The 57,671-nt window shown below is 38.4% G+C and carries 46 protein-coding genes, 2 pseudogenes and 1 other annotated feature (1 of these 49 cut by a window edge); of the genes and pseudogenes, 39 read left to right on the forward strand and 9 right to left on the reverse strand.

The genetic code is table 11. The features are described from left to right. The 5 genes from UB51_RS25020 to UB51_RS25040 form a co-directional block, all read left to right on the forward strand. Positions 1-1,701: the 3' portion of a sensor histidine kinase gene (locus UB51_RS25020; protein WP_052676072.1), read on the forward strand. The gene continues 120 nt to the left of window position 1, outside the view; only the last 1,701 of its 1,821 coding nucleotides appear in the window; its start codon lies off the left edge, out of view; the stop codon is at positions 1,699-1,701. Further along, a complete protein-coding gene (locus UB51_RS25025; RefSeq protein ID WP_044879632.1) occupies positions 1,694-3,268 on the forward strand; it encodes a response regulator in 1,575 nt (524 codons plus the stop codon). The genes UB51_RS25020 and UB51_RS25025 overlap by 8 nt, the downstream gene beginning before the upstream one ends. Positions 3,269-3,529: 261 nt before the next feature. After that, positions 3,530-4,459, forward strand: coding sequence for an ABC transporter permease (locus tag UB51_RS25030; RefSeq protein ID WP_044879633.1), 930 nt, complete (start codon positions 3,530-3,532; stop codon positions 4,457-4,459). A gap of 20 nt (positions 4,460-4,479) precedes the next feature. Beyond that, complete coding sequence (locus UB51_RS25035) at positions 4,480-5,436, forward strand: carbohydrate ABC transporter permease (protein ID WP_144407069.1); 957 nt, start codon at positions 4,480-4,482, stop codon at positions 5,434-5,436. A 77-nt stretch (positions 5,437-5,513) separates the two neighbouring features. Further along, positions 5,514-7,001 carry an ABC transporter substrate-binding protein gene (locus UB51_RS25040; RefSeq protein WP_044879634.1) on the forward strand — a complete coding sequence of 496 codons (1,488 nt, stop codon included), beginning with the start codon at positions 5,514-5,516 and terminating at the stop codon, positions 6,999-7,001. Between the two features lie 687 nt (positions 7,002-7,688). Here the strand turns inward: UB51_RS25040 and UB51_RS25045 are convergent. Next, positions 7,689-8,471, reverse strand: a complete 783-nt coding sequence (locus tag UB51_RS25045) for a Cof-type HAD-IIB family hydrolase (RefSeq protein WP_044879635.1) — start codon at positions 8,469-8,471, stop codon at positions 7,689-7,691. A gap of 208 nt (positions 8,472-8,679) precedes the next feature. Between UB51_RS25045 and UB51_RS26655 the strand changes: the two genes are divergently transcribed. From UB51_RS26655 to UB51_RS25075, 6 genes are all read left to right on the forward strand, one after another. Beyond that, a complete protein-coding gene (locus UB51_RS26655; protein WP_160297304.1) occupies positions 8,680-9,801 on the forward strand; it encodes a stalk domain-containing protein in 1,122 nt (373 codons plus the stop codon). A 93-nt stretch (positions 9,802-9,894) separates the two neighbouring features. Continuing rightward, entirely contained in the window at positions 9,895-11,796 is a 1,902-nt protein-coding gene (locus tag UB51_RS25055; protein WP_082063248.1) for an acyltransferase family protein, read from the forward strand. 12 nt (positions 11,797-11,808) lie between these two features. Then, positions 11,809-12,333 carry an RNA polymerase sigma factor SigV gene (locus UB51_RS25060; protein WP_445322347.1) on the forward strand — a complete coding sequence of 175 codons (525 nt, stop codon included), beginning with the start codon at positions 11,809-11,811 and terminating at the stop codon, positions 12,331-12,333. Positions 12,334-12,355: 22 nt separating this feature from the next. Continuing rightward, entirely contained in the window at positions 12,356-13,231 is an 876-nt protein-coding gene (locus tag UB51_RS25065; protein ID WP_044879636.1) for an anti-sigma-V factor RsiV, read from the forward strand. Between the two features lie 115 nt (positions 13,232-13,346). Continuing rightward, positions 13,347-14,129, forward strand: a complete 783-nt coding sequence (locus UB51_RS25070; protein ID WP_044879637.1) for a tyrosine-protein phosphatase — start codon at positions 13,347-13,349, stop codon at positions 14,127-14,129. Positions 14,130-14,367: 238 nt separating this feature from the next. Further along, positions 14,368-14,844 (forward strand): hypothetical protein, encoded by a 477-nt coding sequence (locus UB51_RS25075; protein WP_052676074.1) that lies wholly within the window; start codon positions 14,368-14,370, stop codon positions 14,842-14,844. Between the two features lie 139 nt (positions 14,845-14,983). On the opposite strand, the gene UB51_RS25080 is transcribed toward UB51_RS25075, so the two are convergent. The 3 genes from UB51_RS25080 to UB51_RS25090 form a co-directional block, all read right to left on the reverse strand. After that, entirely contained in the window at positions 14,984-15,754 is a 771-nt protein-coding gene (locus UB51_RS25080) for a DUF4367 domain-containing protein (RefSeq protein WP_044879638.1), read from the reverse strand. Continuing rightward, a complete protein-coding gene (locus UB51_RS25085; protein WP_044879639.1) occupies positions 15,747-16,316 on the reverse strand; it encodes an RNA polymerase sigma factor in 570 nt (189 codons plus the stop codon). The genes UB51_RS25080 and UB51_RS25085 overlap by 8 nt, the downstream gene beginning before the upstream one ends. A gap of 584 nt (positions 16,317-16,900) precedes the next feature. Further along, positions 16,901-17,377: a hypothetical protein gene (locus UB51_RS25090; protein WP_044879640.1), complete on the reverse strand. Its 477-nt coding sequence runs from the start codon at positions 17,375-17,377 to the stop codon at positions 16,901-16,903. A gap of 417 nt (positions 17,378-17,794) precedes the next feature. Between UB51_RS25090 and UB51_RS25095 the strand changes: the two genes are divergently transcribed. The 21 genes and pseudogenes from UB51_RS25095 to UB51_RS25205 all read left to right on the forward strand — a co-directional run bounded on the left by UB51_RS25095 (position 17,795) and on the right by UB51_RS25205 (position 44,909). Beyond that, entirely contained in the window at positions 17,795-18,484 is a 690-nt protein-coding gene (locus tag UB51_RS25095; protein ID WP_044880435.1) for a pseudouridine synthase, read from the forward strand. A gap of 89 nt (positions 18,485-18,573) precedes the next feature. After that, positions 18,574-18,885: a DUF6932 family protein gene (locus tag UB51_RS28085; RefSeq protein ID WP_445322348.1), complete on the forward strand. Its 312-nt coding sequence runs from the start codon at positions 18,574-18,576 to the stop codon at positions 18,883-18,885. A gap of 28 nt (positions 18,886-18,913) precedes the next feature. After that, positions 18,914-19,342 (forward strand): helix-turn-helix domain-containing protein, encoded by a 429-nt coding sequence (locus UB51_RS25105; protein WP_044879641.1) that lies wholly within the window; start codon positions 18,914-18,916, stop codon positions 19,340-19,342. A gap of 291 nt (positions 19,343-19,633) precedes the next feature. Then, the gene (locus UB51_RS25110; protein ID WP_044879642.1) at positions 19,634-20,146 is read left to right on the forward strand and encodes a DUF6933 domain-containing protein; all 513 of its coding nucleotides are present in this window, start codon (positions 19,634-19,636) and stop codon (positions 20,144-20,146) included. 87 nt (positions 20,147-20,233) lie between these two features. Next, positions 20,234-20,456 (forward strand) — a binding site (T-box leader). Positions 20,457-20,558: 102 nt separating this feature from the next. Continuing rightward, positions 20,559-21,821 (forward strand): tyrosine--tRNA ligase, encoded by a 1,263-nt coding sequence (tyrS, locus tag UB51_RS25115; protein ID WP_044880437.1) that lies wholly within the window; start codon positions 20,559-20,561, stop codon positions 21,819-21,821. 361 nt (positions 21,822-22,182) lie between these two features. After that, on the forward strand, positions 22,183-22,731 hold the full coding sequence (locus tag UB51_RS25120; RefSeq protein ID WP_044879643.1) for a hypothetical protein: 549 nt from the start codon (positions 22,183-22,185) through the stop codon (positions 22,729-22,731). A 373-nt stretch (positions 22,732-23,104) separates the two neighbouring features. After that, a pseudogene (locus tag UB51_RS25125) lies at positions 23,105-23,983 on the forward strand (phospholipase D-like domain-containing protein); the annotation flags it as partial. A 146-nt stretch (positions 23,984-24,129) separates the two neighbouring features. Then, positions 24,130-24,537, forward strand: a complete 408-nt coding sequence (locus tag UB51_RS25130; protein WP_044879645.1) for a (deoxy)nucleoside triphosphate pyrophosphohydrolase — start codon at positions 24,130-24,132, stop codon at positions 24,535-24,537. 122 nt (positions 24,538-24,659) lie between these two features. Beyond that, positions 24,660-27,539 (forward strand): DEAD/DEAH box helicase, encoded by a 2,880-nt coding sequence (locus UB51_RS25135; protein WP_082063250.1) that lies wholly within the window; start codon positions 24,660-24,662, stop codon positions 27,537-27,539. Between the two features lie 170 nt (positions 27,540-27,709). Beyond that, a pseudogene (locus UB51_RS29495) lies at positions 27,710-28,463 on the forward strand (DUF3427 domain-containing protein); the annotation flags it as partial. A gap of 560 nt (positions 28,464-29,023) precedes the next feature. Beyond that, entirely contained in the window at positions 29,024-29,968 is a 945-nt protein-coding gene (locus tag UB51_RS25155; RefSeq protein WP_052676075.1) for a reverse transcriptase family protein, read from the forward strand. 602 nt (positions 29,969-30,570) lie between these two features. After that, the gene (locus tag UB51_RS25160) at positions 30,571-31,626 is read left to right on the forward strand and encodes a Wadjet anti-phage system protein JetD domain-containing protein (protein WP_044879649.1); all 1,056 of its coding nucleotides are present in this window, start codon (positions 30,571-30,573) and stop codon (positions 31,624-31,626) included. Positions 31,627-31,628: 2 nt separating this feature from the next. Next, positions 31,629-33,137 (forward strand): hypothetical protein, encoded by a 1,509-nt coding sequence (locus UB51_RS25165; protein WP_044879650.1) that lies wholly within the window; start codon positions 31,629-31,631, stop codon positions 33,135-33,137. A 9-nt stretch (positions 33,138-33,146) separates the two neighbouring features. Beyond that, positions 33,147-33,905: a DUF6063 family protein gene (locus UB51_RS25170; RefSeq protein WP_044879651.1), complete on the forward strand. Its 759-nt coding sequence runs from the start codon at positions 33,147-33,149 to the stop codon at positions 33,903-33,905. Continuing rightward, entirely contained in the window at positions 33,892-38,373 is a 4,482-nt protein-coding gene (locus UB51_RS25175) for a coiled-coil domain-containing protein (RefSeq protein ID WP_044879652.1), read from the forward strand. Before UB51_RS25170 ends, UB51_RS25175 begins: the two co-directional genes overlap by 14 nt. 306 nt (positions 38,374-38,679) lie before the next feature. Beyond that, on the forward strand, positions 38,680-38,964 hold the full coding sequence (locus UB51_RS26660) for a hypothetical protein (RefSeq protein ID WP_052676076.1): 285 nt from the start codon (positions 38,680-38,682) through the stop codon (positions 38,962-38,964). A 349-nt stretch (positions 38,965-39,313) separates the two neighbouring features. Further along, the gene (locus tag UB51_RS25185) at positions 39,314-40,060 is read left to right on the forward strand and encodes a hypothetical protein (RefSeq protein WP_044879653.1); all 747 of its coding nucleotides are present in this window, start codon (positions 39,314-39,316) and stop codon (positions 40,058-40,060) included. A gap of 646 nt (positions 40,061-40,706) precedes the next feature. Continuing rightward, a complete protein-coding gene (locus UB51_RS25190; protein WP_044879654.1) occupies positions 40,707-41,855 on the forward strand; it encodes an ImmA/IrrE family metallo-endopeptidase in 1,149 nt (382 codons plus the stop codon). 2 nt (positions 41,856-41,857) lie between these two features. Then, positions 41,858-42,352 carry a DUF4411 family protein gene (locus UB51_RS25195; RefSeq protein WP_044879655.1) on the forward strand — a complete coding sequence of 165 codons (495 nt, stop codon included), beginning with the start codon at positions 41,858-41,860 and terminating at the stop codon, positions 42,350-42,352. Positions 42,353-42,457: 105 nt separating this feature from the next. Continuing rightward, the gene (locus tag UB51_RS25200; protein ID WP_044879656.1) at positions 42,458-42,646 is read left to right on the forward strand and encodes a tyrosine-type recombinase/integrase; all 189 of its coding nucleotides are present in this window, start codon (positions 42,458-42,460) and stop codon (positions 42,644-42,646) included. Positions 42,647-43,325: 679 nt separating this feature from the next. Continuing rightward, positions 43,326-44,909, forward strand: a complete 1,584-nt coding sequence (locus UB51_RS25205; protein ID WP_052676077.1) for an HNH endonuclease family protein — start codon at positions 43,326-43,328, stop codon at positions 44,907-44,909. A 1,215-nt stretch (positions 44,910-46,124) separates the two neighbouring features. Here UB51_RS25205 and UB51_RS25210 read toward each other — a convergent pair. Continuing rightward, positions 46,125-47,996 (reverse strand): DUF2075 domain-containing protein, encoded by a 1,872-nt coding sequence (locus tag UB51_RS25210; protein WP_044879657.1) that lies wholly within the window; start codon positions 47,994-47,996, stop codon positions 46,125-46,127. Between the two features lie 265 nt (positions 47,997-48,261). Between UB51_RS25210 and UB51_RS25215 the strand changes: the two genes are divergently transcribed. Next, on the forward strand, positions 48,262-48,591 hold the full coding sequence (locus UB51_RS25215) for a nucleotide pyrophosphohydrolase (protein WP_044879658.1): 330 nt from the start codon (positions 48,262-48,264) through the stop codon (positions 48,589-48,591). A gap of 258 nt (positions 48,592-48,849) precedes the next feature. Beyond that, complete coding sequence (locus UB51_RS25220; protein ID WP_144407071.1) at positions 48,850-49,110, forward strand: hypothetical protein; 261 nt, start codon at positions 48,850-48,852, stop codon at positions 49,108-49,110. 53 nt (positions 49,111-49,163) lie between these two features. Here UB51_RS25220 and UB51_RS25225 read toward each other — a convergent pair whose 3' ends face one another. Then, complete coding sequence (locus UB51_RS25225; RefSeq protein ID WP_044879660.1) at positions 49,164-49,517, reverse strand: helix-turn-helix domain-containing protein; 354 nt, start codon at positions 49,515-49,517, stop codon at positions 49,164-49,166. A gap of 146 nt (positions 49,518-49,663) precedes the next feature. Between UB51_RS25225 and UB51_RS25230 the strand changes: the two genes are divergently transcribed. The 4 genes from UB51_RS25230 (at position 49,664) to UB51_RS25245 (ending at position 53,532) form a co-directional block, all read left to right on the forward strand. Further along, entirely contained in the window at positions 49,664-50,155 is a 492-nt protein-coding gene (locus UB51_RS25230; RefSeq protein WP_044879661.1) for a hypothetical protein, read from the forward strand. 468 nt (positions 50,156-50,623) lie between these two features. After that, entirely contained in the window at positions 50,624-51,769 is a 1,146-nt protein-coding gene (locus tag UB51_RS25235) for a DUF418 domain-containing protein (protein WP_044879662.1), read from the forward strand. A gap of 39 nt (positions 51,770-51,808) precedes the next feature. After that, the gene (locus UB51_RS25240) at positions 51,809-52,924 is read left to right on the forward strand and encodes a sensor histidine kinase (protein ID WP_044879663.1); all 1,116 of its coding nucleotides are present in this window, start codon (positions 51,809-51,811) and stop codon (positions 52,922-52,924) included. A 2-nt stretch (positions 52,925-52,926) separates the two neighbouring features. After that, the gene (locus tag UB51_RS25245) at positions 52,927-53,532 is read left to right on the forward strand and encodes a response regulator transcription factor (protein ID WP_044879664.1); all 606 of its coding nucleotides are present in this window, start codon (positions 52,927-52,929) and stop codon (positions 53,530-53,532) included. 435 nt (positions 53,533-53,967) lie between these two features. On the opposite strand, the gene mazF is transcribed toward UB51_RS25245, so the two are convergent. Both mazF and UB51_RS25255 read right to left on the reverse strand, forming a co-directional pair. Next, positions 53,968-54,297, reverse strand: coding sequence for an endoribonuclease MazF (gene mazF, locus UB51_RS25250; RefSeq protein ID WP_044879665.1), 330 nt, complete (start codon positions 54,295-54,297; stop codon positions 53,968-53,970). Then, entirely contained in the window at positions 54,294-54,569 is a 276-nt protein-coding gene (locus UB51_RS25255; RefSeq protein WP_044879666.1) for an AbrB/MazE/SpoVT family DNA-binding domain-containing protein, read from the reverse strand. The genes mazF and UB51_RS25255 overlap by 4 nt, the downstream gene beginning before the upstream one ends. A gap of 454 nt (positions 54,570-55,023) precedes the next feature. Here UB51_RS25255 and UB51_RS25260 point away from each other — a divergent pair, with 454 nt between their 5' ends. Next, positions 55,024-56,766, forward strand: a complete 1,743-nt coding sequence (locus tag UB51_RS25260; RefSeq protein ID WP_044879667.1) for an ABC-F family ATP-binding cassette domain-containing protein — start codon at positions 55,024-55,026, stop codon at positions 56,764-56,766. Between the two features lie 524 nt (positions 56,767-57,290). Here UB51_RS25260 and UB51_RS25265 read toward each other — a convergent pair. Next, entirely contained in the window at positions 57,291-57,542 is a 252-nt protein-coding gene (locus UB51_RS25265) for a helix-turn-helix domain-containing protein (protein WP_044879668.1), read from the reverse strand. Positions 57,543-57,671: the final 129 nt, after the last annotated feature.

The raw sequence follows: 57,671 nt of genomic DNA on the forward strand, positions 1-57,671 counted from the left end.
TATTATGAACAGGCGATCACCCGCCAACAAGTAGATGCCAATCGGGAGGTGCTGGATTACGTGAGTCTGTACATGAATCAGCAGTACGAAAGTACTCAATTGGCTATCCAACAAATTTATAGCGATGCATCTTTAAGTGAGGATTTGACGCATTTCTTGCAACAAGATTATGAGGCATATCTCACATACCGTTTAAACCGATATGTAGAAAGTGGGAGCTTTATACCACGTACTTTCGATACCTTTTTTAAAACGTATCTAGATCAGCAAAAAGGCGTTCAGAATATCATCTTATACAGCACAGAGAAGAAATTTTATTATGTATATAATAATAGGACACGGCAGTTCTACACGAGTAACATAAATATTCCTGAACAAAAAGTGCCTATACCGAATAACGGATGGCTCTCACGGGATAATAATTCATTTCTTACAGATGTAAGAGCAGATAATAAAAATCTGTATACGATGACTAGGGAAATTAAGGATCCGATTTCAATGAAAACGATTGGTGTACTCATTATTGATTTTGATTCCGAGTTTATCTCTAAATGGATCGGTCCGAAATGTGCAGAGCAGAATGGACAGCTGCTAGTTCTAACACCAGATGGCGATGTCATTTACGACTCGATGAAACGGTATATCGGACAGCATTATCCCTATATGGAGGATCTTTATTCGGCTGATTGGGCTGCACTGGAGGAGCCTTCTAAGGTTAACTTGAATACAACGAATAGCTCAGGTCTTATTATAGCGGGGATTATTCCTAGGTCACAAATACATAAAGATATAAGTGTCGTACAGAATTGGATTATCGGAATTACGGTTGCACTCATTATTACAGCCATGGTTGTCACTTACGGATTTATTTTACGTTTTTCTAAAAAAGTAAAGATCATTATTAAGGCGATGAAAAGGCTGCAAGAAGGAGATTTAACCGCACGAATTCATCTTCATAGGGAGGATGAATTGCAGCTCATTGCCAACAATTTCAACTACATCTGTGAAAGGTTAGAACTGTATATTAATAAGGTGTATGTCTCGGAAATCATGCAGAAAAATGCTGAACTTGTTGCTTTTCAATCGCAGATTAATCCACATTTTTTATATAATACGCTGGAGGCCATCCGGATGCGAGCCATTTCGCAAGGGGCGAAAGATGTGGGTCAGATGATTTACATTTTATCGACATTGTTCCGTAGTATAGTCAAGAAGGGCATGATCGTGACTCTCGCCGATGAAATTGAATATTGTAAGTCATATCTTGAGTTGTTTCAGATTAGACATGAGAATAGGCTCCAAATTGAGTCTCAGGTAAGTGATATAGTTATGAATTGCTCTATCGTGAAGCTACTTATTCAACCCATTATTGAGAACTATATTGTTCACGGATTCCAACCTGATCTTTCCGATAATCTGATACGTATTGAGGTTGTTGAATCAGATGGAACGATTCAAATTATTGTAAGCGATAACGGAATTGGGATCATCCCCAGCAAGCTGGCGGAGTTGCAGGAAATGCTTCAAGCAAGTATGCAAATGGATGAACCACCCTCCTCGGTGGGACTGTGTAATGTGAATGAACGAATTAAAATATATTATGGAGCTGAGTACGGATTAACGGTTGATAGTGAAGTAGATAAAGGAACAACGGTTATCATGAATATACCAGCTGTAAGGGGGATAACTCATCATGCGTAACGTACTTATTGTGGATGACGAGCCACTTATTCTTCAAGGGTTGCGTTCGATCATCGAATGGGAAGATTATGGACTAAGAATTGCTGGACAAGCGTGTAATGGAGAAGAAGCTCTAGTATTTTTGCAGAATCATAACGAAGCTATAGACATATTAATTACGGATATTACGATGCCAAAGCTTACGGGACTTGAACTGATCCAGCAAGTAAAAGTGTTTGATTCAAAAATGAGATTTATTATCTTAAGCGGGTATGAGCAATTTGAATATTTAAAAGCAGGAATGAGTCTCGGCATTGAAAATTATATTCTCAAACCGATTAATATAAAGGAATTGGAATCGACCATTTCTCAGATCACTGAAGAGCTGAATCAGGAGGATGTTGAGCGATATCGTGCTATGGGCGATTGGAAAGTTTTACGCAATAATATTCTGAATCGCTGGGTGACTGGAAACATAGACCCACAGGAACTGCAGCATCGTTCAGAAGTATTAGGTATTTCGCTGGAATATTCATTTTTTACGGTAGCTGTGATTAGGCTTATTACGGAACATGAAGGTGATGAAGGTCAGCTTAAAGTGCATCGTAATCAACTCATGGAAGAATGCTACCGCATCACTATGCAGACAGTGGTCGAGTTGGGAACGATCAACGGTTTTGTGGATACGGAAGGCGATATTGTTCTTATTGTTGCCGAGATGGTCGAAGATGAGAACAAAGAAAGGATTCATTATGTGCTCAGACAAGTGCAATATGCAATCAAGAGTGAACTGGAACAGTCCATCTGGATAACATTAGGAAGCAGAAAGTGTATTTTTCAAGAGGTCCCACACAGTTATGAGAAAGCGAAAAGCTTATATGTAGATCATCTCATGCTGCCAGGGTATCCGATTATCGACATAGATCAACTACCGAAGATGGATTTGCATGAGGAGAAGCTAGAGATTGATTATGAGGCATTCTCCAAATTGCTATTATCTGGGGAACGCGAATCAGCGAATGAGTTTATCGCAGAAACGTTCAGAAAGCTGTTAGGCTGGGGCGGACTTACTCGCATTGATAATTACAACGTAGCGATTAAATTGATGTTGATGGCGAAGAACATGGAGAAAAACACTGATTTTAGCACGGTTTTCAATCCTTTACTTCACATACATACCATGGAGCAGTTGGTTTATCATGTGCAGGAGAATGTGGCAGCGACACTCGATCAGTTGTCGTTAGTGGATGATGAGCTGAGTCCGAATATGAGATATATGGTTGGCCAAGTAAGCAAACACTATAGAGAAGAACTGTCACTCAAAACGCTCAGTCAGCGAATGAACATGCATCCGAATTATTTGGGACAAATATTTCAGAAAGAAATGGGGCGTAGTTTCTCCGATTATGTCAATCAATTTCGAATTGAAAAAGCAAGACAATTGCTGCTTCAGACTTCGTTATTAACTAACGAGGTTGCGACTGAAGTAGGGTACTTAGATCCAACCTATTTCTATCGTCAGTTCAAAAAGTCAGTTGGGGTATCTCCGACAGAACTCCGAAATATGTACAAAAAAACAAGGGCTTAGAAACTCATGGAAATGTTCTCATGATCACGTTTACGAACGTTGATGAAGAGAATGTTTTCTTTTTTTGTCCAAATTAAGAAAGGATAAGTTTCACTATATGTTCTTATGACCTTTAATTTTTCCATATGATTCTGGAGTTTTTCAACTTTATGTAAACGCTTTTATAGCGCACTATTAAAGATAGTTAAGGGGGCAAGGAAAACAAAGATCTAAAGGGTATATGGGGTTTGTTGGGGGATAGAGAAGGGGGATGTAGAAATAATGTCTGCATTTTTCAAAAGCATTAAAAGGGATAAAGCACTGTATTTCTTGGCATTACCAGGGACATTATGGTTTCTAATTTTTTGTTATCTACCGATGTTTGGAACGATTATTGCGTTCAAGGATTTTAAAATTCATCGGGATGGATTTTTTGCAAGCGTTTTTAATAGTAAGTGGGTTGGATTGGATAATTTCCAATTTTTGTTTTCGACAGAAGACGCATATATTATTACAAGAAATACGATTCTTTATAATTTAGCTTTAATATTTATTGGTCTCGTTCTTGCGGTTACCATTGCGATCACCTTAAATGAGCTTGTAAACAAGCGGATGGCCAAAGTGTATCAAACGGCGATGTTTATGCCTTATTTCCTTTCATGGGTCATTATTAGTTTCTTTACGTTCAGCTTCTTAAGCGTAGATAAAGGGGTACTGAATCAAATCATTATTTTCTTTGGTGGCGATCCAATCTCTTGGTATGCGGATACACGATTCTGGCCTCTCATTATCATCTTTATGGGAATCTGGAAATCTATTGGATATTCAAGCGTTGTCTACTTAGCGGCCATTGCGGGCATCGACAAGTCTTACTATGAAGCGGCTATGATTGATGGCGCGAGTAAATGGCAGCAAATTAAGTATATTACGCTTCCACTGCTTAAACCGTTAATGATCATTCTTACTATTCTAGCTATCGGTGGTATTTTTAGATCTGACTTTGGTTTATTCTATCAAATCCCTCGGGATTCCGGTGTTATTTACTCGGTGACGAACGTTATTGATACGTATATCTACCGAAGCATGAGTACGAGTGGAAATCTAGGTATGAGTACTGCAGCGGGCTTGTATCAATCGTTGGTGGGCTTTGTCTTAGTTATGTTGACGAATGCTATTGTGAAGAAGATCAGTAAAGAGAACGCTATATTCTAGAAAGGAAGGCAGTGGACGTTATGGAAGTAGTCAAGCAAAATATGAATTCGCCTAAGCGTGTATTCAAGCGTAAGCCAAAAGAAGTCGACAACAACGCCATTTCTTCCTTTTGGAATGTGGTATTAAATATTATTATTGGATTGTTCGCTTTTACTTGCGTGTTTCCTTTTCTGTTTGTAATTGCGATTTCTTTTACAGATGAGAAAGTACTTGCTTTAAATGGTTTTAGCTTAATCCCAGAAAAATTTAGTCTGGCAGCTTATGAGTTTGTGTTTAACACGGGTGAGCAGTTGTTTCGCTCATTTGGAGTCACGTTGTTAGTTACTGTACTAGGAACGATCATCAGCTTAATTCTCATTACAACCTATGCCTATGTCATTTCGCGGAGATCGTTCCGTCATCGCAATTTTTTCAGCTTTTTCGCATTCTTTACGATGCTATTTGCGGGCGGAATGGTCCCTAACTATATTGTAGTTACGCAATTCCTACATGTGCAGAATACGATATGGGCCTTGATATTGCCTCAGGCGATGAATGCATTCTTTATTCTAGTCATGCGTACATTCTTCCAGACGACAGTGCCTGATGCACTTGTTGAGGCTGCAAAAATTGATGGTGCGAGTGAAATGCGGACGTTTGTGCAAATTGTACTTCCGATTTCTTTACCGGGTATCGCAACAATCGGATTGTTTAGTACGCTGGGGTATTGGAATGATTGGTTTAATGCACTGCTTTATATCGATAATGCGAACCTTGTACCCCTTCAAGCCATGCTGATGCGTATCCAGAATAATATGGAGTTCATCATTCAGAACAGTATGCAGATGGGCTCAAGCTTTGAGATTGCTGCGACAATGCCGAAGGAAACGGTTCGTATGGCGATGGTTGTCCTTGCTACCTTGCCGATTGCTTTAGCTTATCCGTTCTTCCAAAAGTACTTCGTTAAAGGCTTAACAGTCGGTTCATTAAAGGAATAACACTTGTGTTGTTTGTATTCCTTTTTGAAAATATAAGAAATGGAAGAAACTCATCAATATAAAGGGGGATAACAGAAATGAAAGTAAAAAAAGGTTTAACGCTCGCGCTAGTCGGAACAATGCTCTTTTCCGGTCTTCTTGCTGGATGTGGTTCAAAAAATGATACAAATACAGCCAATACAACGGAAAATTCATCAGGGTTAAAGCCTTATGAGCTGAAAATGTATTTAGTGGGTGGACCACAAAAGGATTTGGATCTTGTATTGAAAGAAATTAATAAATATACACAAGAAAAAATTAATGCGACTGTGAACATTCAAATGTTCGATTGGGGCGATTACGATAAGCGGATGCAAGTGATTACGGCTTCTGGTGAGCCATATGACATCGCATTTACAGCATCTTGGACGAATGACTTCCGTCGAAATGCAGCTAACGGTACCTTCATGGGACTGAATGACTTATTAGATAAATACGGAAAAGAGACCAAAGCAGCTTTGGACCCACGGTTCTTAGAAGGTACTAAAATTAAAGGTGAGATCTATGGAGTTCCTGTAAACAAGGAGCTTGGGCAGCAATGGGTATGGCGCTTCAATAAAAAATATGTTGATAAATACAACATGGACATTACCAATGTACGTACATTGGAAGAACTAGAGCCATTACTTAAAACAATTAAAGAGGGCGAGCCCGCCGATATTACACCGCTAGCTGTTCCTAAAAACTATAAACCATACATGCCATTTGACTATGTTCTAGGTGATGAATTGCCAATTGGTGTGTACATGGATTCCAAAGATGGTAAGGTTGTAAATGTTCTTGAATCACCTGAACTGGCACAATCGTTAGATACTATGCGTAGATTCTACACAGCTGGTTACTTACGTCCAGATGTAGCGACACTCGATGGTATTGACAACATTAAAACAGGTCAATGGTTCGCAGATCGCGAAATTACACAACCATATGCCGAAAAGGGTTGGTCACGTGGAGCAGGTTACGAAATTATATCCTCACCGATGCATGATCCTTATGTGTATACACAGTCTGCAGCAGGTTCTATGCATGCGATTTCAGTAACATCAGGTGACCCTGATCGTGCGATGATGTTCTTGAATCTCTTGAATACAGATAAATACCTACGTAATTTGTTCAACTATGGAATCGAAGGCACACATTATAAGAAAATTTCCGATAACGTCATTGAAGATCTACCTGCAATGAATGATAATTATGCCATGCCTGGCTTCTCCCTTGGGAATATGTTCCTGACCTATCTACATGCGGATGAGCCTGCTGATAAGTGGGATGCTTTCAAGAAGTTTAACGATTCTTCGAAAGAAGCACCTACATTTGGTTTTGCATTTGATCCAACACCTGTAAAAACAGAAGTAGCTGCAATCAATAACGTATCCAAAGAATTTATTCCTGCCTTATACACAGGTTCTATAGATCCTAAATCTTTTCTGCCAAAAGCAACGAAAAAATTCAAAGAAGCGGGCATTGATAAAGTGATCGCGGAAGTCCAAAAGCAATTTGATGAATGGAAAGAGACAAAGAAATAATTTCTATGGAACATAAATGATAATGATGAATGAAAACGGGCAGCCTAGCTGTCCGTTTTCTCTATTTAAATTGGGGGAATTTAATTCTTTAAGTATCATAGAGAAGTCCCTGTAGGATAGACCACTGAACCACAGACACATTTGTGGTGCTACGGTAGCGGATTATCTTTACGATCGCTGTTGCCCTCTGATTTCTTGATTTTATACCGCTTAAAATCAGAGGGCAAAGGCGAACGCTAGCGCTTCTCCAGGACAATTCCGCCCCCTTCGCTACTTCGAACTTCATCCATTACTTTGGTTTACACGCAGGCAGGTCTTCACGATGATTCCAAAGTAGACACCTATTACTTTGATATTGAAAAGTGTAAACAATATCCTTTGAGAGAGGGGAGAAGTACATAAAAAGGGCGACTTTTCATTCAGAATGGAATGGGAAGTCGCCTTTGTCAATTTAAATTCAACTTACCATTAATTAACAATAAAGGGGATGTGTTGTGTAGATAATCCCCTAATTTGTCACACAATACTACATAATTAAACAAAAGACATCTTTATAGACTAGCTAGTTAAATCTATAAAATCTAAGGGTTCTTTTTGCAAGATTGGTAAAGGATAACGAGTCCATAACAACAAATAGGCTACCTGATCTCAGATGAGATGGGGTAGCCTATTTGTTGTCTTGGTGATCTAGCTTAACAATCCTAGCATCTGGAGTCCGTGTAGGATACCGTCTTCATCCACTGGCTTGGTTACATATTTCGCGGCTGCCTTCGCCTCAGGGATCGCATTTCCCATAGCCACACTGTTGGTGATCGTTGACAGCATTTCAATATCATTCAGAGCATCTCCAAAAGCATATTGATATTCTGGGGCGATGCCTAGCTTGTCCGTAATTTTGCGAATGCCCTTCGCTTTAGTACCTCCCGCTGGAACGACATCTACAGCATTAAGATGCCACCTTACGAAATCGAAAGATTCAAACACCTCTTCATAGAAGGATTCATTTTCTGTTTGACACATGAGCAGAGATTGATAGATGTCTCGATCTACATGGTATAAAGGATCGTGGGAGGGGATAACTACGGCTTTTAACGTGTTAATTGTTTTAGTTACAAATTCATCATTAGGCACGTTCGCCTTCATATCCTCATGATCCATGTAGACCATCGCATGTTCATGCAGAAGGGCTAACTGGGTTAAAGCCTGTAAAGCTTTCCTATTCAAAGGATTTGTATAAATAACCTCTCCTCGAAGCACGACATATTGACCGTTATAGCTAACATAAGTATCAATTCCAAGCTGTTCACGAAGGTCTTTGAACATAAATGGCGCCCGACCTGTTGCGATGGCTACTTCGTAACCGCGGTCTTTTAAATCAAAGATCGCTCGTTCCGCAGACTGGGGAAGCTCTTTATTGTGATCTAAAAGGGTACCGTCGATATCAAAGAAAATAATACGATTGTGGGACATGTTGAAACACCTAATTTCTCTAATATTTGGTTTCTACTCATTGGATGAGTCATCGTGCCAAGAAAGAGCATGTCTTCATCATATTCGAAATATGGATGAGGTATTGTGAACAAATTGTGACGCGAAAACTTTTTGAGACTTTCCAAACGTCTACTTAGGGAGTGTAGCAAAGACTCACTTAAATAATAAGATGGAGCGTGAATTTATAATGAAAAAGAATCCTTTTAACATGTTGAAACTTGGTGTAGTCGGATGTGCAATGTTGGTTGGAGCGAGTGCTGCGATTGTACCTATGACGGGAATAGTATCCGCTAAGGCGTTGAAAATAAGTGAAAAAGGTTCCGTTATTACTTCAACAGGGAGTCCGATTTCTACCGTCTCTAATTCTGGGATCTTAGTTAAAGAAGAAATTCTTAAATCCTTAAACACAAATTTGAAAACAAATATTAAAGTACCGCAGTTAACAGGAATGTTAGATACGAAATATCAGGAAGAGATGAACGATATTATATTATCTCATGCTGGAAAGGATCTAGCAAAGTGGGAAAGTGATGCGTCTGAAGCGGCAGCAAAGGCTAAAAAAGAAGGTGTCGAGTATCGCCCTTACGAGCTAACCATTGATTATAGCTTAAAAGAAAATAAAACGAGTCATCCTTCTGGAATCGTGTCGCTTGTCATTACTACTGAAGGAGCAACAGGTGGAACCAGTATGCCTCGTGTAGATACATATAATGTATTCAATACTAAGCAAGCGCAGCGGATTACCTTATCGGACTTGTTCGGGGACAACTTCAAGAAAAAGCTGGACGCCGGTATACTTGCGAAGATCAATAAGGATCCTGAGAACTATTTCAAAGAAGATTTCAAAGGCGTTAACGAAGAACAGGATTTCTATGTTGAACAAGGTGAGGTTGTCATCTTATTCCCTAAATATAGTATAGCTCCAGGCTCAACGGGTACACCGGAATTCCATTTCAGTATTGCGGAGAACGGGACTGTGAAGCCGAAACCGGTAGTAACGACTCCAGCAGGAACCGTTAAACTGGATTTACAAAAGGTAGCTAACTACAAGAATGCTAAAGGGATTACCATGGTGTCATTGCGAGATGTGGCGAAAAATTTGGGTTATGAAATCAAGTGGAACCAAGCTAAGCAGTCCGCCGAATTGAAGAAGGGTGCGCAACAGACACATGTATCCTTAGGTAAAGATTCGTATTTCTTTGCTAAAAAGGCACCTGTCGCTTTAGGGGCAGCTCCTATTATAAAGAAGGGTGCGATATACGTGCCAGTTAAGTTTGTTTCCGATATTTTAGGTGTGGAAGTGAAGTAAAGAGAGGCTTAGGCCTCTTTCTTATATTTCTATGAGAAACGGTTACCGTCCCTTAAGGACGGCGAATAAATAACGTTGAAGGAATGAACTACCATGAAAGACATCAAGAATACATTTCAGAATAGAGTTAAGGGTAAGGCTGATCACTCCTCTCACAGACGATATATGCCGGGATTAGATGGACTCAGGGCACTCTCTGTAATAGCCGTTGTTGCGTATCACCTCAACTTGAGTTGGGCTCCAGGAGGACTCTTAGGTGTCGGGATTTTCTTTGTTCTGTCCGGTTATTTAATTACAGATCAGATTGTCACACTATGGAAGCACAACAGGAGGCTTGATCTTAAAGATTTCTGGATAAGAAGAGCACGCCGGTTACTGCCAGCCATGTTCGTCATGCTAGCCTTCGTTGCCGTATGGCTTACATTGTTCGATCGACCCCGACTGGCAGCGTTACAGGGTGACTTTATATCTACGGCGCTCTATTTCAACAACTGGTGGCTCATTTTTCACAATGTATCCTATTTCGAAAGCTTTGGCCCCGCTTCTCCTATAGGACATCTGTGGTCGCTAGCCATCGAGGAACAGTTCTATTTAATATGGCCATTGGTTATCATTGTTGGATTGCACATTGCACCTCAGCGCGGTAAACTCATTTTGCTGACTCTTGCAGGGGCAGTAGTCTCGGCTCTAGCTATGGCACTGATCTATCAACCGGGGATTGACCCAAGCAGGGTCTACTACGGAACCGATACTAGAGCCTTCGGTCTACTCATTGGAGCCGCACTCGCTTTCGCGTTGCCTAGCCAGAACATGGTTAGTACAATTTCGCACAGATCTCGCAACGTCCTTGATCTGACTGGAGGCATCGGACTTTTCATCATCATTCTTATGATTGGGCGAACGAATCAATATGGAAGTTTCCTCTATTATGGCGGTTTGGTCCTGATGTCGATCCTCTCTGCGATTGTAATAGCTGTACTCGCTCATCCAGCTAGCCGACTAGCTACAATGATGGGATGCAAGCCATTGCGTTGGATTGGCGTACGCTCCTATAGTATTTATATATGGCATTACCCAGTCATTATTCTAACCACTCCTACTGTGGATACGGGGGGATTCGATGGCTTCCGTGTTCTTGCTCAGCTAGGAGCTAGTATCCTTCTGGCCGCACTATCATGGAGGTTCGTCGAGGAACCCATTCGTCATGGTTTATTAGGAAGACTAAGGATGAAAATAAACGTTCGTCCACGTTATAAGTTTCGAGCTATATCCATTGTAGGGGTAGGGCTGCTACTCTTATTGTCCATTTCCTGCAATAGCAACTTGGATAAGAAGGCCTCAGTCCAACTGAAACCAGATATAGCTAATCACGATACAGAGGGTCATTCCGTTGTAACGGTAAATCCTAAAGATGAGGACAATTCGGAAGTCACGGAAGAAGCGGAACAACCTCTCGTCATACCCCAGACACATGACAACAATGAAGCACCGGAGAAGCCAGAAACAACGGAGAGAGAAGCAGGTAAAGGAGTTACCGCTATAGGTGATTCTGTTATTCTTGATGCGGCTCCTTTTCTAGGGAAGCTTCTGCCAGGCGTCGTGGTTGATGGTAAGGTGGGTAGACAGATGTCACAGGCACAGGAAGTGGTCGATCAACTTAAGAGAAATGGGAGACTTGGTAATCGAGTCATTATTGAACTAGGTACGAATGGGTCTTTTAATACCAAAGAGTTACGACAATTACTTACTTCACTTGATGATGCCCAGCAAATCGTACTGGTGAATACCCGTGTCCCGAGAAGATGGCAAAATACTGTCAACTCGGCGCTTACAAAGGTGGCTGCAGATTTCCCTAAGGCTACGATTGTAGACTGGTACTCTGCGAGTGAGGGCAATAATTCGTACTTCTCCAATGATGGCGTCCATCTCACACGAGAGGGGGCTGAGTTCTATGCCTCGCTTGTAGCTAAGGTCGTTCAGGAGGAGAAGTTATGAGGCATCATAGAGATGAAGGTAAGCATTAAAAAAGAGAAGGGTATTGCGATCATGACCAAGAAGAATATAGAAAAACTACTCACTCGTTGTGTAACCGACAACAAGGAGAATGTATATCGATTAGCTTACAGTTATGTGAAGAATCAAGAGGATGCATTGGACATTGTGCAAGACTCTATCTATAAAGCATTCACATCCATCGGACTACTTAAGGATCCTGAAGCTGTGAAGAGTTGGTTCTATCGAATTGTGGTCAATACCTCATTAGATTGTCTGAGGAAACACAAGAAAGTCCAACCTGTAGAGGATGAGAAACTCGAATTATATAGTCCCGGGATGGAAGACATCTATCAAGATATTGATCTAGAAAGAACGCTTGATGATCTGCCTGATAAGTACCGAAGTGTCATCGTGCTTAGATATTTCGAAGACCTAAAGATCGAGGAAGTGGCAAACGTATTAGGTGAAAACGTAAATACGATAAAAACCCGACTATATCAAGCGCTTCAGCTATTAAGAGTCGAAATGAGCGAATGATCTTCAAAGGAGATAAAGTAGGATGGATGAAAAAATAAAACAATCAATGCAAGAATATAAACAAGTACCTATTCCGGACGAACTGGATTTCGTAGTAGGCCATGCGTTAAAGAAAGCGATGAAGAAAAAGGTTAGTTACAAATGGATATCTGGAATCAGTGCGGCAGCCATATTCTTCGTGATTGGTATTAACACTAGCGCTTCCGTTGCCAATGCCTTCTCCTCCATACCCGTGATAGACAGTATTGTCAAAGTGCTGACTTTCAGAGAATATACAATGGACGATAAAGGCTATCAGGCAAACGTAAAGGTACCGATCATAACCAACTTAGATAATAAAGAGTTAGAGATGGGTCTAAATGAGAAATATCTCAAAGAAAACAAAAAACTCTATGATGAGTTTCTGGTTGAAGTGGAATCATTAAAGAAAGAAGGAAATGGTCATCTAGGACTGGATACGGGATTCGAGGTTAAAACAGATACACAAACGATATTTGCTATCGGTAGATACGTTATGAATACCGTAGGTTCATCGTCAACAGTGATGATGCACGATACGATTGATAAGGAAAATCAAGTATTATTGAGCCTGCCTATGCTATTCAAGGATGATCGATATGTTAGCGTAATTAGTGACAATATTAAAGAACAGATGAGAGCACAAATGAAGGCGGATCAAGACAAGATCTATTGGATTTCAACGGAACAAGATGATGCTCCAGTAGAAGAGTTTGAGGGCATAAATAAAGATCAAGATTTCTATATTAATGATAAGGGTCAGTTGGTTATATCCTTTAATAAATATGACGTCGCTCCAGGCTACATGGGTCTTGTAGAATTTATAATTCCTACAGATGTCATTAATGATGCTCTGGTTAGCAATAAGTACATTAAATAAACCATTGGGAGACCTATCGTGACAGCAGATTATATATTCCTCATGTGATAGAATATGCACAAGCTTATCTCTGCAGGTGAGTCTGAATATATGGTTATAGGATGTGATGACTGACATGATAGATATTCATACACATATACTGCCTGGAGTGGATGACGGGGCGGCGAATTGGGATGATACATTGAATATGGCCAGAGCAGCTGCTCTTGAGGGCATTACAACGCTGATCGCAACGCCACATCATGCCAATGGACAATATATCAATAGTGCAGACGAAGTTGTAGCGCTCACCCGATCTATTAATGAGCAATTAATAGCAGAGGGAGTGCCTGTAACGATTGCGACCGGACAGGAAATTCGCGTGCATGGAGATTTACTAGACGCGTGGTTCAGGAATGAATTACTTCCACTCGCTGATTCTCATTATGTGCTGATTGAGATGCCATCTTCGCGCATACCGATGGAGATAGATGAGTTGATCCATGAGCTGAACATTCTGAAGTTAAAGCCCATTATTGCTCATCCTGAACGGAATGCAGAAATTGTGAAGCATCCAGAGCGACTGGCCGAACTCATTGAGAGAGGCGCTTTCGCGCAAGTGACCACACATTCGTTACTGGGTGGTTTTGGTAGACGAATCGAGAAGGCGGCTTGGTCGCTATGCAGAAGTGGTCTCATTCATATCGTTTCATCGGATGCCCATCATATGGAACGTAGAGGGTTTCGGTTACGCGAAGCCTATGATGTGATCCGTGGGCGTATGGGGAAGCCGTGGGAGAACTATTTTTTGAACAATGCGCAGTGTGTGATTGAAGATAAGCCTTTTAGCAGTAAACCAGAACCACCTCTTTTAGAGGGTGTTATACGTCGATTGCTATCCTATTTCCCAAACAAATAAATTTTGAAGACCAAGAAAACCAGATTTTTTCGGTTAGAGGTGGTCTTTTTTGTTATGTTCGATGGAAATATGTCGAGTTATAATATTTTGTCTTGATTTTAGTATATATTTTAGCAATAAATTGATTAAAAGGTGAAATAATATCTATTTTATAAAAAATAGAAAAAATCTATGAAAAAAACGTTAGGTTGTAAGAAGAACAACGTTATATAGATATACCAATGAAGGAGGAGATTGAATGTTTAAAAACGTTTTCAGAAGATTTATGCTTGTTGCTATCATATTCGGCCTTTTCATGCCCGGTCAAATTTTTGCTAGCGAATCCGAATCAGAAGCTAAGACTATACCAGCGCCTACGGATATAAGCCTCTTTACCACCTTTGATCCTAGTTTTAAGTACCTTAGTAATGGTACGAGCTACATAACGGTTTCGGATGGAAAGATAAGTATGCGAGGGGAAACATACGCAGTTGAAGGTGTGGATAAAATTGGGGTTCAGCTTACCTTACAACGTTGGACTGGGTCTACGTGGATTGATGTTTACACTGGAGCGTCGAAAGAAGAATCGAAAATAGATTATGTGTATCAGGCAAACATAAATATTTCGGCTCAATCAGGCTATTATTACCGCATCAAAGGATATTATTGGATTAAGAAGGGGACAGTTCAGGAGAGTGGAACACGTTACTCTTCATCTGAGTTAGTAACTCAATAGTTCTTCAATAAGGCGAATGGGCATTCATGCCCGTTCGCTTTTAAATACAAGAAAATTTAAATTTTCACTATACTTTGTTTATATTTCTACGAGAAACGGTTACCGTCCCATCATGGACGGCTAAGCCGTTTTTTCTTGTTTACTGCATAGAAGTTCCGACTTTTATAATTTCTTCAGTAGAAATATTTCCTGAAATCGTAATTTTGAGCCTATCCATACTTAACCATTCCAGTGTTGTATAACCTTCAGGAGTAGCAACGAGGATAGCGAGGTTATCCCCTAATTGGATTTCCTCGATCGTGCCTGATTCCGCATGGACTTCCATTTTAATCGTTGTCTGTTCATTCAGTTCTAGTTCAGTTACTTTCAATGAATCGCCGCGATCACTTACATATCCCAAGTAGACACTTGTATATTCCCCATCTGCTTCTTTAGAAATCCGAGTATGATCCAATCTAAAGCTATCGGGTACGTAAGTAGGAAGGAGTAAAGGGAAGGATAGCTTCGAATTTGCTTCTTCTAATGTAATGATTTCAGTTGAACTGGTGTTTGGCTCTGAATGGGCTGAATCAACAGGAGGTGGTGTTTTAGCATCTGTAGGATTGGGTTCATGCGTTGAGTTTTGGAAAAAAATCTCTATAACCTGTTCCTGAATGTCTCTAAATAATCCAGCTACTTTGGCATAAGTGGTCATATTCCCAGTAACCAGAATATTAACAAGTAATGAAGCGGCTACAATTCCGGAAACCAACTTAACACGGGACAGCCACTTTTTTCGTTTGCGGCGTTGTTCCAATTGAATGCGGACTTTGTTCCATGAAGGAGTGGGGTTAGGTATTACAATATCATTGTAAAGCTTGGTGACAAGTTCCTTCATATCTTGGTCTTCATGATCATGGATACTATTCATTGTCATCAACCCATTTTCTTGAGAAATGTTGAAACAATTTCTTGCGCGCTCGAGCTAATCGTTGGGTAAGAACTTGCTCTGTTATAGCTAATTCGTTGCAAATTTCCTTATACGATTTCTGTTCCCAATAGAACATGAGAAGTATGATACGGTAGCTTGGCTTTAATTCATTGAGCGCCTGGTGTAACAGTTCGTCTCTCGTGTTGTTCTCTATCTCGCTAGCTACACTTATTTCTTCGTTAAACATACTGTTGCTTATATTAACGTCTAAATACTCATATTCTTGACGATTTTTTTTATTTTTTCTTATCCAATCGATAGCGCAATTGCGAGTTACCCGTCTAACCCAGCTCTTGAGATGGGTATCGTGTTTGAGTTTGGGGGCTGATGAAGTTACTTTTAAGAAGGCATCTTGGATGATGTCTTCGGTTATACCGTGGTCACGAATGAGGAAGTAAATATCGGCATAAAGTTGCTTGTAAAAGGAGTCATAAATGAATTGTTGCGTATTTATATCTAATTCCTCAATTTTACTGCGCAATAGAAAGAGCCATTGTTCCATAGGATATACCCCGAATCGTTTTGAATTGTAGTAGTGGACAGAAGATCGCTGGGGTGTTTGTATGTGATGGACTACCTCTGACGTTGTACTTAACTTTCTTTAGATATTTTCGTTAGTTTATGGTAGATAGGTTCGTTAATATAGTATACAACAAATTATTACATATAAGTTATTATAAAACATTGGGTTGACGAGATCTAACGCACGTGAAAGAAAGAAACATTACTTTATAGAGGGAGTGATATCATTTTGAAAAAGAGAAAACAAATATGGCTAATGAGTACGGCTGCGTGTCTTACACTGTTCTTGTCGGTACGATGCTATAGTGAATCAACTCACAGCGCTGAATCCAAACAATAGTCCAGGCATAAGTTTCAAAGATACTTTGCATATTTCTAATGGAAACGGTTACATTCCTTTAAGGATGGTAACCGTTTCTTCTTGGTGTTTATAATTTACAGAAAGATACTAGACCAGCAACGTTGTATAATAGAATCCGTACATGAGGTCGAACGTCATGTACGGATTCTTGTTGGAGGTTATCTCAGTAGAATCGAAAGATTAGATGGTAGGTTCTGCATCAGCTATTCAATTGTTGGACCATCCGTATGTTCTAATCCGTCCGCACCGTCCATAACATCTAATATACCAACGGCCAAAGTAGCTACGGCGGCAACTCTAATTAAACCTTTAGCACCGTCTTTAACTTTCGTATTATCATTTTCTGTGAAACCTACGACCACTTCCTTACCATTGGTGTAGGTGTATTTCACGGAACTGACAACACCATTAGCAGTTGTTGTTATGGCACCACCGATATCTTTCATTCCATTCTTGGATTGTTCCTCGTTATTTGTTATCAGACCTGCTGTCGTATCATACACGCCACTGGCTAAGTCCCCGGCTGTTCTTCCTGCTATAATCGTAGCATTCTCAACGCTATCGCCGATCTCCTTAACGAAGCGACTACCTGTAATTTCACCAACCACGCGGACGCTCCCGCCGATCACTCTGCCTGTTACTTCACCTGCGATATTACCAAGTCCTTTTAAGAAACTCATATGCATAACTCCTTCATAGTGGGCTAGTTCTTATATATTAGAATAATTCTATGATGAATTCGATGGAATTGATAAGAAATGAATACATGTCATTTAGTAGCCTGTTTGTTATAGTCTAATGTAATTATCCTATCCTCTGCAACCCATGTAGAGTGCTGTTCCCATCTACCGCATGTTGTATGAAGAAATCCAATGAGGTCAAGGCGTGTAAATATGTCGCACTCGATTAGTCACTGCAACAGTTTAAACCATATGGAGAAATCGAGATTCAGTATTATGGTAGAATGGATGACTGGAGCGTGCTGAGGTGCCGATAGATCACTGAGCAACCTGCAAGACGAGTAAGAGCTATACATAAAATTTACTGTAGCGGATGGATGGGAAGTAATTACATGGTAGATGGAGCTGTATTACTTGATAAGAATCAATAAGTATATTAGTGAGACAGGTTATTGTTCTAGGCGGGAGACGGACCGCTTAATCGCTGCTAGTAGAATCAGTATCAATGATGTGATATGTGAGCCAGGTGCCCATGTAGGCCCTGAGGATATTGTGCTTATTGATGGTCAACCGATACCGAGTAAAGCGGAACCCATCTATATCGTACTCAATAAGCCGATAGGGATTACGTGTACGGCAGCACCCCATGTAGCGGGAAATATCATTGAATTCGTCAACCATCCTTCTCGGATTTTTGCTGTTGGGAGATTAGATAAGGCGTCGGAGGGATTGATATTATTAACCAACGATGGGGATATCGTCAATAAAATGATGCGTTCAGAGTATGGTCACGAGAAAGAGTATGTGGTGACCATAGACAAATCAATTACAGTCGAATTTCTACACAATATGTCTAGTGGCGTGGACATTCTCGGCGTAAGAACGAAACCCTGTGACATGTTCCGAATGAATGAGTATGAGTTCCGGATTATCTTAACTCAAGGTCTGAATCTTCAAATTCGTAGAATGTGCAAGGCTCTCGGATACCGAGTGCTAAAGCTCGAACGGATTCGAATTATGAATATTACCATGAACGGCATTGAACAAGGGCAATGGAGAGATCTCACATCGGAAGAGTTAGAGGTACTTGAATCTCAATTGGGTTAGATGGGGGAATAGACTTGACATCTAGAATAAGCAAGTTATAATTAAATTAACAAATTTGTCAATTTAACATTATTGTATATTAAATTCTTTTGTATGCACAAGACTACTCTATGACATTAGATCAATTACGTACTTCTTTGCTTGTAACAGGCCCTAAAGATGGATCTCCATGGGATACGAATACAATGATGACTTTAGTAAATAACTTGGAGGTATTGGTTAATCAACTTTGGAGAGTCGGTATAATGGACATTTTTATAGATGGTTCGTTTGTTGAAGACAAAGCGAGCCCCGGTGATATTGATGGTTATTTTGTAGCAGACGTCAGAACCTTGCCCGACATTGTAAGGGAGTTTAATTTAGAAAAACACGCGATTCATTTGAACCAAAGGGAATTGTAAAAGTTATTAAATAGAGGAGCTGAGAAAGTTGATAAAAAACGAAGCAGCTTACCAAAAAGCACAGGAAAAGTTGAAACAAGATAAGGATTTTATTGCGAGAGAAAAGATGCGATTTAAAGAAATGGGTCTAAATGATGAGCAGATTGATATGGCGATTGAACCACTAATATCATTCCACGAACAATTAAAGGAAGAAGTGGAGTACTATGAAAGAATAAAAAGGGGTTCATTTAATCCAATTTACAAGTTTACGGATATAGGAAAAAGCCTCATTGCATTTAGAATTTATATAAATATGTCTCAATCCGACCTAGCTAGAAAACTGGGAGTATCGGATGCACAGGTTTCCCGAGATGAGCGGAACGAGTATTATGGAGCCACTGCCGAGAAAATTGAAGCTGTGATGAGCGCAATGGGGATGAAGGCAACGATAAATATTGAGGTTGTCGCAGGATAAGGCGTGTTTTGTGACACGTCAATGATCCAAGGATACAGATTCTATTCTATGAACAACAAACTCAATGCCATGTAGGCATTGAGTTTGTTGTATGTAGGAAGGAAATTATTGTTGTATATAATCATTTGTGAAACTATGTTTATAGAGGTTATGCACTCTCCTGTCGAATCCTGACTAAGAGTCACATTACTCTATCGCAAATGAGGTAACTTCACGAAATAAGGACTCTATGAGCAAATCAATATTCTGATTTCTTTCAGGAAAGTATAGATGAAAGTATGAGGTGAAGGTATGTTTATTGAATGTACTAAAAAATGTTCTGAGGCAATGAAAATAAAGACAAATGATGTTGTGCCTATGAAGCGAGAGCCTTTCTATGAATGGCATGCCAATTTGTTTATGTTTGATAGACGAAAAGGCGTTATTCTAATGAATAATCAAACGCGATACTGCATTGTGTTATACGGTTTAAAGGCTGAGCACTTCAAAAAGTTTGAAAGTATTGTTCTGAGTGCTATAAGAGAAACATTCCTTGCTGAGGGTTTCTCAGAGAATAAAGTAGATACTTATATGGATAATTGTGGGGAAGTTATTTATACAAAGACACATGATAGAAGTATTCTAAGTCAAATAAGTGAATTCCTTATTTCTATAACATGGGAAATCGAAGAATTCATACCCAATGATCATCTCAATTTAATAGAACTTAACAGATGGGTAGGTAATAATTTGATGTGCGGAACACTGGGTTATGCACACCCTATAGATTTATTGAATAAGGAAATGAGTAAGATAGAGGCCTAAGAAAAAATGCCTTGTTTATGGTTAGGACAATATCCACCGGATTGACAACTGACTTCTCATTCTCTATACTGACTTTAATCTAATATACGGTATACGTTGAAGGAATGAGTAGCAAACTGTCACTGTTGTTCAGAAAGCTAGGGGTTGATGTGACCTAGTACAAACAGTTTTGTGAATTACACTCTGGAGTATCTTAGGTAACACTAAGCGGACTAGCCAACGATAATATGGCTAAGAGTGGTATGAATAGTAGCTTGTAGCACTATTTATGCAATTTGGGTGGTAACACGGTTAATGAATCGTCCCTATGTCTATTGTAGACATAGGGGCGATTTTTGCGTAATGGCGTTATTGGACGTATAGGGGATCAATCAACACTTATATATAAAGGGGCTGGATGATGATGAGTAACATGAATATTATTGATGAGCTAGAATGGCGCGACGCGATTAACCAACAGACAGATGCAGAAGGATTACGTGAATTAGTCAGTGAGAAGAAGATTGCTCTGTACTGTGGTGTCGATCCAACCGGTGATAGCATGCATATTGGACATTTAATTCCATTCATGATGATGAAACGATTCCAATCATTTGGACATCTACCTGTTATCTTAATTGGTGGAGCGACAGGAACCATTGGTGATCCAAGTGGACGTCAATCAGAACGTCAATTACAGACATTAGAGCAAGTACAAGATAATGTGAACGCACTTACCGCACAGATGAAGAAGCTATTTGACACCGATAGCGATGCTCAACTGAAAATGGTAAACAACTATGACTGGACGCATTCATTAAACATTATCGACTTTTTACGTGATTATGGAAAGAATTTCAGCATCAATGCGATGCTGGCCAAAGATGTTGTATCAAGTCGCTTAGATAGTGGGATTTCATTTACTGAATTCACTTACCAAATTCTCCAGTCCATGGACTTCCATCATCTGTATGCAGAAGAAGGAGTTCAATTACAGATTGGTGGATCTGATCAATGGGGTAATATCACGAGTGGTCTAGACTTGATTCGTAAAAAAGAAGGTCCAGAAGCGAAGGCATTCGGATTAACGATTCCATTAATGTTGAAATCAGATGGCACGAAATTTGGTAAAACGGCAGGCGGGGCGATCTGGCTAGATCCTGATAAAACATCTCCATATGAATTCTACCAATTCTGGTTAAATACAGATGACCGTGATGTGATTAAATACCTGAAATACTTCACATTCCTATCTAAAGAAGCCATTATTGAATTAGAGAATAAGGTTACAACAGAACCTGGTAAGCGTGTAGCTCAACGAGTACTTGCGGAAGAGATGACCAAATTCGTTCATAATGAAGAAGCTTTAACACAAGCCATTAAAATCTCGGAAGCCTTATTTAGTGGAGACATTAAATCATTAACAGCAGATGAAATTGAACAAGGATTTAAAGAAATGCCTACGTTCGAAGCTGCCAAAGAAACAAAGAATATTGTGGACTGGTTAGTAGATCTAGGTATCGAACCGTCTAAGCGTCAGGCAAGAGAAGATATTAATAATGGAGCGATCACCATGAATGGTGAACGAGTAGAGGATTTAAACACGGAAGTGACCGTAGACAAATCATTCGATGGTCGGTTCATCATTATTCGTAAAGGTAAAAAGAAGTATAGTCTAATTAGATTAGTGGATTAAGCGGGCTTCCGTTATAACGAGCAACAGATTGAGAACTATCTTGTTCGTGGGTATGATCCACATATATGCACACTACTATTAACCGGGGAATCCATGACATGGGGACCTCGGTTTTTGTGTGTTACATATGCTGTAATCCACCTTAGAATTTTCGGTTCTCAATTAGTGGAATGTTTTTTTTAGATAGCATTCCTTTGGTCTAGCGTTTTCGACTCAGCAAACAATCTATTTCTAAATAGATTCATAATTACTAATTATTTACTTTGGAGGAAGTTTATAATATTATGTATCTACTTATGTACGTGACATGAAGCTTAGAAAGGAAACTCACAACGGATAACAAGAAAAAGGGGAAGTCTCAATGACTAAAAAATTATGTTTACTTCTCTTAATATTTTTTACTATTTTGGTCAGCTGTACGAATCAAAAAGAAGCGATTTCTGAGCATGAAACCCCAAGTGGTCCCTCTATCGCTTTAAAGATAGCTGTAATAGGAACTAATCACATTGCAGCAATTGATAATGTAAATTACGTGAAGACAAGTCTTCAAGATCTAGTTGAAGATGATAATCAACAATTGGATGGATTAATAATTTCTAAAGAAAGTTTTGAAGAAGCAGCCCAAGAAGAGTATAGAGATTTTTTCAAAAATATAAAATATCCTGTATTCTTCCTGGGAGCAGAAAACATATTAACAGCTGTGTTTCATGAAGATGGGCTTACTTTAGAAGATGGAAAAATAGGTGGCACGGGAGCTTATGCATCTGGATTTGTAAGTACTGAAGATGGGTACAAGGATTGGGGTTTATATTTGCCTAATAATCCAACTAACAACGACAAAAATATAAATATTATCGTACGAATCTGCAATGCCATACAAGAATATAAAGAAAATGAAGATACAGAATGATGGCTGGACGTTTGCTCGTAGCGTTTCTCCAGCATTATTCAGTAGAATACTAAAGCAACAATTGAAGATAGATAAGGCAACCTTCAATTCTAAAATTTAATGATAATAACAAGGGGAGCCTAGAATTTACATACAAGAAACTCAATGCCTACATGGTATTGAGTTTCTTGTATGTTAGGATAAAAGTAAAGAGAGTTAAATAAGGTTTCTATACTCGGATAAACAAATGACTGTATCGTTCCATGATCATTCACCATAATAAGAAATATTGTTGTATACATACTCATGGAAAACAATGTCCATAAAGGTTATCCACTCTATATGTCGAATCCTGACTAAGAGACACATCATTCTACATAAATGAGGTAAAGTCATGAAACAAGGACTCTATGAGCAAATCATTAATAATATAACGTCGCAGCAGTTATCTGCTTTGGACCCGGAACGCTATGAGATTGGTAGAGAACCGTTAGATGCGGAAGAAGCGCGGAAGATGCTGTCCAATTATTTGGCTATGGTGACCCGTAGGGCATTTAAAGTCGTGCGGGAACAAAGCAGCGATGAAGAAGCGGTATTGGCGCAAATTCGGATCTGTAATGAGATTATCGACACATTAAAGAACACGCTAGGGCACGAAGAGTACAACGAGCTCCTGTTAGATGAACAAGGTGAAGTACTCACCTATGTGTATTCGAAGTTAAATCATATCCGTGGGATCAAGGAAGAGAAGGTGCTGAGACCTGTCACACCCCTATCTCAAAGCTCTCTTTTTACCGGGTCTCATTCTGAACCTAATATGCTACATGAACTGAAACGTGAAAATGTAACGGCGGATCGAATCGATCTGCTTGTATCTTTTATCAAATGGAGCGGTCTGCGCTGTCTAATGGAGCAGTTCGAGCAGTTTACTGCAAATGGTGGACAGCTGCGCGTCATTACAACGACATATATGGAAGCTACGGATATGAAAGCCGTGATCGAGCTTAGTAATCTCCCCAATACCGAGATCCAAATATCCTATGACAGTGGTCGGACGCGGTTACATGCGAAGGCTTATGTTTTTAAAAGAGATACGGGTTTCACCACGGCCTATGTCGGCTCATCCAACCTATCCAATCCGGCGCTTACCAGTGGGTTAGAGTGGAATTTGAAGGTGACCGAGAAGGACTCGTACGATGTACTCAAGAAGATCGAAGCGACCTTCGAGAGCTATTGGAATGATAGGGAGTTTAAGAGCTTTTCCTCCGAGGATGTGATGATCGCCTAATCTTGTTGAACATTAGGTATTATATTGTTGGTTGTGTACATCATTATCCTTTATTGGTATGATACAATATATTTTATTGTTAGAAAGAACTGAGAGCATAAAATAAGTCTATAATTTGGGTAGGTGGATTTATGAAAAAGGATATTTTTGTCGTCGGAGCAGTTATTGTAAATGAAGATAAAATACTATGTGCTCAAAGAGGAGTGAGTAAATCATTACCTCTAAAGTGGGAATTCCCAGGTGGCAAGATTGAAAGTGGTGAAACTCCGGAAGAAGCTTTAAAACGTGAGATACATGAAGAAATGAATTGCCAAGTCGAAATTGGTGATCATGTTGAAGATACAACCTACGAATATGACTTTGGCATCGTTCATTTAACTACATATTATTGTAGATTAATTGAGGGGACACCGACGTTAACAGAGCATGTTGCGATTAAATGGTTATCACGAGCTGAGTTAAACATATTGGATTGGGCTCCTGCTGATATCCCAGCGATCCAGAAGATTATGAACCATCGAGTTGACAGTACCATATAATTTATTCGGAATTTAGGACAATCTGCATTTGTATGTAGGTTGTCTTTTTGTAATATACTGGATTGTGCTAATGGATTAATAATTATACAATTATGCTAAAAATTAAGGTGAGTGGAAATTACATGACTAGCGTAGCTCTTAACTTTGAGAATACCGTTCTATCACCAGTTGACGGTTCACTCGTAAAATATTCCCCTCAATTGTTAATTAATAATCCAGTAAAGAATGAAAATATATTGTCCTCGGTAATAGAAGAATTGACACATTGTCAGTCATTCATGTTTATTGTAGCTTTTGTAACAGAAAGTGGTCTTGCAACACTCAAATCTTATTTACTTGATTTAAAGGGGAAAGGAATTAGTGGAAGGTTATTAACATCAACATACTTATATTTTAATAACCCTAAAGTATTTCGAGAACTTTTAAAAATAGAGAATATGGATGTTCGTCTTACGGATTTAAAAGGATTTCATTCAAAGGGTTATATTTTTAATAAGGATGCCGATCATGCATTAATTATTGGCAGTGCTAATTTAACAGTGCAAGCTTTGAAGATCAATTATGAATGGAACGTTAGACTTAAGTTGAATCCGCAGGATGAGTTCCTACTTCAGATTCGTACTCAGTTTGAAGAAGTATGGAATGGTGCAAATATTCTAACAGAAGAATGGATATTGAATTACGAGAAGATCTATGTGGAATATCAAGCTAGAAACATACTGAAAGAAGAATTAACAACGATAGTCGAGAAAGATAAACAAGCAGTACTTCATACGATTGAACCAAATAAAATGCAATTAGCTGCACTTGAAAGTATACAAGCAGTACGTGATGCGAGTCAGAAGAGGGCATTAGTGATTTCTGCTACGGGAACAGGGAAAACATATTTGTCAGCGTTCGATGTTAGGAACTTCAATCCTAAACGATTGTTATTTATCGTACACCGAGAACAGATTTTACTTAAAGCTAAATCGGACTATATGAATGTAGTAGGCGGCGTAGATCAAGATTTTGGATTACTATCGAGTACAGAGAAGAACATACATGCAAAGTATTTATTCGCAACAATTCAGACGATGTCAAAGCCAGATGTTCTGAGTCAGTTTGATCCCAAAGCGTTCGACTATATCTTAATCGATGAAGTACATAAAGCAGGTGCGAGATCATATCGTAAAGTCCTTGAATATTTCAACCCTCAATTTATGCTCGGAATGACAGCAACACCAGAGAGATCGGATGATTTCAATATCTATCAGTTGTTTGATAACAATGTAGCTTATGAAATTCGATTACAAGCTGCTCTTGAAGAAGATATGCTCTGTCCTTTCCATTATTTCGGTGTAACTGATTTTGAAATGAATGGAGAAACAATTGATGATTCCTCTAAATTATCAAAGCTTGTAAATGATGAACGTGTAGATCATATCATTGATAAACTTGAGTATTATGGGTTTTCTGGTGTTAAGGTGAAGGGATTAATATTTTGCAGCCGGAAAGAGGAGGCTATAAACCTATCTGAGATGTTCAATGATAAAGGATATCGAACGGTTGCATTAACGGGTGATGATGGTGTAGAGGATCGAGAAATCCAAATACGAGCCCTTGAGAAGGGAACAATCGATTATATCGTAACGGTAGAAATATTTAATGAAGGAATCGATATTCCGAGTGTTAACCAAGTCGTGATGTTAAGACAAACCCAATCGAGCATTATTTTTATTCAACAACTGGGGCGTGGACTTCGTAAACATGAGGATAAAGAGTTCGTAACGATCATTGATTTCATCGGGAATTATAGGAATAATTATTTAATCCCAATAGCATTATCTGGCGATAAATCTTTGAATAAAGATACTATACGGAGAATAATGAAGGATAAGAGCTATATTCATGGCGTCTCAACCATTAATTTCGAAGAAATAGCAAATGAACGAATTTATAAATCGATTACGAATAACAATTTAACTGAATTAAGGAAATTGAAAGAAGCCTTCCATGAATTGAAGAATAGGATCGGTCACAGGCCAACATTGCATGATTTTATTACGAATGGATCTATTGATCCTATTGTTATTGTGAAGCGTTATAAGAGTTACTATCAATTCTTAATAAGGATTAATGAAGATATTCCAGTCTTAACTTCATATGAACAACAGGTGCTAGCTATGCTTTCTTTAGAAATGCTCGATGGGAAACGAATACATGAGATTATTTTGCTAGAGTTATTAGTTCAAGATGGTCAAGTTGCCTATGATGATTATGTCATGACGCTAGAACAATTGAACTGTCGAACAGATCCGAATACATTGTCATCTGTCAGAAGAGTGATGGATTTATCTTTTTTTATTGCAGAGCAGAGGAAGAAGTACGGGGATATACCCATTTGTATATTAAGAGATGGCGCGTTCTATTTAAATGATGATATTAGACGAAGTTTGGATACGAACCAAACATTCAAAGAAATGTTTCTTGATGTCATATTATGTGCAAAGGAAAAAACAAAAGTCTTTGATAGTAGCACCTCATTGACCTTATACCAAAAATATACCCGGAGAGATGTTTGTAAGCTCTTGAATTGGGAATCTGATGAAGGTTCTACCGTTTATGGATATAGGACGAAATATAATACCTGTCCAATTTTCGTTACATACCATAAGGATGCTGAGTCTGATACGATTATAAATTATGGCGATGAGTTCATATCTTCAACCATATTCAAATGGTATACGAAAAGAAATCGAACATTAAAGTCCGGTGAAGTTCAAAAGATTATTTCCGCTGAAAAAAATAATGTGGATATTCACATTTTCGTGAACAGAGTGAATAAAGATGAAGACTTCTACTATTTGGGAAGAGCTATTCCAGATCAATCCTCCATTCAGCAGACATTGACTCCGTGGAAAAATAATAAAGAAGTTCCTATCGTCTATATGGATATGCTTCTAAAAACTTCTGTAGAGCAGAATTTGTATGAATATATTAAAATGAATCCCGATTACTAAGAGTTAAGTGATGATTCCTGTATCGTGTCAGGAGTCATCTTTTTTAATATCTATTGATAACGATCAGTTTTGTAATAATCGATGTGGATATCTACACTTTCTCATAGTTTATTGAAAAGTTAGACTGTCACGATAATCTAATTCAACTTTCATATGGATGATTCCAATGGGATCATCCCGAACACGTGAAGCGCATTCCGGTACTGCTAAACTTGAATTCTCGCAGATGGTTGAAGTTCTTAATTAACTATTTGGATAATACTATGCAGCCACATGACGATGACAAGCACCGCATGTTAGTCATGTTTGCAGGGATTCAAAAGTATCGAAGAAGGTATTCAGGCAATTCTAGCCTGCTCTCAATTTAAGGATGAGTTTGTGGATATCCAAAAATATAACGAGGAACATCTTGATTTTGTAGATAAGAAACATGAATTCCCCTTCACTTGTCCACTAGATATCCACTGTATGTACAGTATGGATCAGATATTAGAAGCATTTGGCTACTGGAATGGGGATAAAGCAACCATCTTCCGTGAAGGTGTGAAATATCTCGAGAGTGAGTGAGCAGACCGATATCTTCTTCATTATACTAAATAAGTCCGATAAGGATTTCTCACCAACTACACTTTATGAAGATTATGTGATCAATGAAAGGCTGTTCCATTGGCAGACACCAAGTAGTGTCTCTGAAGACACCAAGACCGCTCAGCGTATATCCATCACCGGTGTACAGGTAACCGCATAGCGTTGTTTGTTCGGGAATTCAAAGAAAGTGATAGATATAACTCTCCGTTTGTCTTCTTAGGAGAAGCAGATTATGTGAGTCATGAGAGGAATAATCCGATGAGTATTGTGTGGAGATTGAGGGAAGAGTTGCCACCGCAGATGGTGAAGGTGGAGATTGTGTATGGGGAGGATTAATATTGGTATTATTACTAGAAAAACTTGCCAAATTATGTCGAAATATAGTATATTTATTTAGCGATTAATAATGGGAATATATCTCTGCATTTTAAATTTGCCCTAGAGGCGGTATAGGATGATATCCCCATGTGCATTTCATAATTCGATGCGTCGATGTGTTGTTGTTCTGATGTATGCACAAGGTATAGGATGTCGATAAAAATTATGCTCACTGAAAACTTGAGCAGAGTTTTAAGAGCAAGAGTTGATACGGCTAAAGTCCCGAAATTATTCTTCAGTTTGTTAAGCAGAGGGGGCGATTGCCCTACTAACAAAAATGGAGGAATATATATGAATAGTCGCAATAGCCGTGTTAAGAAACGAACTAGTAGAGGGTTTAATTTAAAGAAGGTATATAGTTATTTTAGTTTTATAGGTGTTATTATAATACTACCTAATATATTCTTATTTATTCACCGAATTCTACTTTTACTAGCCAGAATATCTGATGAACTCTATCAAATTCTATCGTTTATTATCAACTCTTGCTTTATTTATCAAATTAAAAGAGGAGTTATATGATAGATTATACTGTCTGCACCTTATATGGGGTTAAAAATAAAAAATATTTATCTGAATTATTAAAAATAGAATTATTCAAACTTAAAGAGATAGAAAAATATTATATTACACTACCGTTTTCTAAAAAAATGGGAAACAATAAAATTAGATTACTTTATAATCCTTCAAAAGAGTATAAAGATATTCTAAAAAGATTGAATTATTTTTTACAAAAGATTGTTTTACCTGATTATGTCTTTGGTGGAATTAAAAAAAGAGATTATATACAAAATGCTTCAAAGCATAAAGATAATAAGTTTTTTTTGATAATTGATCTTAAAGATTTTTTTCCTTCAACAAGTGATACATATGTTTATAATTTTTTTAAGAATAAATTAAATATGTCAATCGATGTTGCTAAAATTTGTACATTATTAGTAACAGAACAATCAGAAATAAATACAAGGTATTTGCCACAAGGTTATTCTACAAGTCCTATATTAAGTTATTTGTGTTATTTTGAAATGTTTAATAGCATTAACAGTCTATCAATTAATAATAATATTACCTATTCATGTTATTATGATGATAATACATTCTCTTCAAAAAATATTATTATTAAAGATTTCAAAAATAAAATAGTAGAAATAATAAAAAGTTATAATTTACAAGTTAATCCTAAGAAAACTATATTATTAAAAAATACTAAAGGTGTTAGAATAACTGGAACAATAGTGAATAATAATATTTTAAGTGCACCAAATCCGTTGCAAGGCAAAATGTATATTAACTTTAATAAGCTTGTCAATTCAGATTTAACTGATATGAATGAAGCCAAAAATATTATAAAATTATGTAATATAGTCCAAGGATGTTCATCCGCAATTAAATCAATAGAAAGACAAAGAAAATTCCCTCACATACTCAAAAAGGTCAAAGAAATAAGAAGTCTAATAAAATAAAGTGAAATACTGGGGAAGCGGGAATATTCACAAATTCTTAAATGAATATGAAAGTTCAAATGAGGGTATTCCAAGCTTTGACGGGGAATAAGATGTAATCTTTCTTTAATAAGGATAGTTAATAAGATGTAAAGCTACCCTTCGAATGGAAGGTTTTTTTGTTTGAATAAATTGTCTTATTATATTTAGGCTCAACCTCAAAATCAGTGCTTGATTATTTAGTTAAGTCGATTACGATTGCATCCCACTAAAATCCCTATCTTATAATGTCACGATTAAGTGTAAAGTAGTGACGACGTTGATAAACATGGGATAGACCGGAGTAACGTATTCATCTTTCGGGCTAACTAACTATAAAGCACATAACCAACTTATTGAGAAATTTTTACTCTGATGGGATGTTCGAATGAGTCAATAATATCGTTGCCCTATCATAATGGATTTTTGTATAGTGCAAATAGAAAAAACTTTAATTAATTTCTATAATTGAACATATATTCTTGTTTTTTAGAAGTTAATTTGTAATCTTAGGCCCATATTATCCCTTTGAGGAATAATATGGGTTTCAATGTAGTGAGGTGATTTTACTGAGAACGATATTAATGAAAATCATAGAGAGTCAATTCGGTGTTGTCCGCCATAAAAGGCGTAAGATAAAGCTAGATTGGCTGGAAAAAGAGTTTGTTCAAACCGTTTATACGGATCGCTCTGCCTATGAACTTGACGGAGGGTTCACTATCCTTGCGTTCGCTATAGAGGAACTGCTGACAGATAACTATTTGATTCCTGTGCACGCCAGTCAGAAGAGCTATAAGCCTCCTTTTATACATACAGCTTACTGGTTAACAGAAAGTACCCCTTCGTCCGGTGGTTGGGATAGCTCGGCCATGTTAAGGATGCAAGACCTATTGGATTTGCGCTATTACGATAACCATCCGGAAGAACAAGTAGAGAAAGTGTGGACGAGAATAGAACAGGTCTATACTTTTCTGCTAACCGTAAAGGATCGGGAAGTCATTACTAGAGAAGAAAGATCGTTGGAGCTGTTTGGTCGGGAAAAATGGCTCTCTGAACCTGAAGGAGAAGGTTTTCTTCGGAGAATCGGACTAACGCTTACTGACTTAAGAGCTGTAGTGGCTCGAGAGCCCTTTGTTCACTATGTCCAACCTGCCAAGACAATAGCAATAACTCTTATAGTGGAGAATAAATCGTTTTTCCACTCTGCTAAACAGTTGATGCGACAAGGGAAGACGGTATGTGGCTTATCACCCGACATGCTGATTTATGGCGAGGGTTGGAAGATTGACAGTAGCCTACTCTTTCTGGAGGAGTTGGATATTGATCCGCTTCGGATCATCTTGTTCTATGTGGGGGATATGGACAGAGCAGGATGGGATATATACGGCAAACTGAAGCACAGTTATCCTGATTTAGATCTTAGATTGGCAATTCCCATTTATGAGCAGATGATGGAGCATACCGGAAGTACTTATACGTATGACACGGAACAGAGCTGTAATCCGAATCATCTGACTACTGTGCTGCAAGAGTTCTCGGAGTATCCGGAACTACGGGAGTTCATTGACCAACTGCTGGATGAGAACCGTAGAGTACCGCAGGAAATATTAAATTATGAAGTGATGGCGAGGTTGACTTAAGGATGAATTGGTCGGATTTTGGTGAACGGAATAAACGGCTCAATCCCTTGTGGAACTTGGGAGCGGGTATGAACCTTGGCGAGTTGCAACCATATAAAGAGATGGTGGCATTGAGCGTCTTGCTGCAAGTCTATTATCTGGAACTAGAATCCAATGAGAGAAGATCCAAGGATGATATTATAGTCCTAGCCTGGACAGCGCTAGAGCACTTTAACATCGCAAATCTTGGGACGACAGAATATGTAGAGCGTCTCGTGGACGGTCTATTGTGGAGCGGGAATGGCGGGGATTTTGAATCGTTTTATTATGACGATGCGTCCCGACAAATGTTGGTGCAGAAGTATAAGTACTTCACAGTGGATGAGGATGCCACGCGAAGCAGCTGGGAAGAGAGTGGTAGAACGATCTACCGGCTCTCTGAATACGCTATGGAGCTTATTTTTATGAGCCATGAAATTATTGAAGAATTCCAGATCAGCATTAAATTGCTCGAGATTCAAATGCATATTAAGCATGGACGCGTGACGAGGGCACTCCAAGATGTGAATGAACTTATCTCCCGAGTCCGTAAAATGACACAGCAACAGCAGGAATACCGGAATGCTCTTCGCCGTAACCCGAAGCATATTTTTAGCGAATACGGGGTGAAGCGGCATCAACGGCTAGAGGAAATCCATCAGCAGTTTGATGAAGAACGCAAACATTTTGATAATATTCACCGCTCACTGGCCCGGCTGGCTAATGATGAGAAGGATGTTATTGACTTTAATGAGATCCGCATGCTCTCTGAACGGGTCGAGCTCTCTAGACGAGTGCACGATAAGTTAGCTGAGGTCGTATTAAATATTTTTGAGGTCGAGACCAATTTAAGATTGAATTTCCCTGAATTATTCTGGGGAGCCGTAGGCTTTAACTTCCGTACAAGTGTATGGGAGGAATGGGTGAAAGAAGAAGGCTTGCCAAGTGGCGATAGCTTGGAAATTTTGATCAGCGGGTTGTTCTCGCCGAATCAGGACTTCGTCTACCCACTCCCATGGGCTTGGGAAGAACAGGATGTTGGTTTTGTCTCAGAATTATTGATGGATGAGTCGGAAGAAGATAAGGATGCCCAGTCCGTTCAATATGTTCCTAAGGGTATTCCTTGGACGGAAGTGACTGATCTGTGGAGACCCATCTTCAAGGCTTTGGCAGAACGTGGGAGCTTCACCTTCTGTGCAGATGCCTTTACCATAGAGGAACTAGAAGGATGGGCTCGAACACCGAATGCGGTGGACTTATGGGTGCAGTTTTTTCATACAGAGATTACTGTTCAGGAACAAGTTGAAGAGGGTGGCAAAGGGTCAGATGAATGCCAGATGCTGATCCAGAACCTGCTCGCTAGTGATCCCGAATTGGCGGGCTTGCGTGGCAAGAAGCTGCGGACGACCATTATTTCGTCTGAGCAGACCGAACGGGTTCGCTGTGCTGGCCTGGATATGAGTCCATATACCATTACAATAGTAGAGAGGTGAGTGTACAACATGAGTTATTCGTTAGAACAATTGCAGCAAGCCTCACGGCTATTCTTTGAACTGCTTCGCAAGAAAGTGATACCGCTCGATGATCCTGTGGTTGCAGAATGCCTTCAGGATGCGGGAGCCTATGATGCACTTAAGTATGTCGCCAAAGAAGGTGGTTGCCGGGTGATGAATTCTGGACATCGCATCCATTTGCTAGTCAATCCGCTCGGTTCGGTATTCGCTACTAATTTCACACAGCTGAAGAACAAATATTCACGTATTGAGCGCAAGACGCATTTACATACGATCAATATTATCATCCTTGTCTTTCTGGCTGAGATTGATCAGGACGAGACAAATTTCAAGTCCGGACAGGACAGTATGTCCTATATTCAAATTGCTGATCAGGTATCGTCACTTTTTCAAGCATGGTTCCAGATGGATGTGGATGGTCGGTTCAGTGGGCAGTGGCAGTTGGATATTCAAGCGATGTACAAGGTGTGGAGCAGTCTGTATATGCAGACAAAGAGCCAGGAGGAGAGCGATCTTCTATCGAGGGGATCTAATTCACGCATCGGACTGATTCATGAAGGGATGAAGCTTCTCGAAGAAGAGAAGCTGGTGCTCATCTCAGATACGGAGAAGCGGATCTTCCCAAGGGAAGAGTTGTACGAGAGAATGCGGTATTTATATCATGATGTCGACCGATATCAGGAATTGAAAGGCTTGATCGGACGAACTTTAGCTGAGAAAGACGGTGGAACCGATGCCACGGATTGAACGAATACGCATTACCGGGCTCAAGTATGAGAAGATGCTCAAGAAATACGATGATCTGATCCTTGACCTCTGCAACGAGGAAGGTCCAGCCAATACGTTGATTACGCTGATGAACGGTGGCGGGAAGGGCGTACTTTTGCAAGCGATCTTTCAGCTGCTTATGCCCAAGACGCCATGGGGAAAAGATAGTGAGAATCAAGTTGAGGCGTTCTTTCATAATCATAAAAGACAGTTGAAACCTTATACCTTTCACGTAGCGATTGAGTGGCATCTCGACAACAGTGAGCGCAATGAATATATGACGACCGGCATAGCGATGACGGCGCATAACTCGCTTGATCAGCAGGATATCAAAGTAGACTACTTACTGTATGCACTCATGGATTATGAGGAAGGGTCAGAGCTTACACTTTCGACTTTGCCATTGTTCGACGAGACGACTGCTGAGCCGACTAGCTTTGAGACGATTCAGCAATTGATACGCGAGCGGCGCAATGAGATTGTACCATTCGGTAGTCATAGTTCTGATATGAAGAGATATTATGATTTCTTAGCCGTCCGGGATATCCATATTGCCGAGTGGCGCAATATGCGTCGGATTAATGGGGAAGAGGGGGGAATAAAGGGTTATTTCAAAAAGAATGATGCTTTTACGAACCATAACGTATTCGAAAAACTAATCATTCCGGAAATCGGCTCGAGCTTGAATGAGGGGCTAAGGGAAGACGATAATACCTTACAGCGGATGTTTATCGATGCGGCAACGGTTGCCCAGCGACTACCGATGCTGGAACAGAGGGAACAGGCATATACAGAGTTTCTCGGGATGGCTGCTCCTCTCTATGAGAAGGTGAAGCTGGGAATGGAGGCGGAGCGAATTTACAAGGAAACCCTTCTACTTGGGCGCCAGATCTACACGGTTATTCATGATGAGCAGAGAAATGCTGAAGGTGATCGTAGCAAGATTGCGAATGAATTGGTTGGGCATTATCAGGAAGCGAAGCAGATTCGCTTTGAGACGGACAACCTAAAATATCTTCGTAGTAAGGAAGAATGGGATTATAAACAACAGGAATTCAAGAGCTTAAGCGATGATCAGGCGCGAGCACGCTCTCGGTTAGATGATTCCAAGGCGCTGGAGAAGAAGTATGAAATGGATCATTATATGGCTAAGCGCATGTCCAAGACTGGACAAATTGAACAATTGCAGAAGGAGATTCAGGCGATTGAAGGCTCTCTGGAGATGAAAGAAAGTCAGGAGGGTATTCAGGCTGCGAAGGAAGAGCTTCGTAAGCAGTGGGATGTGGTGTTCCACCTCTGGCAACAGACGTTCTCTAGCTTCAAGACTGCTCATCAATCACTGACGGTTGAAGAAGTGGGACTACGTCAGGTGCGAGAGGGATTTCTTAGTGAAGCAGGCGGGTTGGATTATCAAATCAATGAACTCACAGCATCCATTCGGCGGTATACAGAGGATATGGGAGCAGTCGTATCTCAGTATGGAACGGAAGCCGCTAATGCGCCAGTAACGGCACTTCAACGAACGGAAACAACTGTCAGAAGTATTTTGGATACCATCGTCAGCTTGGTGGAACAGCGTAAGGAGGCTGAACTCCATAGAAGACAGCATGAGAAGACAGATGCCGAGCTGAGTGAGAAGCGTCGCAATTATGAGCGAGACGCGGTTGAGCTTAATAGCCTGCTCGATGTGCAGAGTCGTAAAGAGTCGCAGATCTGGTCAAAGCTTGTCACGTACTTGCAAATGTTTGAGGAACATAATCTTCTGGGGACTACAGGCCTCTTTGAAGAGAAGGGTGCCATTTCGGAACGCTTTATTCGCAAAATAGATGAAGTAGAGCACCAGATCAAACGGTCTAGACGTGATTATTACAATCTACTGCTGGATGTGGAGCTTCAAACGCAAAGCTACTGGCTACCGAATTTAGATGTTCTAGCGGTGAAGGATGCGCTCGACGCACTTAAAATTGTATCAACACCAGGGAGTTCCTACTTGAATGACCGTCCTTTTATAGAGCGGGAGGAAGAACTGGAGCGCCATCCACTTCTTCCTTATGGTCTGATCTTAACTAGACGTGAAGCTGACAGAATCCAACCTGAGATGTTGAAAGATACACTCTTAAAATCAGCGGTGCCGCTATTTATCCGTGAGGAGATGGCAGTTGTTGACCAGGAGTCTTTCTTACTGTTAACTAACCAAGGATCACAAATGGTCCTGCAGCCTGACCGCTTTCTGGAGTGGAGAAATGGGATTCAAGCAAAGCTCAAGGAGCAGGAACAGGAGCTTAAGGATAAGGAAGCATATTTGTCGAATTTAAAGTCAGCTCGTCAAGAATTCGAGCGGTTATTCCAAGCGGATAACTCTATGACTTTTAAAGCTGAGCTGAGTAACCTGGCACTCCTCCAGAAAGAACTACAGCATAACATTAGCAATCTAAATGCTGAAATGGAGGAGAATGAGAGCACTATTGCTCGGATTAGCAGGGAGCATGCGGAAGAAGAACTCCTGAAGGAAGATCATGAGCAAAGAGAAGTAGCCCTACGTGAATGGGTGGAGCGGACAAAGCAGCAAGAATTGAATTATAAGGAAAAGCAAGAATTAGTGAAGCGAAAGAGTCTGTTAGATAAGGAAATCTCGAATAAAAATCAGCAACTGGAAGAACTCAAAGCGCAAATGGTGAGTATCAATGAACAACGTGAGAAATGGACGGGTGAGACAAAATACTTACTTTTCCCAAGATTACAGAACTTGTTCCCTGAGATTGCCTTTCCTGCAGATTACCTTGTAACTGGCAATGAGAGCGAAGTCGGAATAGATCCTGACGCACAGAACATTCTGCTTCAGCAGCTCAGTATCGTTGAAAGTCTGCAGCAATCACTCACCCAGAATGAGGTGGAAATCCGTACAAGAACGAACCAGATCAAAGAAGCAAGCGAGAATCTGGCGGAGCTTGAAGTCAGTCTGAATCAGTTGGATGTAGATTGGCGGAATGCAGCTGAGCCCACAGATACGGCTGAGTCCATTATGTCTGCAAAGATTCGTCAGAAATCAAATACGACGTTGCTGCAAGAGGACTACCAGCATGTTCGTGACTCCTTCACCCGTTGTCAGACTGAAATGGTCAACCTACAGAAGGAGCTGCGCAAAGCTGAAAAAGCGATCAAAGAGAAACATGAACGTGCCGTGGAGTTATGGAATGATGCGCTGGATCGTAAGGATGACGAAATTCAGGAACGATCCCAAAATAACGAACGAATGCTTGACCAATGTAAAAGAGCTCAAGATCGCATTGATGCCCTCCTTCAGATACTATCGAACCAGAGCAAAATTATGAACGCATATATTGAGGATAGGGTGAATCTGCGTGATGTCCCAGAAGAGTTGAGGCTAAGTGTAAGAGAAGGCTGTGAAGCACTTGTAGCTTACTGGCTTCAACGGATGAAGGTAATTCGGGCTAGCCGAGACGAGATTTCGAGAAAAGTGAAGGAAGAGAAAAATTCGCTAAGCAGCAGGCTCGCCAAGAGTGGCTGGAATGCTGAGCTGGAAACCAAGATCCAGGATCGCTTGAATACGATTCACTGGGAGGATTTCTCGATTGCACAACAGGTGCTTGATTCCATGCTACGGAGCTCACAAGATCAGATTGAGAGCATACAGAGCGATAAGGAAGACATGGAGCTCTCTCGAAAAATGTGGGTAGGACGTGCCTCCTTGCGAGTCGTCCAGATCGTCGATATTATGAAGCGCATGGAACGGCGGATGATTATTCATAACGAGGGCAACTTCGCCTTCCCACTTGTCCGGCTGAACTATAAGAACATCAACGTACCGAAAACAAGCGATGATGTGGAACCAATGGTGAGCGACTACTTCAATCGTTGTATCATTGAATTACTCAAAAAGTATTCGAAGATCGAACAAGTGCCAGCGTTGGCTATTAGAGAGTTCATTAATGATGGACGAATTGTCTATGCCGCGCTCCAGAACCGGTTTCCGATTCTTCAGGTGTACAAGCCTGTTACAGAGAATTATTTCCTCTATGCTGCACCGGAAGAATACCATTATTCGGACTGGGAGGTCATCAATCGCGGTGCGCTGGATGAGGCAGTCGGTAGCGGTGGACAGCGTCAATCGGTGCAACTACTGGTAGCGATGATGATCATGACCCATAAGCGGGTGAACCGTGAGAACAAAGGCTGGACGGTCTTCTTATACGATAATCCTTTTGGAGAGATGGTCTCGAATAACGTACTCGATCCTGTGTTTGAAATCTCTAAGGCGCTCAAGTTCCAATGGCTAATCGTCACCCCTCCGGAGCTAGTTAAGAATGATGTGAGCGTGCGATTCGGCGTGTACTGGCAACTTTACTTTGGTGGCACCAAAGGGGACTTGCTAGAATCGACCCTGGTTAAGGGAGGACGGAAGATTATTCCGGTCTCATTGTTCTAACTTGTTTTAAGGGATTGTTCAAAAGCTTGTTTGAAGCTCTCACACAAATTTTATAAAATAAAACCAATAGATCCCACCACGCCTCTTAATAATGTTTATCAAGGTGGGCTTTTTTTATTGTTGAGGGAGCTTCATGTTTATTCAATCATATTCTATATTAGTGACAAGCAGTTTCTAGCTTTGCTGCGGCTCTTGAGAGATTCTATGAATTTTATATTCAAGTATTCTTGAAGAAGAGACGGGTTAATGAAGATGAGGTTATAAGGACTTGGAAGCAATTAAGTAATCAGTCAGAAAGGCAACTTGGTGCTTTTTATATTTTATATTTTATATTTGTCTGAGTTGGGCAAAGTTCCCCCTTTAATTGAAAATAGTAGAATTAAGTTTAGAAATGATGTCATTCATAAAGGTAAATTTGCTAGTTATGATGAAGCTTCCAACTATGGAGAAACTGTATTTAATTATATAAAATTAATAGCCTTAACACTGAAAGATAAATATGGTGATGAAGTTTTACGTGTTTATGATAAGAATATTTCTGATTATGTCGCTACTAAAGACGCTAATGATAAAGAACTAACTGTTTCATAGAGAATAGGGTGCAGTCTCGATATTGCTAGACCAATTGAAGAAGTAAGGAACAGCTCATTTGAGAATCAGTTAGAATATAGAAAAAAATATAAGATATTTGTAGAATAATTCGGGGAGTGTGATACTCAGTTAATATTACATTCCTACATCGTCGCTGACGATTTTTGGTCGCCAAGGGGGAAATCAGAGAAGTTAACTTAGGCGATACATTCAATCAGCTAAGTCTGGTGACCCGTTCCCTTCGGTCACTTAAGCTGCTTGAACGTTAGGAATGCCAAACGTTATCCGAAACTGCTGAAATACTTGATATCAGTTATATAGGTAGTTAAAATAAAAGAGGTGAAAAATAATGAAAGAAACTTATCTGTTACCAGAAATTAGGGAGGGGATACGTATACATGATGTTATATTAACAAAATATATAGGTAAATCACTTGAAGAAGAGCAGAAGATTTTCCAAAAAAAAACTAGTCAAAGTGTAATGAGAATCCGCAGTCAATTTTTACTGATAGAAAAAGAACTAATCCGAACATTTGAGTACGTTGAGCCTAATTATAATAATCTTAAAACTAATTCGATTAGATTCGCCTCTATAATTAGAGAGGCATGTAATTTATACGAGTTAGTATCAAAAGAAGTATATATAAGTTTATTCGACAAACCTGTCGAAAGAAAGTTAAATATTATTAATTACTTATCGTTAGATAAGATTTTGAATTTTCATAATGTATGTTTATCATCTCCTTATATACCGTCTATGCATGAAGATAAGCATAAATTATTTCCATTTGTGGAGTTATTGGAATGGGATGGATTATCTAAAATAACATCTCAATTAATCCCGAAATGGTGGAATACATATAATAAGATTAAACATAATAATGATGGAATTGATTGTGCAACATTGGAAAATGCACTTCTATCAGTTGGTGGAGTTTACGTCTTGATAAATAGTATTTATGGAGACGGAGTTTTGGTTGGAAACTTGCGAGAGTATACCAATGTAGATATGATTAATTCAATATATATTGATTATAGAATAGAAGATTCAAAGTTATTCACTTATGCAACTATTGGGAGCCAAAGCATAATTTAATTTGAACTTTATATTAGTATTCACGATTTTGTTCGAAGAAGTCAATCCGACATTAAATAAAAAGAGATAAATAATATAGATTGATTCGAGGATAATAGCAGCATCGGATAACACAAGTTCCACGCTTTGGCTTAAGTCCTTGGTTGGAAGATGACTATACATGAGGCAGAGCCTTATCCTTAGGTCCTGCTCATTCTATATGGCTAAAAGTATATAGTTTTATTGAAACAGTTCATAAGCTTTTTAATATGATTTGACACATATCAAATCATATATCCAAACAATTATGATATACGATTCAAATAGTATACTTTCTGACATTGAGAAATATGTAGGAACTAAGTGCTTCATAACTGTATTGACAAGAGAATAAGATGTAGCATTCCAACAGGGATTAGAAGGTGGTCTAGGCGTTCTGACGATATCATCAGGTATGGGTGGGGGATAGTTTACGTGAGATGACGAGATAGCATAATATTCCAAATTGTGGTATGGTTAAAACGTCCTAAATGAACTGTTGCAAAAGAGGATTGAATGATGCGTATTGCGTATTAAAATGGGTTTATTCCGGGACTTTGAAGATAGATAAGAAAACGAATACATAGATTTAATTGTTGTTGAATGTAATATCTTCAGGAGGTGAACTATGGCTACAAAAGTCCCTGTTAAAAAGGAGTTATTAATATGGGCTTATAATCGTCGTGTTCAAAAGGATAAGTTGCACGAAAAGTTTAAGTTATTGGATAAATGGCTGACAGGCGAGAAACAACCAACATTCAAGCAACTTGAAGATTTTGCTGCAGCTACGGCCACTCCGTTGGGATATTTCTTCTTGATGGAACCTCCAATAGAAACGTTACCTATTCCACATTACAGAACACTAGAGGATGGGGAAAGCGAACAAGTAAGTCCAGACCTGATTGAAACTTTACATATTATGCAGAGAAGACAAGATTTTATGCGAGACTATTATGACCAATATGTAGGGACAAAACTTGAATTTGTTGGTGCTTACCGAGATGCTACTGTCTCCCAATTAGCAAATACAATTCAAAGCTTATTAGAGTTACAACAAAATTGGGCACGTCAACATAGAACCTTTCATAATGCATTAAAATTTTTAATTGAAAAATGTGAGAATAATAGAATTACAGTAATGCAAAATGGAATTGTAGGTAGTAATACTCATCGTCCATTAAATGTTGCAGAGTTCAGAGGGTTTGTATTAGTGGATAATATGGCTCCATTGATTTTCATTAATGCAGCAGATACAAAATCTGCTCAAATTTTTACCCTTGTACATGAACTAGCGCATATTCTAATAGGCTCTAGTGCAGTTGTGGAGGCATCCCCATTAAATGCTCATGATGCAGACGTTGAGAAATTGTGTAATGAAGCAGCAGCTGAAGTGTTGTGTCCTAAAGAGTTATTTATGAGGCAATGGCAAATTCATTACCCCGATGGTGTAGCTTATGAAACATTAAGTAACCTATTTAAGGTAAGTCCAATTGTTATTGGAAGAAGGGCGCTGGACTTACACTGTATTACTAAAGAAGAGTTTTTTAGCTTTTACTATGAATATTTAGAAAGATTAAAAAATCAGCAATCTAGACCCTCTTCCGGGGGCGACTTCTATAATACAACTATGAGCAGACTAGGCAATATTTTCACAAATGCAGTGATTTATCAGACTATCACAGGAAACATTCAATATACTGATGCATTCAAATTAACTGGATTGAGAAATAAAACATTTGAGAACCTAGTTAATTTAGTAAGAAAAAGGGGTGTATAGAGTTGTATATATTAGATGCGAATGTATTTATCAGTGCACATAGAGGGTATTATGATTTTGATTTAGCGCCAAGTTTTTGGAAATCTCTAGTGAGCCATGCTGGCAAAAACAATATTCGTAGTATAGATAAGATTCAAGATGAAATAATTTCTCCTAACCCCAAAAACGCTGATAGACTGCATTTGTGGACTGCTGAAAACTTTAAGGTTTATTTTGAGCGAACAGATTCACAAGATGTGATTGAAAGTTATGCAGCTATACAACAATGGGCATATAGTAACCCACAATTTACTCCTAGTGCTAAAGAGGAGTTCGCTCGAAATGCGGATGCTTGGTTAATTGCCTACGCAAAATCTAAAACTTATACGCTTGTCACGCATGAAGCATACAATCCAGAAATGAGAAAGAGAATATTGATTCCTGTAGTTTGTAGAGAATTTAAGGTTGAATATGTAAACACTTTTGAAATGTTAAGAAGTTTACAGGTGAGTTTTTAGTTGAAATCATATTAGTTTAAATATAAAGAAATAGCTATAACACGGTTTATGCTCTCAGCATAAACCATCTATATGAAGAAACAACTCTTTCATTGTTAGCATCTAATGGAGAAGAAGGGGCATAACGTTCATCAGACACGCCACAGCTTCATAACAGGGCTTGTACGTGAGGGAGAAGATATCAGTGTCATACAGAATTTGAGTGGACACAATTCAGCAGATATGATTTTAAAATACAGTATGCCGAGTGAAGAAGATAAGCCGAAAGCTATAGATGGGATATTTAAGGACTAACCACTCTTTATGAGTGGTTTTTTTGTTGTTAAAATGGAAGCGGGTGAGGGGATGGTTAACAGTTGGATAACGTTTTTTGTTGTAGAGAAATGCTGGCACACATACAGCCTACTCGATAATGATTTTGAAGTTCCTATTTAGTCGGTTGGTTTTCTCGAGCCAAACGTAAGCTGAGGTCAAAGAGATTGCTTGAGCTTAAAATGAATACACTCTGTAAGATTCTGAAAGAATGCTAGAAACAAACATAATGTATAGCTGACTAGATTAGAAGTATCTTTGGGATGCTTCTTTAATTTTGTACGGTAAGGGTTTTTATGAATATGGAAGATAATCTGTTAAAGGATTATTTCGATAGTCTGTGAAAGCGGAGAGAACTTAGGTAAAACGTGCCTTATTCCGCAATTTTGCCTTCATTGTGGAATCATAGAAGATTAATACTCTATGAATAATGCAATGAGATTGGAACAAATGTTCTACGAAAAATATAGTATGTATAGTCTAGGTATGTAACGCAGACTATTAATTCTACGAATAAAACTACGATTTTTCATAAAAAACTAAATTAATAAATATATGCAATTAGTGTAACTAGAGGGTGTGAATCCATTATCTTAGTGTATATTTCACTTTTTCTCTTGTGTTATGGTTACTTATAACTGAAAATTAAGGTGGGTTTCTGGTGAGTGGAGTTAATTTGGATGCAATGATTCCAAAAGATGATTTTGAAATCGTAGAAGTAACTGAAGATGACCGTGGTGGTGGCAATTTCACTATTAGAATTATGGACATGGAGGTAAATGGTTGGTTCCTGGCTACTTATAGAAAACCAGATTTCCAAAGGGAAACGGTCAAGTGGAATAAGGAGACTATTTGTGGACTAATTGAAAACTTCTTAGATGAAGATTTAATTCCTGCAATTATTTTGTGGAGGAGTCCTAGTGGTATAGTCTTCATCCTAGATGGAGCGCATCGTTTAAGTGCTTTTGTTGCTTGGGTTAATGATGACTATGGAGACGGTCCAATCTCTAAGTTATTTTATAATGATTCCATACCAATCCGGCAAAGAGAATTAGCAGAGAAAGCCCGTAAATATGTAAACAAAAAAATCGGTCCTTATTCTGATTATAAGCGTGCATTAAGTGCCAAAAACAATACTGGTATTAAACCAGTTGTATACCTTCGTGCTAAAAGAATGGCATCAAGAGGCTTTGAATTTCAATGGGTGCGTGGAGATGCAAGAAAGGCTGAACAAGCTTTTATAAGAATCAACAAAAAGTCTGTTACTATTAGTGACTCCGAATTAGTTATTTTGGAAACAAGAAAAACCCCGGTAACAATAGCTATGAGAGCAATACTAAGAGGTGGCACAGGGTTTAAATATTGGGGGAATTTTGTTGAAGAGGTACAGAAAGAGATAGAGGCACTTGGTGATAAAGCTTTTCTGTTGCTCTACACACCACCTTTAGAAGCCCATATAAGGTCATTAGACCGCTTACCTGTTGCAGGTAACAATTACGCTCAACCAAGTTTACACCTGCTATTTGAGACAGTTAAGATTATAATAGAACACTTTTATCCAACCGATGAAGAACAACAGGTTTTAAAATTTTCGGAGGATGAAGAAGGATTAAAAACAGTCGAAGTGTTGAAAAGCTGCATTACAACTTTTAAAAGAATAAATAGCAATAGCACATCTTCACTTGGATTGCACCCAGCTATATATTTCTATAATCACAAAACTGGAAGGTATCAGCCAACTACATTCATGTCCATTACGTCATTTATTTTACATTTAGACGAAGGCGGGTTGCTAAACAGTTTTATTGAAGTCAGAGAAGACTTCGAAAAATTTCTCGTTGATTATAATTACTTTATTGAACAAATAGTATTGAAATTTGGAAGTCAAACAAGAAGTGTTGAACACCTTAAAAACTTCTATTTGGAGATTTTCAACAATCTTTTGTTAGGTCATAAAGTTGATGATATTCCAAGATACTTATTAACATCTCCTGAGTTTAGTTTTCTTAAGTCTAATAATGAGCTTAACAAAAGAACAGGCGTTAACTTCTCAGACAATACAAAGAACGCTATATATATAAAGGAAGCATTATCTAACGCAATGCAGTGTAAAATTTGCCACTCTTTAATTCAGCCTAAAGCAAGTTCTTTTGACCATAAAATCAGAATAAGTGAAGGTGGAATAGGGGATGTTGAAAATGGACAGCTTGCTCATCCTTATTGCAATAGTATATATAAGAATTAAGTAGAGTTAATAATTCTAATACTATTCAGAAAACATCCGATAAGAATTCTATGACTGAACTTTTTACGATATTAAAAGTAAAATAAAAAGCAGTACCCCATGAAAAATTGAGGTACTGCTTTTTATTTTCAGAAAAAAATTTTTTTCATCTAGTGTAAGTAAGAAAAATAAATATTTATGGAGTAGTAAATACTATTCTCTGTCAACTTAAGATAAACTCAGCAGGATAGAGTAAAGGTTTCCTAATCTGTGACTCTGTACTTGTGAGATTTTTATTGCAGGAATCGTGTTGACTGTAACAATTAGGCGGAGTGTCGTTAGGTAGAACAATTTTTTGTGTATGTATTTTTTTAGAGCACACAAGATTTGGTTTTGGTCTAGTTACAACGATTTATTATTAACTCAAAACGAACCGTACACCCTTGTGAATCAAGCATTCTTTCCTTCGACTAAGTCTACTAATTGCATCAATTTTGAGCTTATTGTGTTGGTTGCCGATAAAGACCAGTTTACATAAATTCATCACTACTTTAAAGTTAAAACAGCAATATAAATATGTGAAGTAGTCTATATTTTTTAAATAGAGAATAAACGTGATAATACCAATGGATTCAGCGTTCTGCATTGCAAAACGCAGCATCTGTTGCAGCTATCTTCTTGACAACTGAAGCAACTATTGTTTCGGTTTTTTTTGTAAGTATTTTATGAGTTTATAGGCTTTGAACTTGTATTCAAATTCATCACATATTACAATAATCACAGACCAATAAATTGTGGTCATAAAACCTATAAATACCTAGTGAGATGGGAAAAGTATATGGTTTATAAAACCCCCGAAACCCTTACGGCTCTAGGCGGCAACATCGTCAACGAATGAGCAATGCTAACAATTATTATCAATATCTCCAAGTCTAAGCCAACGAACTCGGAATTCATTGCCATGGTGTCGGATAACTACGAATGAATAGAGCTAAAGAGATTGAGGGATGATGTTAAGGTGAATAATGGATTTTGAAGTTAGAAATTCTTATATCGATACAGATCAGTTCCTGCTACTAGTGACTGAAAAGTCCATTTCCAATCTGGTGTGCTGTAATATTTTTATCCGCATTGTTATTAGTTAAAAGGGGAATGAAAGGAGGGACTAGCACAAATGCTACGCCCCTCCTTTTCACATTTAAAGAGTGTAAAGTGAGATTTATCTCTCACATTTTTTCACTCAATTCTAGATTTGAAGAATCTCTCTGTATCCTTATCCATGAAGTATACATAGCAGCCTTTCATACCACGAGTTAGAAGGACCCTATAAGTGTTTTTCACTAAATCAACAAACTGTTCCTTAGAACGCTTTACAACAGTATCATGGGAATGTTCTTTATGTCCTTCCCATGATTGATTATCAAAATCATAGGTTAGGTCCTTCCCGAATATGATGCCTACATAATCGAATTCAAATCCTTGTGCAGTATATACACAACCGACTTGATTAATTCCATTAGGATCATAAGCCCATAAAGATGATTGAGGAATATTTATATCCAATCTTCTTGCATTAGGCTTAGCATTCCATGGTCTTTTAAAGTCACCTACTATTACATCTTCAACTAGCGTTCCATCTGGATTTGGTTCTGACCATTTCCAACAAAAACCTGCTGTTAATCTTGCAGTGTTACCTTCGCTATCTTTTTCTTTTATTGCATTGTCTAAATCTAATGGGGAATTAAAAACTTTAAACTCAAAATCATCATTTGAATCCCAAATAACATTCGCAGTTTTTTTAATGGACAGCGTATTGTTAATCCAATTTATGAATCCATCTGAACCGTTACATCTGAATTGTGCATCTAGTTCTTCCAAATATATTTTGCAATTGTTTTCTAATGCATACTTAGTAATGTAAGATACAGAACCAATCTCATCTGGTCGCACTACTTGATCATCATCAATGAAAAATACAGATACTTTTGAGGCGTTAATAATTTCTGCAATTTGAGGTAGATCAGTTCTGTGTTCCTTTTTCATAAATCTATTATTACTAGTCTTCCTAATTCGATGGGCCTCGTCACAAATTAATACATCAATTTCATTGTCTTTTGCATCCATATAGCTATTGAAATATTTAAACTGAGCACTGCCTCGTTTGCCGATTATTTCACGTAAAGTCTCAGTAAATGCTTTAGAACCAGTTGCATAGTGGGCATTATACCCGTCTAATAAAAGGTCTGCCATTAGATTAAGAGCAATTACTGACTTACCCGTTCCTGGACCGCCTTTTATTATAACAACTTGTTTTTGTTTATCATGAAATCCATCTCGTGCAAAGGCAAATATTTTATCATAAATAATTTGTTGCTTATCTAATAGGATATACTCTGAATTACCTTTTATTGTGTTACCTACATGATCCATTAATTTCTTGCTAGGTCTGTACTTACTATTTTCAATTTTATTGAGAATTTCCATACCATCACCGGAACTCACCTTAGATCTAAGATAATCTTTAAGGTTATTAACATCGTCCCCTGTGAACAATGGGTATTTGTTTAAAGATTCACTGAATTTTTCGGCAAAAATCACATCATCTGAGTAATAGTTATAATTATGTAGATAGGCACAGGAATATAGATCAATAGGATTATCCCCATCATAAAAAGCAGTTAGTGTGTCTTGTAGGTACAATTGATATTGACCAACTTGCACAGAGGGATGGAGAAGGTCTTTTTTTGAGCCAGCCACCCATGTAACAACCTCATTTTGACCATTTGACTCTTCGCATTGATCCCATTGCTTAAGCTCGATAATAACGGCATTCTCTGTTCCATTAGTATTTTTTCCAGTAATCATGCAATCCAATCTTTTGGAATTAATAGGCAATTGGTACTCCAGAAAAATCCCATTGTCATCGGTTAAGTCTGAATATTGAAAAATTTGAGAAATTGCTCTCAAGGAATTCTTCCAGGATTTAACCTCAGAATCAGAGGGGGAATATCTGAAATGAAGAAAGAAGCTAGCTTTTAGTTTTTCAGCAATTTGATTCTGTATTGTGTCCTCTATAAACTGGGCAGATGTCCCTGAATAAAGTTTCATTATGATGCACCTCGATGTTATTATTTAAGCGTATAGGTAATAGTATATTCGCAACTAAATTCTTTCGACAAAAGTTCGTAGTAATCCTTTATTATGACGATAAGGATAATGCTAACTAATTAAATTATTTCAATTGAATTTATTTCTTATTAACGCATATTAGTGGTATGTTATAAATAATTAGTGCACACCTTAGTTAGTCCGGAAATAGACCTATTGATATCTATCAATGAGTTTATATTTTATACCTTGGGAGGTTTCGTTATTGCAACAACTTACATCAAAAATAGTTGGTTTTAGGGATCAGAGAAACTGGGGACAGTTTCATAACGCTAAAGATTTAGCGATTTCACTCTCACTTGAAGCGAGTGAACTCTTAGAGCTATTTCAATGGGAGCAAAGTGATAATGTTGTTACGGATAGGAGGGAGGATATTAAAGATGAACTTGCGGATGTCTTGTATTATGTGCTTTTAATGAGTCATGATCTTGGAATTAATATAGAGGAGGCTCTAGAATCTAAGCTCAAGAAAAATGAAAAAAAGTACCCGGTGGATAAGGCGTATGGGAGTAATAAAAAGTATACGGAGTTTTAGAGGAGGTAAATATACGCGTAGTGCAATTACAATTATGTACCTCTTGTAAATGGTGCGCAACCGCATGACTATGAAGAGAATCGAATGTTAGTAATGTTCTACTACACATTTTATCGGGCAGAGGCTTTCAAGCAGTGTTTCAGAGATATAGAAGAAGGAAGTCAAGAAATTCTAAATTGATTATACCTATGCCTATTAGTTGAAGATGTTGATGTTCAAGATGAATTTAATTTACAATGGGTTGATGTTGCTCTTGAATTGAAAGAAGCTCTTCACTATCAAATGTTAGCAACAGCAGCAATATCAGATCATAAAGTTATTCATCAAGAACCAATAGGAAATAAAGTTGTTTTATCCATAATCGATAATATTTTGTTGTGCATGGAATTAGATGGTATACACGTGGTAACAGTTCAAACGGGAAGTAATTTAATAAGAATCACGCAAATGAAAATAACATCTACTCTATTACATATTAATCCTATTGTCGGTCATCAAAACGAAAAAAGTCGTAATTAACCTATTTAGAGGATTTTCCATTTTTATGTGACAGTTAAATACTACAACTTAACTTATTTATTATCTTCCCCATTCACAATCTCCCGTACTACATTCCTAACTAACCTTAATTCCTTCGGATTCGATTTTCTCAACATCATCACAATTTCACTGATTTCCACATCAGCTCCCGTCGACTCGCTATCTTCATTAACATAGCTAAATAGCTGAGAGACGCTGACATCCAGTGCACTTGCAATCTTTGCAAGATTAAGCAGAGCGATATTCTTTTCTCCTCTTTCAATCTGTCCAATATATGAAAAATGAAATCCACCTTTTTCTCCAAGGGATTCCTGTGACATTCCTCTTTCTTTGCGCAAAACTCTTATACGAGCACCAACCAACTTAAGGATTTCTTTATCTGCCATTGATTACACCTCTCTATTCAAAAAGTGTAGTCAAGTTTCCCAATAGTAAACATCAGTATATTAATATCTTTTTAATAATTGATATTCAAAGATATTAATATGATGTATAATAATGGTATTAGTGAAATCATTTGGAGGATAAATATATGGTTAATGATGTGTCTATGAAAGATTCGAATGAATCCGCGATATTACACCATGATCAATACAGATATACAACTGTGCAGAACTTGCATAATCTTTCTCAAACTTTTATGAATCTCACTATACTTTTTACAAATCAAAATTTACTCTATACATGTATAGGGTTATGCGATCGAGCGTTGGAAACGATGCTTAAGGCACTTTACATCAAACAGAAAGGTAGTATCTATCCTCCGCATATATTGTCCTTGGATGATTTGTATGAGCTTATTTCACTTGAATCAGGTCCAGATTTAGATAGTGTCATGTTCGTCGATTCAATTCGCTTTTTGGCAAGGCTCAAAGACCACTCATTTTTACAGCAGATCAAGATAACACATTTCAAGAAACTAATAAAGAAAGTAGATGACCTATTGTGTCGATTATCACCAAGAGTCACAATCCATCCATCGGATACATACCAGTCCATATTTTTAAAAATAACATTTCCATAATCTCTCTAATCCTTTCCATAATGATATAATGATGTGAGGAAACCACGAGCAACATGAAATAGAAGTTACAACATAGAAGCTTATACACCAAATGCAATCGGCACATCTCAAGATGTTGATGAAGAGAGTGGACGATGTATTAATTCGATTATCAGAACGAATCACAAACCATCCTTCAGAACAATATCGCTCTATTTTCTAAAAGAAGTATTCCTAAGTAGAGAAGTCAGATACATCTCAATGGTATGCGTTGCCGTTTTAGTGTTGATCCTGAACTTAGACGAATCCAATCGGATGATCTCATAGTAAGGGGACTTTGTTTGGCTATATGCCATTCAAGGTCTCTTTATTTGGGACCGAGTATTTGATATGACAGTGTCATATCCAAATGCTGACTGTTGTGAATATCGTACCCATCGGTTCAGAGATACAATGAAGGTACTTACTGATGAGGGGATGATTGACGCAATGGAGAGGGACAGTGGAAGAATTCGCTTGCTAGATATATTGAGAGGTTTTGCTGTATTAGGTACACTTGGAACAAATATTTGGATATTGGCACACTTGGGGGATTTGAACTATATATTTTCCTTTAATCACAATGCGTGGTGGGCTTCAATCCAAGATTTTGTAAGAAATTTTGTATTGTTTTTAGTCAATGGCAAGCTCCTTGGCTTGTTAACCATTATGTTCGGAGTAGGACTTGAGATGAAGTATCAGCAGGCATTAAGAAAAGGTACCGCTTGGCCTGGTGTATATATATGGACATCCATTATACTTATGGTGGAAGGATTCATCCACTTCATCCTTGTGTTGGAATATGATATTCTAATGAGCTATGGCGTAACAGCGATCATTGTGGCTTTTATTATAAAAGGCGGCGATCCCATCATGCGGCGCGTGATGAAGATTGTTGGCGGACTGCACGGGGGAATCATGCTCCTTCTATTGGTTCTTGGAATCTACCTTGGCCTAACCGGAGCCCATATTTCTTTAGGAAATATGAATGAGAATATATTATTATATAGAGATGGTAGCTGGGTTCAGCAAGTGCAGGAACGGTTTACAAATTTTGTTATGTTGCGATTAGAAGTCATTTTCGTTATTCCAATGAACATTTTTCTGTTTCTATTAGGGATTCGTTTAATGAGATCCGGGACGTTTGCTCCTGATGAGAATGGGAGAAAGAAAAGAAAGAAACTACTTCATTTTGGACTATATATGGGTATTCCGTTGAATTTACTTATATTTGTACCAGGCGGCTACTTTGATTTACCCGTCCGTTATTTATTTGCACCCATCCTTTCGCTCGGATATATTGCGCTGATTGCTAAATTAGTAGAAGCTAATCAGAAGCTTTGGCTGTGGGGTAGACTTGAGCAGGTCGGTCAAATGTCACTCAGCTGCTATGTACTTCAGAATGTGATCGCTACGGTGATTTTCTATGGATGGGGCTTCGGTCTTGGCGGTAAAGTCGACTCCGTAACGATTGTGTTTATATGGCTGGGCATAAGCTACTTTCAGGTTATATTTGCTTCCCTATGGCTGAAGCGCTTTAAGTACGGTCCGATGGAATCAGCACGAAGGTTTACTTTTAATCTATTAAGCAAATAGTTAGCGGAATGATTAAACAAATAAGGTGTGCATCTAATCATGTTGAAGAAGATTTACCCCGCAGATCAGATTGAAAAATATCTTCTTATTGATTTGATCGCTGTTATATTTCTAATTTATCGCATTATTATTTCTGAATGGGCCATTCATTTTGCAGTCAAATTATTATTCATCGCATTATTTGTAGGTTGCTATTATGTTGGCTTATGGCATCGGGATTGGCGTTTACTCATGGCCAGTCTCGGGGGATGCCTGTTAATTGTAGCACTTAGCATGTACGTCGATAGTTGGCTATTAATGTATGGCTTTGTGTTTGCAAATCTGCTTGGCAGAGCGTATCACAAGTGGATTATCAGTGTAGGGATGGCTGGAATCATAGTTATGTTTATGGTGTACTGCTGGATCAATGAGGGTAGCCTGATTGGAGTGTTCACACCCAAGTATTTCCCAATCCTTATTGCCCAGCTTGTCACACCAATCGTTATTTATACAAGAACGAAGGCTAATTTCTTGAAAGAAAAGCTTGATATAGCCAATGCTCAGCTTGAACGTTATATTCAAGAGGAAGAAAGAACCCGGATCGCAAGGGATCTGCATGATACGCTGGGGCAAACGTTGACGATGATTAAATTAAAGAGCGAGTTAACGTTAAGATTGGTTGATAAGAACCCAGAGAAGGCAAAGGATGAACTGAATGATATTGTGAACACATCCCGATTTGCTTTGAAACAAGTGAGAAAACTAGTCACGGATATGAAATTTATATCTCTTGAGAAAGAAATTGAATTATCAAGGGATATTGTTCAAAAGGCTGGGATTGAATTGGTCGTAAACAATAAAGAGTCCAGACCTCTGCTAACCAATGTGGCTGAAACGATGCTGGCGCTTTCCATCAGAGAGGCCATTACCAATATTATTAAACATAGCGAAGCCAAACAATGTACAATTAGCCAATTCCAACAAGATGAGCATTATCATATTCAAGTGGGCGATGATGGGAATGGAAACCTAATGGAGGGGCAGGGCAACGGTATTCAATCTATTAGAGAACGTATGGCCTTACTGCAAGGAGAAGTTCATATTGTGGCTTATCCGAACAATGGAGCTACGATTACCTTAAAGGTTCCACTGATGAGGAATAGGAGGGTGAAGTAGGCGTGATACGTGTAGTCATAGCAGAAGATCAGCAACTTCTTCGAGGGGCATTAACGTCTTTATTATCCTTAGAAGATGATATTGAAGTCGTAGCGGAAGCAGCGGATGGTCAAGCAACATGGGAGGCTATTCAGCAATATCAGCCGGATGTTTGTTTACTCGATATCGAGATCCCCTTACTTACAGGTCTTGAAATTGCGGAGAGACTTAGACAAGAAGGGAGTTCATCGAAAATAATTATTGTGACCACGTATGCCCGCCCTGGTTTTTTGCAAAAAGCAATGGCATTGAAGGTAGAGGGCTATTTATTAAAAGATGAACCGATTGATTTCTTAATTGATTCCATTCGTAAGGTAATGGCTGGTAAGCGGATCGTAAGTATGGACTTAGCAGCGGCGCTTTTTCTGAAGGAAGAAAATCCGCTTACCGAGCGTGAAACGGAAGTGCTGCGGATGGCACAGGAGGGGCTGACGACTAAGGAAATCGGAAAGAAAATATTTCTAACAGACGGAACAGTCAGAAACTACTTGTCTTTAGCCATTCAAAAATTGGAGGTAGAGACCAGACAGCAAGCCACCGAGAAAGCACGTGATCAAGGTTGGATTTGAAATATAGACCATTTGCCAAAAGACCGATTAAAGTATTGTGCACGCCTACATATAATAAACTAGTAGGAATCGAATTCCATTCATTATTACATCAAAAGGTATGATGTAGAGTTATATCAGCGAAAGATGAACCGTATTCAGGCAGAGAAGCTAGACAATCTATGATTCTCTGCTAGAAGCGAACATCACAGATCTAATTATTTGGGCTGAGCATGATGAAAAGGCTAGTAAATGGAATCAAAATAAGCAACATAAAAGCTACTAACAATAAAGGATACTAAAAAAGCTGATTGGAATTCTAATCAGCCTTTGCTAGTTACAACATAGTATAAAATGATTACTCTTCCAACTCTATCTCGAAATTCTCTATGAGAATGGATGGTTCAATATGTAAGCCTCTGGCTAATGAGATATTGGTGAGTAAATGATACTCAATCAGTTCAGAAAGGTATGAATTTTGTCTAAAACTTCTTGTGTAACGGAAATAGGGGCTTGTCCAACAATTTCGCAACGACGTGCTTTCCAACCTAAGGTTTTTATCTGATCGCTCAAAATCACTCCGGTTATCTTATCTTCCTCAGTTAGCTTTACTTCAAATGGATAACCCTTCGATTGATTGGTGATGGGACAGAAGGCAGCGAATCCGGTGGCTTGATTAAAGGCCTTCGGGGATAACACGATAGCTGGCCTTCTTCCAGATTGTTCGTGTCCTGCTTGTGGGTCAAAACTTAGATAGACCAAATCGCCACGGTCGGGAACACTCACAGGGATTCATTCCCTTCTGATTTTCCAAAGTCTATTTCTTTGTGCCGATTTGTTGGGGTGATTTGAGAAAGCAATTCTTCCAGCGTCGGCTTTTGTATTACAGGAACTAAGCTTAGACCACCCTTATCATCGAAATCTAAATGCATTTCAGTACCTTCACCAATACCTAATTTTGAGGTGAATTGCACAGGAATTCGTAAAGCTAAACTGTTCCCCCACTTTTGTACTTTAACAGACATTGCGCTCACCCTTTTCCCATTTGATAAATCCATGATAGCACTCCCTCCCCTTCGCGTATATACATAGTATATACGCGAAGGGGAGGGAGTGCTATCATGTTTCCTCAAATTGAAATTAATTACAGATAATCTGGTGGATGATTGATAGCAGGGATAATGAATGCGTAGGCTGAACCGTATACGTGAGAAGCAGTAACAGAAGCTAATGACGAGAAAACTAGATACACCAATAGGGATATTTGTAATTGAGACTAAGAATTATAATGGGGAGATTAAAGGCAAGCTTCTTCATTTGTGCGATCAACCCCAAACTCTTATCATATTGTTCTAAGTTGTATTTTTCCATTTCATGAACAACTTTAATGTGAAATGATTGTAGTTGGATGTAAACAGTGTTATTCTATCAACTCAACGGTAAACTTTAAATCTATGCTCTTCACTACATCTAATAATAGTCACCATTTTAGTTATAAAGAAAGGTAACACTATGATAAAAGTCGATAACTTATCCTTCTCATTTCCGCAAAAAGAACTATATAAGAACATTTCATTTACGCTTGAAGAAGGACAGCATTGCGCTTTCATAGGAACAAGTGGCAGTGGGAAAAGTACACTGATCGATATACTGATGGATCCAGAAAGATATTTGTTCGAAGGTATGTTAGAGATGGACCCAAATTGCAGTATCGGGTATGTAAGTCAGTTCTCCCAACTAGACAGAACGAAAGAAACAACCGTTTTCGAATATATAGGGGAAGAATTTATTAAGATACAAAATGAAATAGAATCCATTTGTGCTGAAATGGAAACATCAACGGATATGGATTCGTTACTTGAAAAGTATCAATTCGCTTTAGATGCATTTGATGCCATGGGTGGGGAAGATTTTGAAAGCAATATTAACAAGCAACTAAATCTAGCCAACCTCATGAAGCTAAAAGATGTTAGGGTATCCGACCTGAGTGGTGGGGAATTCAAACTTATTCAAGTAATGAAGGAAATGCTCGAGCGTCCAGACCTCATGATTATGGATGAACCCGATGTATTTTTAGACTTTGACAACCTTAATGCGCTTAAAAATCTTATTAATTCTCACAAAGGAATGCTGCTAGTTGTTACGCACAACAGATATCTATTAAATCATTGTTTCAACAAAATCTTACACCTTGAGAATATGGAGATCCAAGAGTTTGATGGGCGATATATTGAGTATAACTTCTCATTACTTCAGACGAAGATTGAGTTACAAGAACTCACGATCGCTGAGGGTGAAGAAATTGAGAGAAATGAGAGCATCATCGATAATCTTAGACATATCGCAACGTATAATTCAGAAGCATCTAGAGGGAGAGCGCTCAAAGCTAGAGTTAAATTTCAAGAACGATTGGAAGCGCGTAGAATTAAAGCACCTTTCGTAGATATTAAGCAACCGAATATTAGTTTAGATATTGATAATGACATTGAAGAAGAGACCATTGTTGTAAATGTCAATAATTATGGTGTTTCCTTTGATGAGTTGCTGTTAGAAAATGTTAATTTTGAGATCAAATCTACAGATAAAGTAGCCCTGATCGGTGCAAATGGTACGGGGAAAACGACTTTGCTCCGGGAAATCTTTAAAAATAATCATGAATCCATTGAAATAAATGCTGATGCTAAAGTGGCTTATTTATCTCAGTTCCAAGGCGAAGTTCTAAAGGATTCTAATACAATCCTAGAAGAATTCATCGATGCTGGGTTTGAAACGTATGAAGAGGTTAGATCATATCTTTCCAACTATGGCTTTGAGGGTGAAATCGTTAATCAGAAGATTGAATCTTTATCTGGTGGAGAAAAAAATATTCTTCAATTAGCTAAAGTTTCTGCCAGTAAAGCAAACGTATTGCTTCTTGATGAACCGACAAGTCATTTAGACACCTATACACAAATAGCACTAGAGAAAGCCATTGAAGAGTACAAAGGCGCGATTCTCATGATTTCTCATGATTTCTATTCTGTGGTAAATGGGATGGATTATGTTCTAATCGTTGACGATAAGACAATTAGAAAAATGACTATACGCAAATTTAGAAAGATGATTTATGCTAATCATTTTGACAGAGACTATTTAGAAACGGAACAAAAGAAAAAAGCAGTTGAAACGAAAATAGAATTGGCTTTAAAAGATAATAATTTTGAACTTGCAAAAGTATTGGTTGATGAGCTAGAAGAGCTGATTAAGTTGCTTTAAATCATAACCCTCTGATTGAAATGATTACAAGAATCAATTTATTATACTGGGAATTACGGCTACGAAGTCAGTTACAGCTAATAGGGCTAAAGTGAATTAGTCTGAGTTCAACGATGAAATAAGATGTTGGTGGAAAAGTATCAACAAAAAAGACACTGATGAATAGGATCTCAGTGTCTTTTTACTGCATTGATTTCTTGATAGCTCTTGCCGTGGACAGTGGTTCACTTATTATTAAATATCTCTCTTAACACATTCTTTGTTCCTTCAGAAAAAATCGAATTCAGGCAGAGAAGCCAGACAGGGTATTATCTGAATCGGATATTCAGAAGATCTATGATTCTCTGCTAGAAGCGAACATTACAGATCTAAGCATTCGGGCTAAGCATATTGAAAAGGCTAGTAATACTAATAAAACGAAGTAACATAGAAGATATTTGTACTAGAAGAATATGAATAATGGATACAAAAAAAGCTGATTGTAATCCCAATCATCTTTTTGCTAGTTACATAGTACAAAATAGTTAATCTTCCAACTCCATCTCGAAATTCTCTATGAGAATGGATGGTTTAATATGTAATGCTTTGGCTAGTGAGATAATGGTGAGTAAAGAGGGAGCCTTTTCTCCGTTCTCCAGTTCACTAATATAAGATCGATCAACACGGGAATATAAACTGAGTTCGTCTTGGGTTAGTTGGTTTTCTTTTCGAATCTTCCGAAGAGCCCTTCCAAATGCGAGGAGTTCAATTAACTTCTTCTTATCATTAGTTGCCAACTTTAAAACCCCTTATTTGATAGTTAAAGATAATCATATGTCTTTCTATAAGGTTATTTCAGTAGGCTATTGCCTACAAAACATAGTGCGTGATAGAATACATATACTGGGAATGTTTATAATGATAGG

Origin of the sequence: Paenibacillus sp. IHBB 10380 (genome assembly GCF_000949425.1) — a bacterium.
Taxonomy (GTDB): domain Bacteria; phylum Bacillota; class Bacilli; order Paenibacillales; family Paenibacillaceae; genus Paenibacillus_AQ.

Coding starts and splice junctions, on each gene's coding strand:
- UB51_RS25210 (WP_044879657.1), bottom strand. CDS start 47,996: ATGAAACTTTATTCAGGGACATCTGCCCAGTTTATAGAGGACACAATA.
- UB51_RS25045 (WP_044879635.1), bottom strand. CDS start 8,471: ATGTCCCACAATCGTATTATTTTCTTTGATATCGACGGTACCCTTTTA.
- UB51_RS25170 (WP_044879651.1), top strand. CDS start 33,147: ATGAGTTATTCGTTAGAACAATTGCAGCAAGCCTCACGGCTATTCTTT.
- UB51_RS25190 (WP_044879654.1), top strand. CDS start 40,707: ATGGCTACAAAAGTCCCTGTTAAAAAGGAGTTATTAATATGGGCTTAT.
- UB51_RS25120 (WP_044879643.1), top strand. CDS start 22,183: ATGACTAAAAAATTATGTTTACTTCTCTTAATATTTTTTACTATTTTG.
- UB51_RS25185 (WP_044879653.1), top strand. CDS start 39,314: ATGAAAGAAACTTATCTGTTACCAGAAATTAGGGAGGGGATACGTATA.
- UB51_RS25255 (WP_044879666.1), bottom strand. CDS start 54,569: ATGGATTTATCAAATGGGAAAAGGGTGAGCGCAATGTCTGTTAAAGTA.
- UB51_RS25075 (WP_052676074.1), top strand. CDS start 14,368: ATGTTTAAAAACGTTTTCAGAAGATTTATGCTTGTTGCTATCATATTC.
- UB51_RS25070 (WP_044879637.1), top strand. CDS start 13,347: ATGATAGATATTCATACACATATACTGCCTGGAGTGGATGACGGGGCG.
- tyrS (WP_044880437.1), top strand. CDS start 20,559: ATGAATATTATTGATGAGCTAGAATGGCGCGACGCGATTAACCAACAG.
- UB51_RS25235 (WP_044879662.1), top strand. CDS start 50,624: ATGGAGAGGGACAGTGGAAGAATTCGCTTGCTAGATATATTGAGAGGT.
- UB51_RS25060 (WP_445322347.1), top strand. CDS start 11,809: ATGAAGGTAAGCATTAAAAAAGAGAAGGGTATTGCGATCATGACCAAG.
- UB51_RS25200 (WP_044879656.1), top strand. CDS start 42,458: ATGGAGAAGAAGGGGCATAACGTTCATCAGACACGCCACAGCTTCATA.
- UB51_RS25155 (WP_052676075.1), top strand. CDS start 29,024: ATGATAGATTATACTGTCTGCACCTTATATGGGGTTAAAAATAAAAAA.
- UB51_RS25055 (WP_082063248.1), top strand. CDS start 9,895: ATGAAAGACATCAAGAATACATTTCAGAATAGAGTTAAGGGTAAGGCT.
- UB51_RS25040 (WP_044879634.1), top strand. CDS start 5,514: ATGAAAGTAAAAAAAGGTTTAACGCTCGCGCTAGTCGGAACAATGCTC.
- UB51_RS25025 (WP_044879632.1), top strand. CDS start 1,694: ATGCGTAACGTACTTATTGTGGATGACGAGCCACTTATTCTTCAAGGG.
- UB51_RS25035 (WP_144407069.1), top strand. CDS start 4,480: ATGGAAGTAGTCAAGCAAAATATGAATTCGCCTAAGCGTGTATTCAAG.
- UB51_RS25065 (WP_044879636.1), top strand. CDS start 12,356: ATGGATGAAAAAATAAAACAATCAATGCAAGAATATAAACAAGTACCT.
- UB51_RS25085 (WP_044879639.1), bottom strand. CDS start 16,316: ATGGAACAATGGCTCTTTCTATTGCGCAGTAAAATTGAGGAATTAGAT.
- UB51_RS25135 (WP_082063250.1), top strand. CDS start 24,660: ATGACTAGCGTAGCTCTTAACTTTGAGAATACCGTTCTATCACCAGTT.
- UB51_RS25225 (WP_044879660.1), bottom strand. CDS start 49,517: ATGGCAGATAAAGAAATCCTTAAGTTGGTTGGTGCTCGTATAAGAGTT.
- UB51_RS25260 (WP_044879667.1), top strand. CDS start 55,024: ATGATAAAAGTCGATAACTTATCCTTCTCATTTCCGCAAAAAGAACTA.
- UB51_RS25240 (WP_044879663.1), top strand. CDS start 51,809: ATGTTGAAGAAGATTTACCCCGCAGATCAGATTGAAAAATATCTTCTT.
- UB51_RS25090 (WP_044879640.1), bottom strand. CDS start 17,377: ATGAGTTTCTTAAAAGGACTTGGTAATATCGCAGGTGAAGTAACAGGC.
- UB51_RS25110 (WP_044879642.1), top strand. CDS start 19,634: ATGTTTATTGAATGTACTAAAAAATGTTCTGAGGCAATGAAAATAAAG.
- UB51_RS25160 (WP_044879649.1), top strand. CDS start 30,571: ATGAAAATCATAGAGAGTCAATTCGGTGTTGTCCGCCATAAAAGGCGT.
- UB51_RS25175 (WP_044879652.1), top strand. CDS start 33,892: ATGCCACGGATTGAACGAATACGCATTACCGGGCTCAAGTATGAGAAG.
- UB51_RS25080 (WP_044879638.1), bottom strand. CDS start 15,754: ATGAATAGTATCCATGATCATGAAGACCAAGATATGAAGGAACTTGTC.
- UB51_RS25230 (WP_044879661.1), top strand. CDS start 49,664: ATGGTTAATGATGTGTCTATGAAAGATTCGAATGAATCCGCGATATTA.
- UB51_RS25030 (WP_044879633.1), top strand. CDS start 3,530: ATGTCTGCATTTTTCAAAAGCATTAAAAGGGATAAAGCACTGTATTTC.
- UB51_RS26655 (WP_160297304.1), top strand. CDS start 8,680: ATGAAAAAGAATCCTTTTAACATGTTGAAACTTGGTGTAGTCGGATGT.
- UB51_RS25165 (WP_044879650.1), top strand. CDS start 31,629: ATGAATTGGTCGGATTTTGGTGAACGGAATAAACGGCTCAATCCCTTG.
- UB51_RS25130 (WP_044879645.1), top strand. CDS start 24,130: ATGAAAAAGGATATTTTTGTCGTCGGAGCAGTTATTGTAAATGAAGAT.